At 42.4% G+C, this 57,671-nt stretch carries 57 protein-coding genes and 7 pseudogenes; 41 read left to right on the top strand and 23 right to left on the bottom strand.

Annotated elements, in window-relative coordinates; genetic code table 11:
* The first annotated feature begins 6 nt into the window (after nt 1-6).
* The 3 genes and pseudogenes from WA1_RS33240 to WA1_RS61890 all read left to right on the top strand — a co-directional run.
* Complete coding sequence (locus WA1_RS33240) at nt 7-312, top strand: DUF4365 domain-containing protein (RefSeq protein WP_017743738.1); 306 nt, start codon at nt 7-9, stop codon at nt 310-312.
* On the top strand, nt 309-854 hold the full coding sequence (locus WA1_RS33245; RefSeq protein WP_017743737.1) for a hypothetical protein: 546 nt from the start codon (nt 309-311) through the stop codon (nt 852-854). Before WA1_RS33240 ends, WA1_RS33245 begins: the two co-directional genes overlap by 4 nt.
* A 296-nt stretch (nt 855-1,150) precedes the next feature.
* A pseudogene (locus WA1_RS61890) lies at nt 1,151-1,315 on the top strand (IS1634 family transposase); the annotation flags it as partial.
* A gap of 524 nt (nt 1,316-1,839) precedes the next feature.
* Here WA1_RS61890 and WA1_RS33250 read toward each other — a convergent pair.
* Nucleotides 1,840-2,868, bottom strand: a complete 1,029-nt coding sequence (locus WA1_RS33250; RefSeq protein ID WP_017743736.1) for an ABC transporter substrate-binding protein — start codon at nt 2,866-2,868, stop codon at nt 1,840-1,842.
* 318 nt (nt 2,869-3,186) lie between these two features.
* On the opposite strand from WA1_RS33250, the gene WA1_RS33255 reads away from it, so the two are divergent.
* On the top strand, nt 3,187-4,203 hold the full coding sequence (locus WA1_RS33255) for an NADP-dependent oxidoreductase (RefSeq protein WP_017743735.1): 1,017 nt from the start codon (nt 3,187-3,189) through the stop codon (nt 4,201-4,203).
* 169 nt (nt 4,204-4,372) lie between these two features.
* The gene (locus WA1_RS33260; protein ID WP_017743734.1) at nt 4,373-4,897 is read left to right on the top strand and encodes a class I SAM-dependent methyltransferase; all 525 of its coding nucleotides are present in this window, start codon (nt 4,373-4,375) and stop codon (nt 4,895-4,897) included.
* Nucleotides 4,898-5,095: 198 nt separating this feature from the next.
* Here the strand turns inward: WA1_RS33260 and WA1_RS33265 are convergent, their stop codons facing one another.
* On the bottom strand, nt 5,096-5,347 hold the full coding sequence (locus tag WA1_RS33265) for a hypothetical protein (RefSeq protein ID WP_017743733.1): 252 nt from the start codon (nt 5,345-5,347) through the stop codon (nt 5,096-5,098).
* 60 nt (nt 5,348-5,407) lie between these two features.
* On the opposite strand from WA1_RS33265, the gene WA1_RS33270 reads away from it, so the two are divergent.
* Nucleotides 5,408-6,835 (top strand): IS200/IS605 family accessory protein TnpB-related protein, encoded by a 1,428-nt coding sequence (locus tag WA1_RS33270; protein WP_017743732.1) that lies wholly within the window; start codon nt 5,408-5,410, stop codon nt 6,833-6,835.
* A gap of 147 nt (nt 6,836-6,982) precedes the next feature.
* On the opposite strand, the gene WA1_RS33275 is transcribed toward WA1_RS33270, so the two are convergent.
* Nucleotides 6,983-7,861, bottom strand: a complete 879-nt coding sequence (locus WA1_RS33275) for a DMT family transporter (RefSeq protein WP_026134687.1) — start codon at nt 7,859-7,861, stop codon at nt 6,983-6,985.
* Nucleotides 7,862-8,050: 189 nt separating this feature from the next.
* Between WA1_RS33275 and WA1_RS33280 the strand changes: the two genes are divergently transcribed.
* The 7 genes and pseudogenes from WA1_RS33280 (at nt 8,051) to WA1_RS33300 (ending at nt 12,789) form a co-directional block, all read left to right on the top strand.
* Nucleotides 8,051-8,707 (top strand): class I SAM-dependent methyltransferase family protein, encoded by a 657-nt coding sequence (locus tag WA1_RS33280; RefSeq protein ID WP_017743730.1) that lies wholly within the window; start codon nt 8,051-8,053, stop codon nt 8,705-8,707.
* 6 nt (nt 8,708-8,713) lie between these two features.
* Nucleotides 8,714-9,490, top strand: coding sequence for a class II aldolase/adducin family protein (locus tag WA1_RS33285; protein WP_017743729.1), 777 nt, complete (start codon nt 8,714-8,716; stop codon nt 9,488-9,490).
* Between the two features lie 160 nt (nt 9,491-9,650).
* The gene (locus tag WA1_RS33290) at nt 9,651-10,835 is read left to right on the top strand and encodes an LLM class flavin-dependent oxidoreductase (protein WP_017743727.1); all 1,185 of its coding nucleotides are present in this window, start codon (nt 9,651-9,653) and stop codon (nt 10,833-10,835) included.
* Between the two features lie 45 nt (nt 10,836-10,880).
* A pseudogene (locus tag WA1_RS58310) lies at nt 10,881-11,186 on the top strand (protein tyrosine phosphatase family protein); the annotation flags it as partial.
* A 129-nt stretch (nt 11,187-11,315) separates the two neighbouring features.
* A complete protein-coding gene (locus tag WA1_RS58315; RefSeq protein ID WP_026134686.1) occupies nt 11,316-12,062 on the top strand; it encodes a dienelactone hydrolase family protein in 747 nt (248 codons plus the stop codon).
* A 3-nt stretch (nt 12,063-12,065) separates the two neighbouring features.
* Nucleotides 12,066-12,230 (top strand): hypothetical protein, encoded by a 165-nt coding sequence (locus WA1_RS55720; RefSeq protein WP_272819281.1) that lies wholly within the window; start codon nt 12,066-12,068, stop codon nt 12,228-12,230.
* Nucleotides 12,231-12,279: 49 nt separating this feature from the next.
* Entirely contained in the window at nt 12,280-12,789 is a 510-nt protein-coding gene (locus WA1_RS33300) for a sterol desaturase family protein (RefSeq protein WP_017743725.1), read from the top strand.
* Between the two features lie 171 nt (nt 12,790-12,960).
* On the opposite strand, the gene tnpA is transcribed toward WA1_RS33300, so the two are convergent.
* Complete coding sequence (gene tnpA, locus WA1_RS33305) at nt 12,961-13,368, bottom strand: IS200/IS605 family transposase (RefSeq protein ID WP_017743724.1); 408 nt, start codon at nt 13,366-13,368, stop codon at nt 12,961-12,963.
* Between the two features lie 84 nt (nt 13,369-13,452).
* On the opposite strand from tnpA, the gene WA1_RS33310 reads away from it, so the two are divergent.
* Nucleotides 13,453-14,790, top strand: coding sequence for an RNA-guided endonuclease InsQ/TnpB family protein (locus WA1_RS33310; protein ID WP_272819452.1), 1,338 nt, complete (start codon nt 13,453-13,455; stop codon nt 14,788-14,790).
* A gap of 100 nt (nt 14,791-14,890) precedes the next feature.
* Here the strand turns inward: WA1_RS33310 and WA1_RS33315 are convergent, their stop codons facing one another.
* A complete protein-coding gene (locus tag WA1_RS33315; protein ID WP_017743722.1) occupies nt 14,891-15,781 on the bottom strand; it encodes an alpha/beta hydrolase in 891 nt (296 codons plus the stop codon).
* A gap of 274 nt (nt 15,782-16,055) precedes the next feature.
* On the opposite strand from WA1_RS33315, the gene WA1_RS33320 reads away from it, so the two are divergent.
* The 4 genes from WA1_RS33320 (at nt 16,056) to WA1_RS33335 (ending at nt 18,461) form a co-directional block, all read left to right on the top strand.
* Complete coding sequence (locus WA1_RS33320; RefSeq protein ID WP_017743721.1) at nt 16,056-16,736, top strand: ABC transporter substrate-binding protein; 681 nt, start codon at nt 16,056-16,058, stop codon at nt 16,734-16,736.
* Nucleotides 16,737-17,010: 274 nt separating this feature from the next.
* Nucleotides 17,011-17,352 carry a hypothetical protein gene (locus WA1_RS33325; RefSeq protein WP_148662815.1) on the top strand — a complete coding sequence of 114 codons (342 nt, stop codon included), beginning with the start codon at nt 17,011-17,013 and terminating at the stop codon, nt 17,350-17,352.
* A gap of 17 nt (nt 17,353-17,369) precedes the next feature.
* Entirely contained in the window at nt 17,370-18,143 is a 774-nt protein-coding gene (locus tag WA1_RS33330) for an ABC transporter ATP-binding protein (protein ID WP_017743718.1), read from the top strand.
* Nucleotides 18,144-18,191: 48 nt separating this feature from the next.
* Nucleotides 18,192-18,461, top strand: a complete 270-nt coding sequence (locus tag WA1_RS33335) for an ABC transporter permease subunit (RefSeq protein ID WP_081402988.1) — start codon at nt 18,192-18,194, stop codon at nt 18,459-18,461.
* 308 nt (nt 18,462-18,769) lie between these two features.
* On the opposite strand, the gene WA1_RS33340 is transcribed toward WA1_RS33335, so the two are convergent.
* Nucleotides 18,770-20,428 (bottom strand): IS1634 family transposase, encoded by a 1,659-nt coding sequence (locus tag WA1_RS33340; RefSeq protein ID WP_026134684.1) that lies wholly within the window; start codon nt 20,426-20,428, stop codon nt 18,770-18,772.
* A gap of 275 nt (nt 20,429-20,703) precedes the next feature.
* Between WA1_RS33340 and WA1_RS57445 the strand changes: the two are divergent.
* Nucleotides 20,704-20,898, top strand: a pseudogene (locus WA1_RS57445) (hypothetical protein); the annotation flags it as partial.
* Between the two features lie 157 nt (nt 20,899-21,055).
* Here WA1_RS57445 and WA1_RS33345 read toward each other — a convergent pair.
* Nucleotides 21,056-23,401, bottom strand: coding sequence for an FAD/NAD(P)-binding protein (locus tag WA1_RS33345; protein WP_017743714.1), 2,346 nt, complete (start codon nt 23,399-23,401; stop codon nt 21,056-21,058).
* A gap of 560 nt (nt 23,402-23,961) precedes the next feature.
* On the opposite strand from WA1_RS33345, the gene WA1_RS60530 reads away from it, so the two are divergent.
* The 3 genes from WA1_RS60530 to groL all read left to right on the top strand — a co-directional run bounded on the left by WA1_RS60530 (nt 23,962) and on the right by groL (nt 26,711).
* On the top strand, nt 23,962-24,474 hold the full coding sequence (locus WA1_RS60530) for a CmcJ/NvfI family oxidoreductase (RefSeq protein ID WP_017743713.1): 513 nt from the start codon (nt 23,962-23,964) through the stop codon (nt 24,472-24,474).
* Between the two features lie 232 nt (nt 24,475-24,706).
* Nucleotides 24,707-25,018: a co-chaperone GroES gene (groES, locus tag WA1_RS33355; protein WP_017743712.1), complete on the top strand. Its 312-nt coding sequence runs from the start codon at nt 24,707-24,709 to the stop codon at nt 25,016-25,018.
* Nucleotides 25,019-25,070: 52 nt separating this feature from the next.
* Complete coding sequence (groL, locus tag WA1_RS33360) at nt 25,071-26,711, top strand: chaperonin GroEL (protein ID WP_017743711.1); 1,641 nt, start codon at nt 25,071-25,073, stop codon at nt 26,709-26,711.
* A 92-nt stretch (nt 26,712-26,803) separates the two neighbouring features.
* On the opposite strand, the gene WA1_RS33365 is transcribed toward groL, so the two are convergent.
* The 3 genes from WA1_RS33365 to WA1_RS58870 form a co-directional block, all read right to left on the bottom strand.
* Nucleotides 26,804-27,706: a DMT family transporter gene (locus WA1_RS33365; RefSeq protein WP_272819282.1), complete on the bottom strand. Its 903-nt coding sequence runs from the start codon at nt 27,704-27,706 to the stop codon at nt 26,804-26,806.
* Between the two features lie 153 nt (nt 27,707-27,859).
* The gene (locus tag WA1_RS33370) at nt 27,860-28,423 is read right to left on the bottom strand and encodes an SDR family oxidoreductase (RefSeq protein ID WP_201789220.1); all 564 of its coding nucleotides are present in this window, start codon (nt 28,421-28,423) and stop codon (nt 27,860-27,862) included.
* 23 nt (nt 28,424-28,446) lie between these two features.
* Complete coding sequence (locus WA1_RS58870; RefSeq protein WP_017743707.1) at nt 28,447-28,632, bottom strand: hypothetical protein; 186 nt, start codon at nt 28,630-28,632, stop codon at nt 28,447-28,449.
* A gap of 115 nt (nt 28,633-28,747) precedes the next feature.
* Here WA1_RS58870 and WA1_RS33380 point away from each other — a divergent pair, with 115 nt between their 5' ends.
* The 6 genes and pseudogenes from WA1_RS33380 (at nt 28,748) to WA1_RS33405 (ending at nt 36,057) form a co-directional block, all read left to right on the top strand.
* Complete coding sequence (locus tag WA1_RS33380; protein ID WP_272819283.1) at nt 28,748-30,046, top strand: transposase; 1,299 nt, start codon at nt 28,748-28,750, stop codon at nt 30,044-30,046.
* Nucleotides 30,047-30,216: 170 nt separating this feature from the next.
* The gene (locus WA1_RS33385) at nt 30,217-30,786 is read left to right on the top strand and encodes a GNAT family N-acetyltransferase (RefSeq protein ID WP_017743704.1); all 570 of its coding nucleotides are present in this window, start codon (nt 30,217-30,219) and stop codon (nt 30,784-30,786) included.
* A 282-nt stretch (nt 30,787-31,068) separates the two neighbouring features.
* On the top strand, nt 31,069-32,508 hold the full coding sequence (locus tag WA1_RS33390) for an NAD(P)-binding domain-containing protein (RefSeq protein ID WP_017743703.1): 1,440 nt from the start codon (nt 31,069-31,071) through the stop codon (nt 32,506-32,508).
* Between the two features lie 58 nt (nt 32,509-32,566).
* On the top strand, nt 32,567-32,764 hold the full coding sequence (locus WA1_RS33395; protein ID WP_017743702.1) for a hypothetical protein: 198 nt from the start codon (nt 32,567-32,569) through the stop codon (nt 32,762-32,764).
* A 278-nt stretch (nt 32,765-33,042) separates the two neighbouring features.
* Nucleotides 33,043-34,041, top strand: a complete 999-nt coding sequence (locus WA1_RS33400; protein ID WP_017743701.1) for an aldo/keto reductase — start codon at nt 33,043-33,045, stop codon at nt 34,039-34,041.
* A gap of 137 nt (nt 34,042-34,178) precedes the next feature.
* Nucleotides 34,179-36,057: pseudogene (locus tag WA1_RS33405) on the top strand (ABC transporter ATP-binding protein).
* 101 nt (nt 36,058-36,158) lie between these two features.
* Here WA1_RS33405 and WA1_RS57450 read toward each other — a convergent pair.
* From WA1_RS57450 to WA1_RS60540, 4 genes are all read right to left on the bottom strand, one after another.
* A complete protein-coding gene (locus tag WA1_RS57450) occupies nt 36,159-36,308 on the bottom strand; it encodes a hypothetical protein (protein WP_017743700.1) in 150 nt (49 codons plus the stop codon).
* A gap of 124 nt (nt 36,309-36,432) precedes the next feature.
* On the bottom strand, nt 36,433-36,648 hold the full coding sequence (locus tag WA1_RS55725; RefSeq protein WP_148662816.1) for a hypothetical protein: 216 nt from the start codon (nt 36,646-36,648) through the stop codon (nt 36,433-36,435).
* 54 nt (nt 36,649-36,702) lie between these two features.
* The gene (locus tag WA1_RS60535) at nt 36,703-37,341 is read right to left on the bottom strand and encodes an acyl-CoA dehydrogenase family protein (protein ID WP_272819284.1); all 639 of its coding nucleotides are present in this window, start codon (nt 37,339-37,341) and stop codon (nt 36,703-36,705) included.
* A 49-nt stretch (nt 37,342-37,390) separates the two neighbouring features.
* Nucleotides 37,391-37,936, bottom strand: a complete 546-nt coding sequence (locus WA1_RS60540) for an acyl-CoA dehydrogenase family protein (protein WP_272819285.1) — start codon at nt 37,934-37,936, stop codon at nt 37,391-37,393.
* A 499-nt stretch (nt 37,937-38,435) separates the two neighbouring features.
* Here WA1_RS60540 and WA1_RS33415 point away from each other — a divergent pair, with 499 nt between their 5' ends.
* The 3 genes from WA1_RS33415 (at nt 38,436) to WA1_RS33425 (ending at nt 39,852) form a co-directional block, all read left to right on the top strand.
* Nucleotides 38,436-38,618: a hypothetical protein gene (locus tag WA1_RS33415; RefSeq protein ID WP_017743699.1), complete on the top strand. Its 183-nt coding sequence runs from the start codon at nt 38,436-38,438 to the stop codon at nt 38,616-38,618.
* A 14-nt stretch (nt 38,619-38,632) separates the two neighbouring features.
* Nucleotides 38,633-39,073, top strand: coding sequence for an RrF2 family transcriptional regulator (locus WA1_RS33420; protein ID WP_272819286.1), 441 nt, complete (start codon nt 38,633-38,635; stop codon nt 39,071-39,073).
* Between the two features lie 119 nt (nt 39,074-39,192).
* Complete coding sequence (locus tag WA1_RS33425) at nt 39,193-39,852, top strand: DUF1003 domain-containing protein (protein ID WP_017743697.1); 660 nt, start codon at nt 39,193-39,195, stop codon at nt 39,850-39,852.
* An 84-nt stretch (nt 39,853-39,936) separates the two neighbouring features.
* On the opposite strand, the gene WA1_RS33430 is transcribed toward WA1_RS33425, so the two are convergent.
* The 6 genes from WA1_RS33430 to WA1_RS33455 all read right to left on the bottom strand — a co-directional run bounded on the left by WA1_RS33430 (nt 39,937) and on the right by WA1_RS33455 (nt 46,725).
* A complete protein-coding gene (locus WA1_RS33430) occupies nt 39,937-40,950 on the bottom strand; it encodes an ABC transporter substrate-binding protein (protein ID WP_272819287.1) in 1,014 nt (337 codons plus the stop codon).
* Nucleotides 40,951-41,059: 109 nt separating this feature from the next.
* Nucleotides 41,060-41,725 carry a cysteine dioxygenase family protein gene (locus tag WA1_RS33435; RefSeq protein WP_017743695.1) on the bottom strand — a complete coding sequence of 222 codons (666 nt, stop codon included), beginning with the start codon at nt 41,723-41,725 and terminating at the stop codon, nt 41,060-41,062.
* Nucleotides 41,726-41,760: 35 nt separating this feature from the next.
* Nucleotides 41,761-42,870: an LLM class flavin-dependent oxidoreductase gene (locus WA1_RS33440; RefSeq protein ID WP_017743694.1), complete on the bottom strand. Its 1,110-nt coding sequence runs from the start codon at nt 42,868-42,870 to the stop codon at nt 41,761-41,763.
* A 30-nt stretch (nt 42,871-42,900) separates the two neighbouring features.
* On the bottom strand, nt 42,901-43,953 hold the full coding sequence (locus tag WA1_RS33445; RefSeq protein WP_272819288.1) for an aliphatic sulfonate ABC transporter substrate-binding protein: 1,053 nt from the start codon (nt 43,951-43,953) through the stop codon (nt 42,901-42,903).
* 882 nt (nt 43,954-44,835) lie between these two features.
* A complete protein-coding gene (locus tag WA1_RS33450; RefSeq protein ID WP_017743692.1) occupies nt 44,836-45,171 on the bottom strand; it encodes a type 2 periplasmic-binding domain-containing protein in 336 nt (111 codons plus the stop codon).
* Between the two features lie 708 nt (nt 45,172-45,879).
* Nucleotides 45,880-46,725 (bottom strand): carbonic anhydrase, encoded by an 846-nt coding sequence (locus WA1_RS33455; protein WP_017743691.1) that lies wholly within the window; start codon nt 46,723-46,725, stop codon nt 45,880-45,882.
* 423 nt (nt 46,726-47,148) lie between these two features.
* Between WA1_RS33455 and WA1_RS33460 the strand changes: the two genes are divergently transcribed.
* The 8 genes from WA1_RS33460 to WA1_RS33495 all read left to right on the top strand — a co-directional run bounded on the left by WA1_RS33460 (nt 47,149) and on the right by WA1_RS33495 (nt 54,794).
* Nucleotides 47,149-48,747, top strand: a complete 1,599-nt coding sequence (locus tag WA1_RS33460; RefSeq protein ID WP_017743690.1) for an FAD-dependent oxidoreductase — start codon at nt 47,149-47,151, stop codon at nt 48,745-48,747.
* 85 nt (nt 48,748-48,832) lie between these two features.
* Nucleotides 48,833-49,162: a 4Fe-4S dicluster domain-containing protein gene (locus tag WA1_RS33465; RefSeq protein WP_026134681.1), complete on the top strand. Its 330-nt coding sequence runs from the start codon at nt 48,833-48,835 to the stop codon at nt 49,160-49,162.
* Nucleotides 49,163-49,260: 98 nt separating this feature from the next.
* Nucleotides 49,261-50,481 carry a glutathione S-transferase family protein gene (locus WA1_RS33470; protein ID WP_017743688.1) on the top strand — a complete coding sequence of 407 codons (1,221 nt, stop codon included), beginning with the start codon at nt 49,261-49,263 and terminating at the stop codon, nt 50,479-50,481.
* A gap of 268 nt (nt 50,482-50,749) precedes the next feature.
* On the top strand, nt 50,750-52,126 hold the full coding sequence (locus WA1_RS33475) for an LLM class flavin-dependent oxidoreductase (protein WP_017743687.1): 1,377 nt from the start codon (nt 50,750-50,752) through the stop codon (nt 52,124-52,126).
* 63 nt (nt 52,127-52,189) lie between these two features.
* Nucleotides 52,190-53,104, top strand: a complete 915-nt coding sequence (locus WA1_RS33480) for a TauD/TfdA dioxygenase family protein (RefSeq protein ID WP_017743686.1) — start codon at nt 52,190-52,192, stop codon at nt 53,102-53,104.
* A gap of 153 nt (nt 53,105-53,257) precedes the next feature.
* Complete coding sequence (locus WA1_RS33485) at nt 53,258-53,851, top strand: glutathione S-transferase family protein (RefSeq protein ID WP_017743684.1); 594 nt, start codon at nt 53,258-53,260, stop codon at nt 53,849-53,851.
* 346 nt (nt 53,852-54,197) lie between these two features.
* A complete protein-coding gene (locus WA1_RS33490) occupies nt 54,198-54,407 on the top strand; it encodes an ABC transporter permease subunit (RefSeq protein WP_272819455.1) in 210 nt (69 codons plus the stop codon).
* An 18-nt stretch (nt 54,408-54,425) separates the two neighbouring features.
* Nucleotides 54,426-54,794, top strand: a complete 369-nt coding sequence (locus WA1_RS33495) for a hypothetical protein (RefSeq protein ID WP_017743682.1) — start codon at nt 54,426-54,428, stop codon at nt 54,792-54,794.
* On the opposite strand, the pseudogene WA1_RS33500 reads toward WA1_RS33495, so the two are convergent.
* Together WA1_RS33500 and WA1_RS33505 are read right to left on the bottom strand one after the other, a co-directional pair.
* Nucleotides 54,783-55,367, bottom strand: a pseudogene (locus tag WA1_RS33500) (ISL3 family transposase); the annotation flags it as partial. The gene WA1_RS33495 and the pseudogene WA1_RS33500 overlap by 12 nt on opposite strands.
* Nucleotides 55,368-55,481: 114 nt before the next feature.
* Nucleotides 55,482-56,113: pseudogene (locus tag WA1_RS33505) on the bottom strand (transposase family protein); the annotation flags it as partial.
* A 61-nt stretch (nt 56,114-56,174) separates the two neighbouring features.
* On the opposite strand from WA1_RS33505, the pseudogene WA1_RS61895 reads away from it, so the two are divergent.
* Together WA1_RS61895 and WA1_RS33510 are read left to right on the top strand one after the other, a co-directional pair.
* A pseudogene (locus tag WA1_RS61895) lies at nt 56,175-56,426 on the top strand (GFA family protein); the annotation flags it as partial.
* Nucleotides 56,427-56,551: 125 nt separating this feature from the next.
* Complete coding sequence (locus WA1_RS33510; RefSeq protein WP_017743680.1) at nt 56,552-57,064, top strand: GNAT family N-acetyltransferase; 513 nt, start codon at nt 56,552-56,554, stop codon at nt 57,062-57,064.
* Between the two features lie 43 nt (nt 57,065-57,107).
* Here the strand turns inward: WA1_RS33510 and WA1_RS33515 are convergent, their stop codons facing one another.
* Nucleotides 57,108-57,653 carry a histidine phosphatase family protein gene (locus WA1_RS33515; protein ID WP_017743679.1) on the bottom strand — a complete coding sequence of 182 codons (546 nt, stop codon included), beginning with the start codon at nt 57,651-57,653 and terminating at the stop codon, nt 57,108-57,110.
* Nucleotides 57,654-57,671: the final 18 nt, after the last annotated feature.

Below are 57,671 nucleotides of genomic sequence, written 5' to 3' on the forward strand. Positions count from 1 at the left end.
AGAAACGTGGATATTAACCAGCACAAAGAACAATTTAGTAATACCTACTTGCAAGCATTAACGAGTGTTGCAGGATATTCTCTCTATAAACCATTTGTAGATGATGACAGCGTGGACTGGGGAATTGCCGCAAAAGGGGGGGAGGGAATAGTTCGATGTTTAAGACACTGCGGGTATTGGCTATCCTTACGGGGAATGCTACCAACAACAAATACTACAAATATTACAGTTACTATATTTAGAACGAACCAATTTACAGCGATCGCTCTCCAATCAATTATGCTAAATATTAGCAAAGGAGACAAACCATGAAAGTTATCGTCCGAGATGCAGAGATTTTCAAAAATATCGAACTAAAACAATTAACCAATTACCTGCAATCAACTGGATGGTATTTAGATCGTCCATTTCTAGATGATGCCACAATTTGGTTAAAACAAGAACAGCCACGAGGTGAATTTGAAATTTTACTACCCAATAGTCAAAACTTGGGTGATTATGTTACACGCATTAGTGAAGCAATAGATATTCTTGCAACTGTTGAAAATTGCTCACAATTGGAAATAATTGGTGAAATCATTACCAATTATCCTAATATCACTATTCAAGGATTAGTAACGCAAATTACGTCTCCCAATGGTGGCACAATAAGCGGTGATATTACATTATTTAGCGTAATTGTTGATAAATTGCGTCCAGTCTACATCAAACTTGCCAACCATGAATATATCCTCGCAATTAAAGCATATACAGAACGCTTACCAGTTTTGTGTACGGGTGATTTAGTCAAAGAAAATAATACATTTATTCTGAAAAATCCCCAACAATTTCGTCTTGACCAACCACACCATTAGCCTCATAGTAAAATTTAGAAACGAATAGTCTTTGGAGAAAACACTAATTTATCTATAGAACACTAGCTAGAAAATAGGGCATTGGGCATGGGAAATTATTTTCATACTTAGTTGTGGGATTTTCCCGTGAATGACTTGACATTTAAAATACTGTTTGCGGAACGTGGACACCTCTTCGGCGACGTTCCAGCATTGATATTGGTGGCAATTGTCCTTGGTTTCCTAGCGCCACGCGAAGTGATGCCAAGTGCATGACGCACGCATGGCATAACAGATCAAATGCAGCGGACAGACAAAAGCCCACTGCCACCCCGACCATGCGTTGGGTTTTTCAATGTTTTATGTCGATTCATTTGGTAACGATCGCAGGAGTTAAACAAATTGCCAATCTTACAGATGAACGACGTTGGATTCTCCAGTTCAGGAGTGCCCCTTGCCAAAAATATTATTTACTTACATGAGAGACCTGCGGAATGTAGGTTGTTTTACCAACAATGGGTCAAAAGTTGGTATTTGAGTTCTAACTGTTTTAATTAGTTCCCATCTCCTGTCAACCGTATATTCAAGCTTTTTAGTGTATCACCATTTTTTCAAAATGGCTAAAAGCTAGACATAGCAGTAGTTTTTAGACTATTTTGTATGATTTTACAAGGCTATAGGCTCAATACCTTACTCATAAATTTCTGCCTTCTCTATAAACTTCGGTAAACCGATACAGCTATGAGATTTTATAAAGAACACTCTATCATCAGTTCATTCCAAAAGAAAGTTCAGTCTTACGTATCTTTTTTGACTGGAAACCGCAGTTTACGTTCAGTTGATTAACTTGTGGCAATTAAATCAGTGGCACAAGCATATAACTTATAAAAATTCGGCGTTGCTGAATTAAGGTATAAATTGTCATTCTGAAGGCAACTCTTCACTCTATTGATATCTACGGAATATGAAGTGAACACCAGGCAAAACACGTAAGTATAAAAGAAGTTCATGTTCTAATAGATGCAGCAAATTTTGTATCAATCACCTGACTCCAATCTGGCTCCTGTTTGATAAGTCCTAAACGAACCAGTAGTTTTGCCTGGTTTGCAAGGTCGGTGCGATACTCTTGATTAGGAGGCTGCAACAGTATGTTACGACGCGAGAGCGTTAAAGCAGCAGCTTCCGGCGCAAGTTTATTTTCTCTAACTAAAATCTCTACTGCTTTCTGACGGTTTTGTTTGACCCAGTTTACTGCTTGTTGATAAGCTTTGAGAAACCGTCGCACAGTATCTGGGTTCTGTTCTATGTATTCTGTGCGTCCAAACAGCGCCACATAGTTCAAAACATATTGAGTCCCGTCTACGATCGCAATTGCCTCTTTCGCGACTTGTACGCTGGCATAAAAAGGGTCCCAGGTTGCCCAAACATCGATTGCACCTGATAGCAATGCTGCACGACCTACATCTTTTTCTAACTGAACCCACTTTACATCAGTATCTTTTAATCCAATACTTTCTAGTACTCGCACTACCAATAAATGACTTCGTCCAGTAGGTGTCCCTATTTTCTTGTCCTTCAAATCCTTGATATTTTTGATGGGCGAGTCAGGTCGAACTAGTAAGGCATGGGTTTTAGGGCTGCGCTCAATAAGGGCAATAATACGAATCGGCAAACCTGCTGCGAGCGCAGGGATTGGTGTGCCACCTAAACCCAGATCCAATGCTCCGGCTGCTAATGCTTCGGTAACTGGTTTAAGCGACAGCAATCTGCGGTATTCAAAACTAGTTGGTTGTCCCTCAAAAGCCTTCTCCAATAGTTTTTGCTCTCGCATCGCAAACACTGTCACGTAAGGCGGCTGAAAGCCGAGACGCAATTTTGACGCATTTTTGCCTGTGTTGGTTGAGCCTGGATTTGCTTGAGCTAGGTCTAGTGCATTGGATGTTGCTTCATGTGTGGAAGCGAAGGACTTATAAGCGAATGAAGCAACTGTTGAAAGGCTCAAAGTTAGTATGTGACGACGTTTAATAGAAGTCATGGGCGATAATTCTCATTGAATTTACTTTGTCAATGTACTTAGACGTGCTAAGAAAAGTAGGGATGAGGGCAGGCGATCGTAACGTCAAAATTATAGAAGAGTGAGAAACGTATCTTTCAAATCATTCATACCAACTCAACTGACTACGATTTTCGTTCTTACTAGGACTCTAAAGAGTTGTAAGTCAGACCAAATATAAAATACACGGTAAGTTGATTAAAATATAGTATTATTGATATTGGCACAGTTACAAGCAAAAAGCAAGATAGTCTCTTATCGTTGTATTTCAATGCAAAAGATGGGCAAAGAAAGAATATTATGTCTGATTTAATTAACAAACAAATCTTACTTAAAAGTCGCCCAGTTGGTGAACCAACCGAAAGTGATTTTGCACTTGTTGAAACATCAATTCCCGAACCAGGAGATGGCGAAATTTTAACACGCACAATTTATCTATCTCTCGATCCCTATATGCGTGGTCGGATCGGTGCCAGTAAATCTTATACAACGAATGTAGAACTTAACTCTGCGATCGTCAGTGGTACAGTCAGTCAAGTGGTGAAATCAAATCATCCCCACTTTCAAGCCAGAGATATTGTGCTTGATTATAATGGTTGGCAAACTTTTGGTGTGTCCAAAGCGGAGTTACTTCGTAAACTCGATCCCACCCAAGCTCCTATATCATATGCGCTCGGTGTACTGGGAATGCCTGGAATGACCGCGTATTTTGCACTTTTAGATATTGGACAACCAAAAGTAGGTGAAACCGTTGTGATTTCTGCTGCTTCGGGTGCTGTAGGTTCGGTGGCAGGTCAAATTGCCAAAATCAAAGGTAGTCGAGTTATTGGTATTGTGGGTAGTGATGAGAAGCGCGATTTTGTAGTGAAAGAATTAGGTTTTGATGCTGCTATTAACCGTAAAAAGCAAGAACTTAATGCTGCACTTCAGGAAGCTGCACCTAATGGCATTGATGTCTATTTTGATAATACCGCAGGTGCAATTTTAGAAACTGTGTTACATCAAATCAACTTGGGAGCAAGGATTCCGCTTGTGGGTTTGATTTCAGAATATAATGCGGTGTCTCCTCCCCCTGGTCCTAATTTAAGACCACTGCTAATCAACCGCGCTGTAATTAAAGGTTTCCTAGTCCGGGACTACCAACACCGTCAGAATGAGTTCTTGAGTGATGTTTCCAATTGGTTAAAGTCAGGGAAACTCAAGTATAAAGAAGATGTGGTTGTGGGATTGGAAAATGCTCCGCGTGCTTTTATTGGTTTGCTGCAAGGTGAGAACTTTGGCAAGCTGATTGTGAAGGTAGGTGACGATTACACTTAAGTAAAAGAAATAATATAACTGGCTAGAAATATGAAGGAATGATGGAAAGAAAGGAAGTTCTGAAAATCATTGTAAATGAAATTCGTACAATACAAACGGTGAAGCAGCAATAATAACCATTGTGGAAAATAAATTGCTGTAGCTTACCTTCCCAAGAGATGTAGAACACATGGCAGGAAGAAAAGATGATGGCAGTGTCGGTGATGCAAACTACGGCACAATTGGGAAAGATTATTCCATATACCGTCAGCCAGAGCCACGGATAGCTGCGTTCATCCATGCTGCACTCGGCACAGCACGAACAGTGATGAATGTCGGCGCTGGCGCAGGCTCCTATGAACCTTTGGATCGCAAGGTGACCGCTGTTGAGCCTTCCGCGTCAATGCGAACACAGCGACCCGCTCATCTAAGTGTTGCGATCGATGCTGTCGCTGAAAAGCTGCCATTCCCGGACAGCCACTTTGACGCCTGCATGGCGACATTCACTGTGCATCAAGGGAGCGATCTGGACGCCGGACTGCACCAGATGCGGCGGGTGACGAAGGGTCCGATTGTTGTCCTGTCGTGCGACCCCGATCTAGTGCAACAGTTTTGGCTGAACGCCTACGCCCCAGATGTGCTGGCGGCAGAGGCTCGCCGATACCCTGCCTTGCAACGGATTGGTTCGCTATATGAAGCTGTTGAACAAAAATGATTTACCGCAGTCCCCACCCAAAAATACTTGAAAATATTTACATTTTGGGTGGGGTAAGGGGTTTGGGTCTGACACGTACAAAAACGGGCAACCTTTATTGGGTTACAATCTGTGCCATAGACTAAAAATCTAGATATTAAGGTTGCCCGTTTTTGAGGGGACAATGAAATGAAATCCAATACAAAAGCGCAGCAACGATTAAAATATATCGTCCGAATTGCGAGAGGTTTTTGTTTTACTGACCTCCGCCCATTTCTCTAAGCGTTCTCTAATCCAGCCCCCTAGCGGTTGCTCTGGGGGTTTTATTTTGGCGATTTCTTCTGCTATCCAATTATCAAGAGTTACGCTTACCTTCGTTTTACCCTCTGCATACTTAGCTGTGTACGCTCTAACTTTCTCCGGATTTCTTTGTCTCCATCTTCTGTCTGTTTCTAATTTGGCTTTTGACATACTTGACACTTTGAATTCTCAACGTTATTATAAACATATGTCAAGGTCGAAGACAACCCAATGAGTAAACGACGAAACCAAAGTAAATCTAAGAAAAAATCAGCTGTACTGATTCGGACTGATGTTTGGGATTTAAAAGCAACCCCCGAACAAAAAAGTTTAATGATTTTAACTATTGACGAATATCGTAAATTCTTAAATCCTTTGGTTATTATCGTTAATGCTCAATGGATAAATCTTGTTGACTTGACATCTAAGGAAAGGATTAACGCGGTAGAAAAGATGATTCATAAAACCGCAGACAATCCCGATCCTAGGCACAAATATTTTCAGAGTGTAATCAAAAAATATCCATCATTCCAAAAGTTTCCTTCGTACTTGAGACGCGCTGCTGTAGCCGACGCTATCGGAATCGTGTCTAGTTTTCAGACTCGATACAGTCAATGGCAGTCTGGAGACAGAAAACATCGACTAGCATTGCCACCCTCACTGACAGCAATGTGCAACACTTATCCAGCGTTGTACAAAGGTCAACAGGTCAAGTATCGGAATAATTATCAATTAATTGATCTAAAAGTTTGGAATGGAACTGATTGGGTATGGATTAATTGCATTCCAGTTAAGAAACATGGTTTAAACCGTCATCTAGTTGATGGTAACAAAATAAAATCACCTTCATTGGTGGTCAATAAACATACATGTCAACTATCTATGCCTGTCGAGGTAAAGACTGTTTACCTTGACGAATCTGACTTTGTTTGCAGTGTTGATATGGGTATTAACAACGCTGCAACAGCATCTATCGTTGGTCGTGACGGTACTGTAAAAGCTAGAAAGTTTATCAATTCAGCTAGAGACATAGACCGCCGCAACAAACGACGGATGATGATTGCTCGCAAGTCCAGACAGACTAAGAACATGACAAAGTCAGATTTACCACTCGGTTTTTGTAAAGGACATTACCGCAAATCTTCCCACATCAATTTACAAATCTCTAAAACAGTGGCAAGAGGTATTGTGGAGTTTGCTAAATTTCACAATGTCAAAGTCATCGTATTTGAGAATCTGGAGGGATGGAAGGCGAAAGCGGGGAAGAAGGGAACCTTACAAAAACAAAAGTTCCATCTCTGGTGTCACCGAAAAATTGTTGAGATAGTGACAAATCGGTGGACAGAATTGGGTGGAAAAATTGTTTTCATCAACCCAAAATATACGAGTGCATACGCTTACGATGGCAGTGGAAAAGTTAAGAGAGATCAAACAAATTATTCCCTGTGTCGGTTCAAAACGGGGAAAAAGTACCACTCCGATCTGAACGCCTCATATAATATAGCTGCTCGTTATTGGTATGCAGTAATTATGGGTGATGACAATTATTCTAGAGTGTTCGACAGCCAAAGTTCTGACGACACATCGAGGACGCCGATTATTCTGGGTACGTTGCGTAGTCTATGCGCGGAGCGCACGCTTCGCGAACGGGCTGCGTAGCGAATGAATCCTCATCTATACCGCAAGGTTAGATGGGGTGCGTTCAACGATAGTAGCTATAAAGTTCTAACACGTAGATTCCTTGGAAGTTAAAAATGAATGTTTAATCGTTTGTGTATTGTTGGTATTTAGTCATGCTAATAGTTTTTATGGTAATCTCAAAAGCCGTCCGTCAATGGCAACTAATCCTGTAAAAATGAGTGCCATACCCGCAAAAGTATTCCAATCCAACCTTTCGCCGAGGACAAATACACCGAGTAAGAGCGCAGTAATTGGAATCAAAAAGCTTACCAACGAGACGTTAGTCGCACCTGCAACAGCAAGTATGCGGAAATAAATTAAGTTAGCGATCGCGCTACCAAATAGACCTAGTACCAATAACCCACCCCAAGTAATAGCACTTGGTCTTAATGTCCAAGGTTTATCTAACATAAGAGCTAGCGGCAATATCATCACTGTCGAGCTAGTAAGCATTCCTGCTGAAGTCACGACGGGTGACAATTCCTTGAAACGTCCTCCGTAAATACCAGCATAGCTATAGCAAAAACTAGCACCAAGAATAGCAAACTGCCCCAGACTTTGTAAGTTCAATCCATGTAGGACTTCTAGTCCAATTAATAAAAATACACCACATAATCCGAATAGAACACCGAACAAGCGATTGAGTGACAACCGTTCGTCATGAGTTAGTAGATGTGCAAGCACCACTGTAAACAATGGGGTTGTGGCATTGAGAATCCCAGTCAGGCTGCTGTCGATCTGCGTCTGTCCCCAGACAATAAGACTAAACGGGATCAGATTATTGAGAGCACCCATAACAAAAAACGCTCTCCAAATTCGAGGTGAAACAGGCATTTGCTGTCCGCTAAGGTAAACAAAGCAAATTAGAGCGATCGCCGCAAAGCTAACGCGACCTAATACTACCGTAAACGGTTGGAGTTCCACGAGAACAATCTTAATAAAAAAGTAAGAACCACCCCATAATAAAGACAGAATGAAGAGAAGCATCCATTCTCTAACCCTCATAGTTGAGTTCTTAATAGATTGGATTTTCATTTAGTATTGCCAGCAGACTTGATTTTGGAAGAGTCTTTATGATACTGTTTATCCAGCATAAACTACTATTAGTCGATAAACTTATCGTAGTTTACTTGATTGACAGCGTGCTTGTCACTCTACGTAGCTACAGTTTGCAAGAAATGAGAAACACCCCTTATGCCAAAAGACTGGTTAGAATGGCACGATCTCTATAATACCGAACCAAAGCTGCAACAGCGCTTGGAAATCGTGCGGGAATACATATCCTATAGCTTGGATGCATCTCCACCAGGAAGAATCCGTGTAGTTAGTGTGTGCGCTGGTGATGGACGGGATTTGCTAGGAACCCTAGCCAATCATCCTCGCGCCCAAGATGTCTATGCAAGACTCGTTGAGCTAAACCCGAATTTAGTTGAACGTGGGAAAACAACTATAGAATCATTGGGTCTGGCAAAGCAAATTGAATTTATCAATGGTGATGCGACGATCTCTGCTAACTATGTAGGGGCAGTACCAGCAGACGTTGCGATCGTATGTGGTGTCTTCGGCAATCTTGCTGATGAAGTTGAACTCAAACGCTTGCTAGACAACTTGAGTTTTCTGAGTAAACAAGGTGCTTTTGTCATCTGGACTCGCGGACACTCTAACGGTATTCCCTATTCCGATGACGTGCGGAAATTTTTGCAGGCATTTCAATTTGAAGAAGTCAAGTTCAAACTTACTGCCACAGGAGATATGGGCATAGGTATTAATCGTTACCTTGGGGAAAATTTACCTGCACCCAAAGAGCAAAAATTATTCGTATTTTCTGGCATTCCCAATAAAGCGAGGTAACAAATTATGGTACAGACTTTCGTCCGTAATGGTAGTCTTGTTAAGCCACCAACCTTTACCTCTGTGGAAGCAGAGCGTCGTCATCGCCAAGAACGTTTAGCAGCAGCTTTGCGAGTTTTTGCTAAGTTCGGTTTTGCCCAAGGACTAGCAGGACATATCACAGCCCGCGATCCCGAACTCACCGATCATTTTTGGGTCAACCCCTTTGGAGTTCATTTCAGTCGCATTCGTGTTTCAGACTTGATTTTGGTGAATCCTCAAGGTGACGTTGTTCGAGGTGATGGTTTATTAAATCAAGCAGCTTTTGCTATTCACTCACAAATCCACGAAGCCCGTCCAGATGTCATCGCTGCGGCTCATGCTCATTCCTTCTATGGGAAAACTTGGTCATCACTCGGTCGATTGCTTGACCCCATTACCCAAGATTCTGCTGCTTTCTATCAAGATCACGCTTTATTTGATGATTTCAAAGGCATTGTGTTAGAAACGAGCGAAGGAAAACGCATTGCTCAAGCATTGGGCGATCGCAAAGCTGCAATCCTCCGCAATCATGGGTTATTAACTGTAGGACACAGTGTAGACGAAGCTGCTTGGTGGTTCATCCGTTTAGAAGATACAGCCCAATCCCAATTGCTAGCAGAATCTGTAGGAAAACCCATTCTGATTGACCATGACATCGCCTTGGGGATTCAAAAACGTAATGGTTCTCACGAAGCTGGTTGGCGTGGATTCCAGTATTTGTGGGATGAAATTACTCGCGAGCAACCAGATTTGTTGAATTGATGGAGATTGAGGAATATCACTTTAGATTTTGGATTTTAGATTTTGGATTTTGGATTGAGAAAGCTGTACTTAAACTTCATCTCAACTAAACTATCTGTTCCATTCTTTTTTCAATCAGATACAATTTTATACCTGATTATCTATACAGACAATCTGAACGATGATCCTCAACCATCACCCTGGTTCAATTGTCGGTTGGGATCGCTTTGCGACTCCAACAGACTTTGACTTCAGCCCCCTTTCTCAAGCATTGAAGCAACCTATATTGCTGGGGTTATTTTTACCAATCCAAGCAGGCGGTTGGAGTGCTTCTACATTACCACGCACTACTGACTGGAGTTTTGAATACAACAAAGCTCTTGTGCTAGACGCTGAGGCACTGGGTTTCGATCTAGTGTTTGCACTTTCACAGTGGTTACCTAAAGGTGGCTATGGGGGCGTATTCAACGGTCAAGCACTGGACTCTTTTGTTACCACAGCTGCACTAACGAGCGTGACACAAAAGATTATGCTGATCTCCACTATCCATGTATTGTACGGACCAATTCATCCATTGCACTTAGCTAAGTATGGTGCAACTGTAGACCATATATCAGGAGGTCGATGGGGTATCAATGTCGTGACTGGACACCGTGCTGTTGAACACGAGATGTTTGGTTGGACACGCATTGAACACGATCGCCGTTATGAACTTGCAGCCGAATTCATCGAAGTGTTACAACGCCTGTGGAACGACGACGAGAATTTCTCCTTTGAGGGTAAATCTTCGTGGAAACTTTGTAGCGCCTTCGTTACACCTAAACCAAAATACGGTCGTCCAGTGTTAGTCAATGCTACAGGTTCAGACGCTGGTATTTCCTTTGCCGCACGCTATTCTGATATTGTATTCATCACTAGTCCGGGTGGTTCGGACTTCATGAGCGCTATCGAATTGCTGCCCGCACATACTGAAAGAGTGAAGCAGGCAGCACGCGATATTGGACGTGAAGTCAGAACACTTCTTAACCCCATGGTAATTAGTCGGGAAACGGAGCGCGAAACCTGGGCATATCACGATGCTATAGTCGCCCATGCTGATTCAGATGCGCCTTTAGGTTTTAGTCGATTTGATAGCGACGCGCACGCCTGGAAAGGTCGTCGGGGTATAGATGCACCGAAACGGAGGGCGATTGGTGGTAATATCGAAGTTATCGGTACGCCAGAGCAAGTGGTCGAGCAGTTTATACAGTTAAAAAAAGCTGGTGTTGACGGGTTGCAATTGAGCTTTTTTGATTTTAAAAAAGACCTAGAATTTTTTGGCGATCGCATCCTACCTCTGATGAAACAGGTAGGTCTTCGGTTATAAGAAGTGTCGGAAACAACGGTCAAGTTATCCTGAAGGTAGTTTGTTATGACAGACATCAAAAAAGTAAGCGAACAGTTTAGTGCAGCAGGACAAATTACCCCTGAAGAATTAGAACAGGCAGCAAAAGAAGGGTTTAAATCTATAGTCAACCTGCGTTCCCCTCAAGAAACTGGCTTTCAAGCTGACGAACAGGAACAGGCACTAGCTGCAGGACTTGATTATACCAACATTCCATTAAATCCTTCCGAACCAAATCAGGAATTGGTAGATAAAGCAATTCGAGAAATCGAGGATTTACCCAAACCAATTTTAATCCACTGTGCTGCCGGAGCTAGGGCAAGTGCTGTTGCTTTAATTGCTACTTCAATTCAAGACGGTTTGACACCAGAGAAAATTACTGCTAAAGCTAAAGAAATTAATCTGAAATTAGATCAACCTCACCTAAAACAATTCTTAGAGCAACAAACTAAGAATAAGGCAATAGATACAGAAGTTCGCACCAATCAGATCAAAATCCCTAATGGCGATTTACAAATAGATGCTTACCTGGCAGAACCTCTTCGTCAAGGAACTTTTCCAGCAGTAATTGTGATTCAGGAAATTTTTGGGGTGAATATTCACATTCGGGAAGTGACACAGAGATTAGCTAAACAGGGGTATGTAGCGATCGCACCTGCAATCTTTCAGCGGATTGCTCCTGGTTTTGAGAGTGGATACACCCCTGAAGACATCCAGATTGGCAGAAAATATAAAGAACAAACCAAAGCCAATGAAATATTAAGTGATATTCAAGCAACAATTGCCTATCTCAAAACTCTGCCAAATGTGAATGGTGATGCGATCGGTTCTATTGGTTTCTGCTTTGGAGGACATATTGTATATTTAGCAGCAACACTACCTGAAATTAAAGCTACAGCTTCCTTCTACGGTGGCGGGATCGTAAACTCAACCCCCGGTGGTGGTGCGCCTACTATTACCCGTACCCCAGATATCAAGGGTACTATTTACGCTTTCTTTGGCACTGAGGATGCAGGAATTCCCCTAGAACAAACACAGCAAATTGAAGCAGAGTTAGAGAAATATCAGATTCCTCACCAAGTCTTCCGCTATCCTGGAGAACACGGTTTTTTCTGTAATCATCGTGGTAGCTACAATGCTTTATCTGCTGCTGATGCTTGGCTCAAAGTTAAGGAATTGTTTGAAAAACAACTTCAGGCGAAAGTATAATTTATGAAATATGTTAATCTAGGTAAAACCGGACTAAAAGTATCCCGTCTATCCCTTGGTATTATGACATATGGCTCGCGCCAATGGCGAGAATGGTTGCTCGAAGAAGAAGAACGCAAGTTACTTGAGGAACCATATAAACCCCACCCAATCTTAGGGCATTGCTAGTATTCGTCAACAATATGCTTAATAGCTTTCTCTCCAAAGAGGAGTAAAAATGTTTAAGGCTTTGGCTTTGGCTTGGCTGTTACTGTTTTTTGGGGACTTTTTTTCTACCTTCTGCTACCACGTACCCGAACATGTTTTTGGTAGCCTCCACCTAAAAACACACCACTCTGCAAAGAAAGAATTCCGTCACTACGCTATCCTGATGTTCAATTACCAGATTCTTTTAGATGGTTTTCTGGGTGCTTTACCGTATATATTGGTGGCATTAGTTTTATGGTCTTTTTCTCCCGTCGGCGTAGTTTTTGGAATACTTTTTGGTCAGTTTCATGTTTGGTGGAGACATACTAGCGTCATCGGTTGGCAAACTCCGAAGCCAGTGAATTTTTTGTGTCAGATTCTGTTCATCACAACTCCCGAACAACATTGGCTTCACCATCAAAAAACTAACGTAGGCTTTGGCGATATTTTTACATTCTTTGACCAACCTGCTAAAGTTTGGTTATCTTGGCTACGCCTTCTTAGATTGCACCTGCGTTCCTCACTGATGCAGCCTGAGTAGTAGTCATTCTTTTTTGAAAATTGCATTGACAAATCTTAATTCTCCCCACTACCTGCGGCGGTAATAGGGGATTTTTAACAAAAACACCGTAATTCCCCACCTTAAGAAGATGGGGAATTACGTGGGGAAAATATCAACTGTTCCCACAGGGGAACGTTGATATTTTCCCAATTAGCTTTTTGGCTTATCTTGAGACTGGATGTATTGCTTGACTATTTCTAATGGAGCGCCGCCACCGGAAACGGCACAATAGGAGTCGCTCCAAAATTTGTCTTTCCAGTAATATTTATCGATAATTTCTTTGAACTCACTCCTGACAATACGACTCGAAGCAGATTTCATAGAACCGATGAGAGAGGAGAGATTATTGTCAGGGTGAAGATCCAATAGCAGGTGAACGTGGTCTGATTCACCATTAAATTCTTTGAGCATACACTTATTTTTTTCGCAAACTCTGGTCAGTGTGTTGCGGATAGATGCTAGCATTGCCTCATTAATAATCTTGTGACGGTACTTAGTAACAAAAACTATGTGTAACTGAATGTTAAAAATAGCGTGTGAGCCTTTACGCATAAACATTAAGCTGTGATATACTAAATGTAGTTTAATTTAAATATGGGAGTTTAGCACTTGCCTGTAGAATATGGAGCGCAAAAAGTAAGGTTGTCTCTACCTTCAATGGAAAAGCAGCTTCTTTTATTCTTATTGGAACAAGCTAATAAATTAGCGAATTGTGCAATTTACGCTTTGCGCCAATCAGTTATTTGGTTTGGTCGGTCAAACTTTAACTTAGAGATGGTTAAGAACGAATTACAGATCGAACTAAAAGAAAACGTGCATTACGCTGTTTTACATTCACAAGCAGGTCAAAGTGTAATGCACAAAATAGCAGAAAACTTTTATGCTTATCAAGAAAGCCTACAGGCTTTTTACGCAGGCGAGAATCCTTTGCGCCCTAAATTACCAAGTTACAGAAAAAAAGGAGGGATGCATGAAATAACTTATCCCGAACAAGCCTTAAAAAAGAAATATGACGAAAATGCATGTCCATTATTAGGATTTCCCTTGGGATGGGATATCAAGAAACTATATGGCGAAGATATGCACCAAATCGATTATATTTGGATGCCATATCCAACCAATATCAAAAATTCTCAGGATATAGTTGAAGTCACTATCTCACCACAAAATGGAGACATATACGCAATTTTTGTGTATAAAGTTTCTACTAGCATTAAACCAGAACTCAATAAGGAATTAGCGTTAGGTATTGACCACGGTGTAAATAATTGGCTGACTTGTTTGCCAAATACTGGCGAAAAAGGATTTATTATTGATGGCAAACAACTGAAAAGTTTGAATCAATTTTATCACAAGCAAGTTGCTAACTATAAGGAAGGGAAATCAGAGGGATTTTGGAACAGTCACTTAGATAGATTAACTGGTAAGCGCAATCGACAAATGCATGACGCTACCAATAAAGCGGCTAGATACATAATTAACTATTGCCTATCAAAAAGGATTGGTAACATTGTATTTGGTTGGAATAAAGGGCAGTCTCAAAACATGGAGATGGGTCGCCAAAACAATCAAAGTTTTGCTGGCATCCCTACAGGTAAACTTAAAGAACGACTCAAACAATTATGCAATTTTCACGGAATTATTTTTCATGAGACTGAGGAGAGTTACACTTCTCGCTCCTCATTTTTCGACAACGATGACCTTCACGTATTTGGTGAAAGACCCGAAAGTTGGAAGGCTAGTGGTAAAAGAATAACTAGGGGAATGTATATCACTGGTAAAAAGCATTCTATCTCAGCTGACGCAAACGGCGCTTGTAATATTCTCAAAAAAATTGCTTCAAAAATTGAAATTAGCCTAGATAACATTACCATAAATTGCTGCCAGTTTTTAGACAGGGTTTATTTGTGGAAACGCTCTAAATCTCAAAAAAACGTAAAAGTACAGCAGCTTGCTGCCAAGGCAATAGGAGCGCATTGAACACGCTCACTAATACAGAATCCCTGTCTTCAGCCGTTCGCGTAGCGTGCCGTTAGGCATAGGCAAGACAGGGTTGTTCAATTTGTGGAGTTTGGTTTCGTTATCCGAGCATGTATTCATCTGACACTGCTCGCCGTCTGAACGGGAGTAAAGTTCTTCCTTTAACATGCCGTGCTAGCCAATCTTCCAAGTCAGCTAACATTTCCTGATAATCGAGATCCCGATGAATGGCATGACGGCTTTGAGGATATTCGTAACGCTCTTTATCTGGAAAGCTAATCTTTTCAAAGAAAACACGACTGCCTTCGGGAAGAGCGACTCGATCGGCTCCACCATGAAGAATCAATATTGGTACAGCTAAATCATTTGCATGGGATTGAATCCAAGCGATCGCGCTTAAAAACTCTGTCGCCAGACGTGCGCTTCCCCAAGAATGCATGAGTCGATCTTGAGTGAAAGTCGCTAGCACGTTCTGATCGCGTGAAACTGTAGCGCCAGCAAAACCAGTATTGAGTGCAAAGCGTGGCATCACCTGTGAGAGTGTGCGCCCCAAGGTCAACTTGACCGGCGAAACACCAACCCGTCCCAAAGGTGGAGCCATTGCGATCGCACCCTGTACTGCGGTTGGAAAGCGTAGTACATAGTCTAAAACGATGGCTCCTCCCAGACTGTGACCTAAGAGAAAGCGTGGGCATCCTGGATGTTGTACCTCAATCAATTTCAAGAAGGCTTTAAGATCTTCTCGAAACTCAGACCACGTATTGATATGTCCTCGTTGACCTTGTGAGCGTCCATGTCCACGCAAATCCAACCCATAGACAGCGTATCCAGATCCGACGAGATGCTCAACTACGTTGCTAAACAAACCACTATGACTTCCTAATCCATGTATAATCAGTACTATTGCACAAGAATTACCGAGTGGATGCCAGCTTTGGTAATAGAGTTTCAGTCCTCTAAATCCTTTGAGGCTCCCTGAGCGATGTTCCATTGTTAAAATCTCTGCTTACAATTATTGCTTTTGGCATTATTGAATCACAGATGCTTTAACATTGCTGGTAAAGTTGATTACTAAAGCTTAAAAGTTGAATTTTTGTTTAAGTAAAGCAGTCCATCTGTCTGCACCTTCAACATATACCTGCGTCAAAAAGCTAGAAGAAGCATTTATCTGCATTGACAATTTTAAAAACTTGACTAAATACATAGAAAAACCGTAATATTAATTTTACTTATAAATATTCATCCTTTTAGTAAGGAGATAGACAGTGAGTAACGCAACACTTAAACTCAAGAAGGTCAGGAATGAGATCGGTGGGACAGTGTTCTCGCTGCCGTACTACGTGGCTCGCGATCGGGGCTACTTCGCCGACGAGGGAATTGAGATTGAGTTCGTCAAGCGTAACTCTAACAACCGCACGCCTGAGATCTCGCTGATTGACGATCATCGGCAGGTAAGCTCTTTCGGCAGTCATTCGCTATTTGAGCAAGGCGAGAGCATCCTCTACCGTGCTTGCGAGTGGGGACAAGTACGGCGCACGTATGACAGATCTTGTGGCGGTCAAGTCGTTGCCAAACGTGCTGCTATTGCAAGCCAAGCAATCGTCGTGCGACCCGACTCACCGTATAACATCCCGCAAGACTTGGCAAACGTGCCAGTTGGCGTGAACTTTCACCACGGTTCCCACTACATCGCTATCCAAATCCTTGAAGGTTTCCTCTCCAAGGAAGAGATCGAAGTGGTGCATATTGATGGCGGCGGTGAAGGCAAGCGCTTCAACCGCTTCGTGGCACTGCGTGACGGTCTCGTCAATGCGGTTGCGGTTATGGAGCCGTGGATTACGGTGGCAGAAAAGCTCGGCTACAAGATCATCGCCGAGGCGCACTACGTGGGTCTGGAAATCGGCAGTCCCGAACTGGATGAGGAAACATTTGCGGCGATCATATAGAGCGATCCGTCGAGCAGTAAAGGATCTACAGGACGACCCGCTCCGGTACGTGAAGTACCTGATCGATGACGTATCCGAAGATATTGTGCATCTCGAACCTTCGGACTTCCATCGCAATCGGTTGCGCTACGCAGACCCAGCACCGTACTCTGAGGTCGATTTTCGCCGCACCTATAACTGGATGGTGAAGTGGGGACTCATCGCTCCCGATGCCACCTTCAAGCAGATTGTCGATAACCGAATTGTCAAGTTTTGATGAGCGATGCATAAATCGATGCGAACGTGGGATCGCCCAATCGGGGTGATCATCACTTTCCAGAAGCCTGATGCAGTTAAGAGATTGGTCGTAGTGGCAAATCGCACTTTCACATATATGCATCAAACCTCACCCGAACAAATCCTTAAGGTGGTTGGAAAACGTTTTGATAATGCCAATTTAGATGCTATTATCACAGGTCTTTGCACCGAACTCAAGCGATCGGTTCCCAAGAATGCCTCCATTAGTCAAACAGCATATCTTGCAGACCAGCGAGTATTCTTAGATACAGGAATTATTAAAAAATTAGTTCCATATTCTCAAGGAGTCTTTGACACATATTCAGGTCGTCGTGCTTAAGGAGAATAATATTAATTATGTCAACTCCTATAATTGCTACCCAACATCTCTCCATTTCTTATTGGAGTCAGAATAAGCGAATTGAAGCATTACAAGATATTAGCTTGACCATAAATGCTGGTGAATTTGTCACACTTATTGGATCAAGTGGCTGCGGAAAGAGCACGTTACTTAATGCGATCGCAGGGTTAGTTAGTCCTAGTGCGCATATAGAAGGCACTTTCAATACTAGTGGTATCAAAGAAATTGGTTACCTGTTCCAAAAGCAAACCTTGTTGCCTTGGCACATCGTGGTAGATAACGTCACTGCTCCTCTAGAAATTCGTGGTGTACCCCGAACTGAAGGACGGAAAAAAGCTTTGGTACTGTTGGCAAAATATGGCTTGTACGGTTTTGAACACAACTTTCCTAAAGAACTGTCAGGTGGGATGCAGCAGCGCGTGTTGCTAATTCGGACGCTCATTTATGAACCCGATGTTGTGTTACTTGACGAACCTCTCAGTAGTCTTGATGCTCAAACACGCGCTCTGTTACAGGATGAATTACTCCGATTATGGCGCGATACGGGATGCACCTTTGTTCTAGTAACTCACGACCTTGATGAAGCGATCGCACTTTCTCAACGAGTCTTTTTACTAAGTGCTCGTCCCGGCAGAATTGTGAAGAAATTTAAGATTGATTTGCCAACAGAACGTTCCGCGCTCACGATTCGTACCGATCCAAAATTTCAGAAAATCCAGCGTGAGATGTGGTCAGAGTTAACTACACAGGTATTACAACAGCAAAATTGAGGATTCGCACTATTTAAAACTTAATAAGAATGACAAGCGCCCTTTCTCATTATTTGGTTTGGTATTGGATTACTCTCCAAAGTCTTGCTAGCAGCTTTGGCAGCTTTTTTCCCCATCTTTTTTACAACTTATCAAGGACTCCAGAACATCGATCGCGAATTAGTTTCTGCTTTTCAGGTGATGGGTGCCAATCGATGGCAGATGTTGCATATGGTTATACTGTCTTCAGTTCTCAGTTGGGTAATTGCGGGGATTCGCACAAGTTTAGGTATGGCTTTAGTAGCCCCCATTCCGCACCCGGACTGTCACAATCGGTAATTACTGGATTAAATAGCCAAATAAAGAATTTAATTATACTTTTATTTCAAAAAAACTAGGTGAGCAAGCATCAAAACTGCAATTTAACACGTCTAAGTCATTCTCAATTGTTAGCAATAAGAAAGCCATAGTTTTTTGAGCGTCTTTTATAAATAAATTTCTATGATTATTGAAATTAATTAATGATATTACTGATAGATAAGCCTGAGAAAAAAAATATTAGATATGATGATTTAGAGCTATTGTATAGAAGAAAAAATAGCTCGGAAGTGGAGAAGTCATAAATTAAGAAAAGCAAAGAGAAGTAATTATGTGACTAATCGATAATAACGGTGGCAATAAGAGGGTAATAACTTCAAAATTAAGTCTCTTTCTTGATTCCAGTTAGAAATTTGTCTGTCCTGATGAAAGGTAACAAGGTGAATTGATTGAAAACATTGGAAGAGCCACTTTAAAGTAGGATTATCTATGGATTTGCCTAACTGATTCTTAACAGTTAATCCTGACTCATATAAAGCTAGTCGTATTTGTCGCTGTGCTAACTTATAAACTAATAAGCATAAACCCATAATCATTGCCAATGCTTCAATTCTTTCGGGTCTTTTAAGATAAACACTATTGGCAAAAAATAATGGGTCTTTGAGAAATGCAAATCCTCGCTCACACGACTGTTGTGCTTTATAATGGTAAATCATGGTACTATTGCCAAGCTGACTTGATTCTAAAACATTTGTCGCAATGATAAATCTTCCAGCACTTAGAGAATCTTGATGAATTTGATTTTCATCCTTCGTAATTGTTGCGGATATTTGATAAACATCTGATGGAATTTCTGCTCCTTGTGCTTTTGGTGTTATTACAGTCACTTGATGTTTCTCAATTTGATGATATTTGAACTTTTGGGAAAGTTTTGATAATGCTTTAACCGCATCCGCTTCACAAGCAAATTTTTCGGCAGCTAACTTCTTCAATTCGCTCCGAGCTTTTTCTTCAGCTTTCAGAATTTTTTGTGAGAGCTTACGTAAATCTACTTCTCTTCTTTCTTGGCTTTGTACAATTAACCATCTCTGTTTTATTCCGCCATAATCACTTTCAGTAGCTACAAACGAATATCCTTTTAATTCGCTTTCAATGAATTTTGATTCTGGTAGTGTTGAGACTAATGATTGTGCTGATTTTAGGCTCAACGGCACTCTACATAACCATTTCAGTTCTGACATGAGTTGAAGATTTGCGGATGAATATAAAGCACAATCTGCCACTATTAAACTATCTAATTGGATTTGCTTTTTATACTCAACAGCTATTTCTCCAAAGTATGAAGAATCTACTCTATTTCCAGATGCTGTTTTAAAAAACAATGGTATATCTGCATCCCCCGTACATATTAATTCTATTAAAAACTGTTTTAAATCTGGTCTATGGTCACGAGAATATCCATAGGTGATATTTATCGCCTGTTTGGATTTTAACTGTGATTCTTCTTGGTCAGATTCGTCTTCAATTTTGAAATTTTCAAATATGACCTCTGGTAAAGGTATTTTATATTCTCCATGTACGTGGATTGATGATGAATCTAAGTGTGATGTTGTTGTCTGTATTTTAAACTTCTTGACAACATTTAAGCTAATTGCTAAAAATATTGTTTCTAATCCTTTGAGAAACATTTTATCCATGACTCTGCCGAGCTTATCATCATTTAAATATTCGGCTTTGACTCCCTCACCTATTAAATGTTCACAAGGGATTGATTCAAAAAATTTGGGAAACATATATAAAGGTTGCGAAACAAATCCTAATCCATTTAAAATCATGGCTTTCACAACATGACCTGCACTTACCTTTTCATCTTCTTCTTTTCCCAATACATCATTGAGAATTTCTACTAATCCAATGGCGTCTACTATTCCTGCTACTATCCCCAAATGGTCTATATTCTGTATAGACATCTCTTCAATATTAAACATAACAACAGAATTCTCCTTCACCATTCTGTCTCCATTCTTCTATATTTCTTCTGAGAAAACTCAAATTTTTCTATTTCTTTTATTTTCGTAACTCAATCTTCAACAGGATTGAATTTCCATTGAGAATGGGAATATATCTCTACTTCTCTTTGTTCTTAATGCTATTAATTCTTAACTATTTGATTGCACTCTACTTTTTCTTTAGTTATTTTGTACTATTTTCTTTGTGTTTTTTTGTATGTGACACTTAGGGTGCGGAAGGGGGGTTAGTAGGGGCGCTTGTAGCTGAGTATATCGGTTCAACTCAGGGGTTAGGCTATCTCTTGATGGCAGCACAAGGAACTTTGAATGTTGATAAAGCTTGGGCAATACTGGTGGTATTGGCATCCTTAAGCGTTTTCCTCGATTGGGGCATTCGTGCTTTAGAATCCTACGTTTTACGCTGGCGATCCAACCCTGGAGAACTATAGTTTAAATACCCCTAAACTAGGGTTAATCAGTTCTGCTTAGGAACTGAACATCAAACTTATTGAATTTTGAGAGTAAGTAGGTTTGAGTAAGTTTTAGAGAGCAGATTCAAATATAACTGGCAAAGGAAAATCTCGGCAATGCCTTTGCCTTGTACTCCTAAATGTACATAGCAAAGTAGTCCTCATAGATTTCAGTATTCGTCGATAGCGTCAGTTCTACTTTTTCACGATCTGCATCCGCCGAACTCTTGCCATTGCTCAGACTTGCTTCTGGCATGAAATCGCCACAGTATTCATTGGCGGGTACGGCTTCGTTCATCTTTTTGGGATAGCTCAAACCTAGATGGCTCATGATTGTGATAAATTGATCGCGGCTACGATACTCGTTCCGAGTCGCTCCTCGAACGCTAAATCGGGGATTGAGGCGTTTTTCTTCGCCAATTGTGGAAACGTTGCGCCCTTTGTAGTCATGGGCGGGATAAACTAGGGTTTCTTCTGGGAGAGTAAATAACTGTTGCGTCACCGTATCGTACAGAATGCCCGCATCGCCCGATTGGAAGTCTGTGCGTCCACAGCCCCGAATTAATAAGGCATCCCCCGTTAACAGATGAGTGTTGTTGACTAAATAAGCCAGATGGCTATCGGTGTGCCCTGGTGTGGCGATCGCCTCAATCTTTACCGTCCCCACAATTAAGGTTTCGCGATCGACAAGGGAGCGATCCGCAGACCGAGCAGTACTATTGAGGGGCACCATTACCTGACAACCCGTTTGCTGTCTCAGTTTACCTGCCCCGGTGATATGATCGGCATGGATGTGAGTTTCCAAACAGTAGCGCAGGGTCAACCCCAAGTCATCCAGCACTTGTAAATCACGGTCAACCTGCTCCAATACTGTATCAACCAGCACCGCTTCTTTCGTTTGACTGTCCGCAATCAGATAGGTGTAGGTGCTCGATTCCGGGTCAAAGAATTGGCGAAACAACAGCGTTGACTGGGGGATGGTTGGTCGAGGAGCGTTGCTGTCTTGTTTAATGGTGCGAGAAAAGGGTGAAACGGGACGCACCCGCACTGGGAGTGACTGCAACAAAGTTACCGCTAGTGCCTGTGCCTGCTCGCGCAGTTCTGGGACGGCGATCGTTTCAAACAAATTGCCTTTGCGCGGCGTACCCAAGGTATAGAGTAGGGTTGAACGGTTGTCCCGAGCATCGAATACGGCACCATCAGCGGCAGTATCCAACCCCAAGCCAATGTCGTTGGGGCGGATCAACCCTTGGTCACGTAAATTGGCAATCAGGGGTTGGGGCGATCGCTGATAATCTGCGTGTACCCCGGTGCAATTCACCACACGGCTAACCTGCAAGACCCAATTCGTTGTCGTTTGGCGTCGGCGAACTGTCACTGCTACCCCGTCAGATGCCGTTTGATAGTCCTGAATGCGTCCGGAGGTAATAGTTAATTGCCCTGAGTCCAGCATTGCCTGGATAACCTTGCCAATTTCGGGGGCAATTCGATGCCGATGTACATCCCAATAGGGGGTGGCATGGCGCAAAAAACGCTGCTGCTCCACGCGGGGCAGTTGTTGCCAGAGTTGCTGGGTGATGGGACGCAGGGAATCAATCACTGATCGCCAGTCGTACCCCTGTGCCTCTGCCGTCTGCACCTCACTGCGAATGCACCGCAGCAAGCCCCGAATTGTTTTGGGTGCGGTGTCTGGGGTTAAAAAGGCGGGGTAGGGTTTTGTCGATTGATGCGGCAGCGGAAATAACCCCCTGCGAGACACGGCATTAATTTTGCCCCGATGGTTGCGCTCGTGAAGTGCCACCACCATATCCACCATAGTCAGTCCAGTGCCAATTAGCAATACAGGCGCGTTACTCTCAAGCTCTGCTAACGCATCGGCTGACCAGGCATGGCGCAGGTAGGAGTTGTTGGTGCGATCGTTCTGCTGTGATGCTGGAGGTTGAGACACTGGGGGAGGAGTGGGCGCATTTCCTACTGCCAGCACAATTTTATCTGCCACGAAAGTACGGCTGCTCCGCAAGGAGACGATTGCTTGTTTGGCTTGTGGCTCCACTGCTACCACTTCATCGATGACGCGCTCCAGCCGAACGTTACTCGAAGCCGTGGCTTCAGCTTCCTCCAGAATAGATTGGATATAAAGCCCGTAGAGCTGACGGGGAATGAAGCTGCTGGCGTTCAAGTCATTGGGTAGGAATGCTGCCAACTCGCTGCGGTTATACTGCAGCCAGCGCAGCAGATGACCGGGATCGTCGGGAAAGGCACTCATCTTGCCTGCGGATACATTGAGCAAATGGCTGGTGGTGTCGGTGCTGTAGGCAACTCCCTTGCCAATTTCGTGACTGCGCTCAATCAGCTCGATCAGCAGGGGTCTGTTGGCAGTTTTTAACAGGTGAGCCGCTACTAAAGAACCACTAAAGCCTGCGCCGACGATCGCGATCGTGGTGGTTGAAGGATGTGCTATCAGGACATTAGAATCAATCACGGTGCTTAATAGAGTGTATGACGACTATTTTTGAGTAGCAGACTTTTGCTACTAACAAAATCCTATATGACATCTCCTCAGGCACTAATGCTTTAATTAAACACTCGTGGTAAAAATAATTTTGTTTATTATACTACATATTTATCGGGTTTTGTTGACAATCACCAACACTTGTTAGCCTGCATATTCCTGTTTGTCTATAATTTTATCGTATTTTATGTCTATCATACAACTCTTCAGAAAAGAAAAATCTTTCTGTAAATAAATTTATAGAGAGCTTGACGCAATTCTGGGAGTACCTTTGACATCTTACTTAGGTTCTTCCGTAATTTTGGTATGCCTGTTAAGACAGGGTAAGAGAGCAAATTAAGTATAAAAATAGACAAATAAAAAAAGCAGTTATTTAGTTTCAGTATCTTTCTTTACCAACTTAGTTGTTACCAATAAAATTCTTTTTTTACTTATTAAGTAGGTAAATTAAACTTCAGTTTTAAAACACTTGATAAACAGCAAAAATACTTTCAAAATATTGATTGATAACAATTAAATCCTCCTATTTTATGAGTGTTTACTCAATACTAATTCTTGCTGGAATTTTCTTGCTAGCTAGCATTATTAGCGTCATTGCTGGTAGCACTTCTCTCATTACCGTACCAGTCATGCTTGAGTTTGGAGTTGAGCCGCGTATCGCCATTGCAACTAATATGCTGGCATTAACCTTGATGAGTATTGGTGGAACACTACCTTTTATTGGTAAAAACGCGATCGATGCTAGACGGTTACCATTGCTGATAGTCTTGACTCTTATCGGGTCAATTTTGGGTGCATTACTTGTTCTTATTATCCCATCAAAATCAAAAACCTACTCAATCACCTATAACCCGTCACACAAATGGTTCTACTTCCCCCAAATGCAACCAGACGAAGCGCTATTTATTAAGTGTTTTGACTCCGCAGAGGATGGAAGAGCGAGGTTTGCTGCTCATACAGGATTTGACGACCCCACAAGCCCTCCAGATGCTGCACCACGTCAGAGTATTGAATTACGGACGGTAGTTTTTTATCCTGATTAGCTTTTCTAGAAAGCATTGGACAAGATTTTACTGAAAATGTGGCAGTTGCTATTGGCAACTGCTAGTTCTTTTTCTAAACCGCTTGATTTTTACAAAACTATATGACATCATACTTGATATGAAAAAGTTCAGTATCCCGATAGACTTACTGGATTTTAAGCCTCAACTACCAGCAACCTTTAAATTTGCTTGCTGTTAATCTACCTTATTTTGTGAGTTTGGAGGATTGTATATGCCATCCATAACGTTGAGCGTATCCACTGTTAAGCCTCTAGGCGATCGAGTCTTCATCAAGGTTAGTGAGTCCGAAGAGAAAACGACAGGCGGTATTCTTCTGCCTGATAGTGCCAAAGAAAAGCCTCAAGTGGGTGAAATTGTTGCAGTGGGTCCTGGCAAGCTTAATGATAATGGCACTCATCAGGCAATTGATATTGCAGTTGGGGATCGAGTCCTCTACTCCAAATATGCTGGTACCGACATTAAGCTTGGTACGGAAGAATATGTCCTGTTATCCGAGAAGGACATTCTTGCAATTGTTTCATAGTCACTGGTCACTGGTCACTGGTCACTGATACAACAAAGGACAAACAACAAATATGGCAAAGCGCATCATTTACAACGAAAATGCTCGTCGTGCATTGGAAAAAGGAATTGACATTCTGGCTGAAGCAGTAGCTGTTACTCTCGGTCCTAAAGGTCGTAATGTTGTTTTGGAGAAAAAGTTTGGTGCTCCTCAAATTGTTAATGATGGAGTCACCATAGCTAAAGAAATTGAACTAGAAGATCATGTTGAAAACACTGGCGTGGCCTTAATCCGTCAAGCTGCCTCCAAAACAAATGATGCAGCCGGAGATGGCACTACAACGGCAACTGTTTTGGCTCATGCCATTGTCAAAGAAGGATTGCGAAATGTTGCTGCTGGTGCAAACGCTATTCAACTCAAGCGTGGCATTGACAAAGCCACAGCTTTTTTAGTGGATAAAATCAAAGAACACGCTCGTCCCGTTGAAGACTCTAAGGCGATCGCTCAAGTTGCTGCCATCTCTGCTGGAAATGATGAAGTTGTGGGTGCTTTAATTGCGGAAGCCTTAGATAAGGTTGGTCGTGAAGGAGTAATTTCTCTAGAAGAAGGCAAGTCAGTTACCACCGAATTGGAAGTCACAGAAGGATTGAACTTCGACAAGGGATATATTTCTCCCTATTTTGCAACGGATGCCGAGCGGTTAGAAGCAGTGCTAGACGAACCTTTCCTTCTGATAACCGATAAGAAAATTGCTTTAGTCCAAGATTTAGTACCCATTCTTGAGCAAGTAGCGCGTCAAGGCAAACCCTTGGTAATTATTGCCGAAGACATTGAAAAAGAAGCTTTGGCAACTTTAGTAGTTAATCGCCTACGTGGCGTATTAAATGTAGCTGCTGTGAAAGCACCTGGGTTTGGAGATCGTCGTAAGGCGATTTTGGAAGACATTGCCATTCTTACAGGAGGACAGTTAATTACAGAAGATGCTGGTTTGAAGTTGGATGCCACCAAGCTTGACCAACTCGGTAAAGCTCGTCGAGTCACTATCACCAAAGATAGTACCACCATTGTTGCTGAAGGTAACGAGCAAGCTGTGAAAGCTCGGGTGGAGCAAATCCGTCGGCAAATCGAAGAAACCGAGTCTTCATATGACAAAGAGAAACTGCAAGAACGTTTGGCAAAGCTAGCAGGCGGGGTTGCGGTCGTTAAGGTGGGCGCTGCCACCGAAACCGAACTCAAAGATCGCAAACTCCGCCTTGAAGATGCCATTAACGCTACTAAAGCTGCTGTTGAAGAAGGTATTGTTCCCGGTGGCGGTACTACACTAGCACATCTGGCTCCTGGGTTAGAAGACTGGGCTAGGTCTAACTTGGTAAATGAAGAATTAACAGGGGCGTTAATTGTATCTAGGGCATTGGCTGCTCCTTTAAAGCGGATTGCGGAAAATGCAGGTCAAAACGGTGCGGTAATTGCAGAGCGAGTGAAAGAGAAAGATTTCAATGTAGGTTACGACGCAACAACTGGCGAGTTTGTGGATTTATTTGCAGCAGGGATTGTTGATCCTGCCAAAGTAACCCGTTCGGCTGTGCAGAATGCAGCGTCAATTGCAGGTATGGTATTGACCACTGAAGCAATTGTAGTTGACAAGCCAGAACCGAAGGAGGCTGTTCCTACTGCACCTGGTGCAGGCGGTTTGGGTAACGATTTTGACTACTAAATTGTTACACCAACAGTAATTACCAAAGTTTCTCATCTCCTCTGGATTTTAAGAAGCGGTCGCAATACCTAAAGCGATCGCTTTTTCTGCTTTTATGTTGTCTTGTGTCTCTTTTGAATCCACCTTTCTCCACTCAGTAAAGCAATTCCCAATGTAACGATACCAATCCCCACACTCTGAACTATGTTTAAAGTTTCGCTAATTGTTACCCATGCAACCAGAGCCGTTAATGCTGGACTACTAGAGCCGATAATAGAAGCAGTATTTGCGCCGCTCTTGCGAATCCCTAAATTGTATAGAGAGTGTCCGATAAAGCTCGTCAAACCCGAAAAAAGACTGCCAATCCACATAGGTGTCCAGTCAAGTTGGGTCATGGTAGGTGGAAACAATAATAAACTAATACCAGAGAGCAGCAAAGTTAAGGCAAAGCTAATCCACGTAAAGGGAACGGGATGGAATTTTTCTAGACATTTTTGGGCGATGACATTATAGAAGGCATAGACTATCCCAGATACAACACTAGCACAAATGCCAATCGTAATGGTATGACTACTGTAGCTAGTAGAAGAATGGGGAATAGTGAGAACACCGCCCCCCAGAATAATACTCATCACTAGCCAACGGAAGAGTGTGGGGCGATCGCCAAAAAACTTCCACGACAGTAGTGCTGTGAAGACAGGATAGGTAAAGAAAAGTGCGATCGCAATTCCAGTAGGAATCAAGCCAATCGCAATGTAGAGTAAAGCAATATATACAAACATGAGAACTCCACAGCCAGAGGCTTGGAGCATAACGTCCAAGTGTTCTCGCTTGAACAAACTTAGGAATTCTTGAAGAGCAGATGGATAGAGTTTGAATGCTACAGAAGCCATAAGTGGAACCACCAGTAGCATTCGCATAAACATCAGCAAAAATGAATTCTGAAAATCTGGTTTAACGTATCCACCAAGTAAAAATAAACTCAGTACGAGATGTTCTGAAAATAAAACTCGCACAGCAACGTTATGTAATGACAAGAACAAGGAGGATAAAAGAACGATCGAGATGCCCAACAAGGTCAAAGGTTCCTTTAGTAGCAACTCTTGTGCTTTAGCACAACCATGTCCTGCTCCACAAGAGTATCTTCCGATATTAAAAATTACTGCACTTTAGACTCCTGGAGTGTGTCCACCATCAACAAGAATCTCAGCGCCTGTAATTGAAGCAGCAAGGTCAGACACTAAAAAGAGTGTTAATGCAGCGATTTCCTCTGGTTGGGCGATTCTTTTGAGAGGAATTCCTTGTAAAGTTTCTGCTTTTGCCTGCTCAACTGTAATCCCACGAGCTTGAGCGTTTTGTTTGGCTAAGCGTTCAGCCCGTTCGGTAGCGGTAGCTCCGGGCGAAATGGCATTAATCCGAATATTATACTCAGCTAACTCTTTAGAAATTCCTCGTGTGAAGTTAAGCAAAGCAGCATTAGTTGTACCGCCAGGAAGGAAACTAGGACGTGGTGTCCGACCTGCACCGCCAATAATATTGACAATCCGACCATCCCGCCGATTTTTTTGGTGAGGAACAACAGCTTTAACTAGGCGAATATAGCCCAATAATTTTAAGTTCCAAGCATCTAGAAATACATCATCGCTCAGTTCAAGGAAAGACCCCGCACGAGCCGATCCTGCATTATTGACTAAAATATCAATTTGTCCGAACTGTGTCGTAACACCAGATATCTAAAAATTGGACTCGAACGTAGTCAATCGTTGTCTATCTGTCTAATAATCCGCTCCAAGCACTCACTGACGCTCAAATCAGCATCAATGGCAATAGCCTGCAACTTTTTCCATGCGGTAGGAGTTAAACCTACCATATGTTTTTCTTTCTTCTCATCGTAAAAAACTGGCTGATTTTTTACTCTTTTTTTTCCTTTACCTAATTGCATATTTTAGAAATTATAGCTATACTAATAATATAGTACATAAATTACGGGAGGTGATTAATTAGTGCTGAAAAAGAAAAAAGGGTTTAAGATCGTAATTAAAAGTGCCAAGTGTAAATTGGAACGGAATGGATTCAATTTAACCGAAACCAAAACAGCTTTTAATGAAGTTGTACATTTTTACTTTGCACTAATTAACACCCATCCGGAAGGTATTAACCTGCCAAGAGAGGAAGATGGGGGGTGGAGGTATTATGAAAAATTGACCATTGGGGATGATGCACAATACCCATTTCCTTTCAATAGTTTTCCCGCACAGCTTCGTCGTTGTGCAATAAGAAAAGCTATTGGTGCATGGGAATCTTGGAACACTAGCTACCAAAAATGGCTAAATCGCCCTAAAAAACAAAAGCACCATAGACCACCAGTACAACCAAGAGTATTTAACTTCTCTCCCAGTTTTGATGTTGGGGTATGTAAGAATGATGATGGGCACTCCATCATGCTCAAAATCTTGGTTAATGGTCAATGGAAATGGATTAAATTTCAATACCTTGCACCAGTAATTAGTGCAGATTGGGTAAAAGGTTCTCCATCAGTAATAGTCAAAGGGAATGCAGTAACAATTGTTTTCCCGTTAGAAAAATACGTCAGAGCTACTGGAGGAATTAAAACAGTTATGGCTCAAGACTCCTTTAGGATCTTGGGTGTAGACATGGATTTAGATCGTCATATTGCTATATGTTCCGTCCTGGAAGTTGACGCTAAGGGTAAAGTGTTTGAGGTTGCACGCCACTTCATAAAACAAACAAGCCACACAAAGCGTAGGAAGAAACAACTAGGAAGAATAGCTCAAAAAATGCAGCAGACGGGTACTGTTGAGAAGGGTTTTGCGTCAACAGTTTGGAAAAACTTGCACAACCGTGAGGTTGAGGCAAGTAGAGAATACGCGAGACGGATTGTTGAATTTGCCAAAACCTGGGGATGTTCAATTATAGCATTTGAACATCTGGGCAATTTAAAACCGATTCGTGGTAAGTACTCTCGTCGTTCAAACCAAAAACGAGCCTACTGGTTAAAATCAAAAATTTATCAGCGAGTTAGCTCTATTGCGTATCAAGATTATAGTATCTTGACGACACGAGTGAATCCCAAAGATACTTCAAGGCTAGACCCTTGGGGGAATAAAGTATGGCGTTCCGATAATTTCCCTGTTACTATTTTTGATTTTTTGAACTACCAATCAGGAGCCATATTCGTAGGCACCGTAAATGGTTACACCAGCCATTCTGGGCTGAACGCGGCTCGTAACATTGGGCTAAAAGCAATATTACGATATAACACTAACCTCGTGTTCTTGTCTCGAAAGGAAGGAAAGACCGTACACACGGGGGAAAGCCTATCCCAAAAGGGTTGAGCCAGTAATGGTACAGGTTTGCAATGAAACTAGAAAGGGGAAAGCAACTTCCCACTTTCATTGTAATAGGCTTGGGTAAACTGCCTAATGGTTCCTACCAAACTACGCTCTTTGTGGTTGGATTTACGATCCACTTGCTACTAGAAGCGACTATGGAGTGAGCCTAGAAAGTGAACAAATTGTGTGGCGAAACAATAATTTCCTTTGAGCTAGAACCACCCAGCGAAGCGGAGTTTCAAAAGCGGATCGCGAGCTATCAACAACAGATGCCTTGGCTAGTTTGTGAAATCAATAGTGAGGTTGCAGGCTACGCTTATGCTAACCCTCATCGTACCCGTGCGGCTTACCAATGGTCTGTGGAATCATCAGTGTATGTCGGTGTAAATTATCGTCGAAAAGGAATTGCCAAAGTCTTGTACACTACACTTTTTCAGTTACTGCAACTGCAAGGATTTTATAACGTTATTGCTGGAATTGCCTTACCTAATCAACCCAGTATAGCTGTACATGAGGCTGTTGGTTTTTCACCTGTAGGAGTCTTTCACCGAGTTGGGTATAAATTTGGTAAGTGGCATGATGTAGGATATTGGGAATTATCTCTCCAACCAGAGCAATCTTTCTTGACTCATAGCGAGCATTCTACAAAAGCTATAAGTCCCCCTCTTCCTGTATCAGAAATAGAGAAATTACCTCAGTGGGATGAAGCCTTAACAAGTGGGCTTGTGCTGCTGCGAATTTGATTCCGTTCATTATGCCTTCGGAATTGAATACAAATCTTTTGCAATAATATCCAAAAATGATTGACGTAAAGTTGTTCTAGCAAGCATTTCAAACTATCATCTCATCACTCCAAACTAGTTTGCAATATTTAATGTATGACTAACGAATAATTCGTGTATCATACATTTAGGTTTAATAACACACATTTTTTGTAAGTGTTGTGTAAGAAAGAAAACATAAACATTCTTCTCCCTTCTTAAATAACTAAGGATATAAGCACAGCATTTCACCTAGAGAGCAACATGACAGCAACGACTGACATCGATTTCAGTGCTCGCGAGGCACTACGCCTACTCGGTCCCGATCCAGAAAACTGGGTAAGCGATCGCCCAGGTATAGACCACAACGTCACTATCGTAGGTGGTAGTGGCAGTGGCAGCACATTTGCATTTGCTTTACGACGTGCTGGCATTGGTCGCGTGACCGTAATTGACTCTGCTCCGGACGAAACCCATGCTGGAGTATGGCTCACGCGAGCGCGGATGAAAAAACTACGCACGCCAAAGAACTTACCCGGTCATGAACTAGGCATCCCCGAACTATCTTTCCAAGCTTGGTATGAAGCGCGGCACGGTGCTGAGGCATATGCCACACTCGATCGCATTCCAAGAGTGAAGTGGGCTGAGTACCTCAACTGGTATCGGCAATTCTTGGGCATCTCCGTTCGATATCAGACGAAATTGGTGCGGATCGAGCCAGCTGAAGGTTTCTTTCGCCTACACCTTGAGGTCAACGGCGTCCCACAGGTGGAAATCACTCGTAAGATTATCTTCGCCAATGGTGTAGCAGGCACTGGAGGCCCATACATCCCAGATGTACTAGCTGACTTGCCTCGCACGCTCTATGCTCACACTGCTGATACTATCGACTTCGACGCACTACGCGGTAAAACTGTGGCTGTTATAGGTGCTGCAGCCTCAGCTTTTGACGCGGCAGGAGTGGCACTGGAATCAGGAGCGAAAGCAGTACACTTGTTTGCACGGCGCTCGACCATCGCATCTCTACCAGTGATTCGGGTGAGGGGTTACCCTGGTGCTTACTATAACTATCCACAACTACCAGATGCAGCTCGCTGGTATCAAGCTTGGCGCTTTCGTCAAGCAGGCTCCACACCACCACCTGATGCAATTGAGCGAGCGATCGCATTTTCTAACTTTCACCTGCATCTGTCTGCACCTTGGAGAAAGGCACAAGAAAAGGACGGTCGCATTGTCGCTCAGGTGAACGATGATGTTTTCGAGTTTGATTTTGCGATCGCAGGCACTGGTTACTTTGTTGACCCGACAAAACGTCCCGAACTAGCCGACTTTGCCCATCATATCGCCCTCTGGCGCGATCGTTATGAGCCACCACTAGACCAGCGCAACGACGATTTGGAGACACATCCCTACCTCGGTATTGCCCACGAATACCTAGAAAAAGTACCTGGTAGTGCTCCCTACCTCAAGGATATCCATATCTTTAACCCAGCTGGCTTTGTGAGCTTCGGTCTGCCTATCGGTGACGTGCTTAGTATCCGGCGTGACGTGCCAGCAATAGTAGCACGCATCAGCCACGACTTATTCTTCACCGACTGGGAAAAGCATGAAGCACGCATTACCAGTGACATCGCGCCGGACTTTGAAGAGTCACTGTATGCCAAAGCAGTGTGGAAACAACCAGCAACGGTGGCAATTAGTTAGCAAAAGGGACAATGCCCAGTGCCCAATTCCCAATTCCCAAACTTTAGGAGACACGACTATGCCAGTGGAAAAACGCTCTCAAGACAACAGCAACAGTTCATTGCCTTATCTTTTCTCGTTGGTTGCTGACAATATTAGTAAACCAGCACCTCTTGTACTTTTTCTGCACGGAGCGCGAGATCGTGGCAACGATCTAAACGTGCTGCTGAAATGGGGTCTACCTCGTTTCGTGGATGTGTCAAGTTATTGCCGATGAAGTGTACAGCGATCCGAAGTTGCAACAATGGCTAGTTTCACAGAGTCGTCGCACCTCAGCCCTATTTGTGTGATACGTTATGTTTTACGCACCATCCGCTCATTGGAACCAAGCGTTCGCTAAATGCAAGGATGCAGCCAATCAAGCCTAACTAATAACTAAATTTGTGATCGTATTTCACTTGAATGAAATACAGATTTATCTGCGTTCGTCAGCGTTCATCTGCGGTTCCATAACTTTTTTATATACTGCAAGAAATTTCAATCAACAACATTGCTATGACCTTACCAACTACAAATCTCGGTAAAACTGGATTGACTGTTTCGCGCCTTACTCTTGGCACTATGACCTTTGGATTGCAGACTGACGAGGAAACTTCCAGAGTCATCCTCGACACAGCTGCCGATGCTGGTATTAACTTTCTGGATACAGCCGATGTTTATCCCCTTGGCGGTGGGATTGACACTGCAGGACGCACTGAAGAAATCCTTGGGCGTTGGCTCAAAGGCAAACGCGAACATTTTATACTAGCTACCAAGGCTGTCGGCAAAGTTGGTCCCGCACCTTGGGATCGGGGTGCTTCGCGCAAACATCTTTTGGATGCGATCGATGCTTCCCTCAAACGACTGCAAACCGATTATGTAGATCTGTATCAGTTGCACTCTGATGATGCCTCAACCCCTTTGGATGAAACTCTAGAAGCCCTAGACATTATAGTTCGTTCTGGCAAAGCACGCTATATAGGAGTTTCCAACTTCTTAGCTTACCGCCTCAGCCGAGCTTTAGGTCGCGCCGATGTTCGCAATCTAACTCGCTTTGTCTCAATTCAGCCCCGCTACAATTTGTTGTTCCGTGAAATTGAGCGAGAACTTTTGCCTTTAGCCCAAGAAGAAGGGCTTGGTGTTATTCCTTACAATCCACTAGCAGGAGGTCTGCTCACTGGTAAACACAATCTTGCTCAAGGTCCTAGCGAAGGAACTCGTTTCACCTTGGGTGCGGCGGCTGAACATTATCAGGAACGCTATTGGCACGATCGCGAGTTCAAGACTGTCGAGGAATTACGTACAGTAGCAGATTTAGCTGGATTGTCACTCACTACTCTAGCAATAGCTTGGGTCTTGGCTAATCCGATTATTACTGCTCCTATTATTGGTGCTAGTCGCCCAGAACAACTTGCTGACAGTCTTAAGGCAATAGAAGTCAAACTTGATGACAATTTAAAACAAAAGCTAGACGACATCACTGCCGAATATCGTAAAGGAGATTCTGTGCGCTAAGCTGGCTAATCCAGCTGTTTGAAGCATGAATGTCATTCTAATGGGTCGGTTGCTCACTGTACAATAAGCCCATCATATTAAAGAGCGCTGAAAGCGTTGAAAGTTAGTTCTTGTCAGTCTGTCAGGGAGAAACTCAAGTGATACGACGCTATCGCCGTTCTTTAATCAAAAGACCTCGTTCATCTCAACCGTTCCAACGTGCTGCCGATGCACCACCTCTGCCATCAACGCCCTTCAGGTTCATTTGCTATTTTGTTAACCAGTTCCGTTGGTGGTATGTGGCAATGGTAATTTTGGAGGTGATACACGCGACCTGCGGTATTATGCTGCCTTATGCCATTGGCGAGATTATCCGAAGCGTGACGGGATCTACGGGCGACACCAGACCCATTTTTGATGCAGTCAGACAACCTCTAATGCTCTTTACCGCTTTGAGTCTAGGTGAAGTTGTATTCGGGCGATCGGCTGGTCTTTTGCAGACTCTCCTCCACCCGATCCACCGACAGCAAATCGTCCGCTCCCTATACGCATATTTACAGCAACATTCGCATCGCTATCTAAGCAGTAGTTTTGCTGGGGCATTGGCACATCGTATTAGCGAAACCTCTCTGGGTGTGACGCAAACGATGCAAATGATGATTACTGAATTTATGCCAGTCATTATTGTATATATTGTCTCTGTAATATTACTCTATCGAGCCTATCCTCCTCTTGCTGCACTGGTCGGGGTATGGGCAGTTCTCTTCATCAGTATTTCGTTCTGGTTAGCAACTCGTTGCCGAATTTACTCTCGAAGAGCTGCTGCCGCAAGAAGTGAGACAACTGGCATTATCGTAGATTCTGTAACAAATCTCACTAGTAGCCGCCTGTTTGCTCGTTTAGGTTTTGAACGACGCTATTTGAATGAGCGATTAAAGTACGAACTCAAAGAGGTAAGAAAGTCAAACTGGTACTAGGAGCGAATCCGCTGGTTTCAGTTTATCTCAGCAGCCATTTTAAAAATCGGCACGCTGTATTACTCGCTCCACCTCTGGAGTCAAGGCAAAATTGGTGCTGCTGACTTCGTGGTAGCTACTAGTTTGTCGCTGTTGATTATTAGTGAAGCTCGTAATTTAAGTAAACGATTTCTAGAATTCTTTGAACATATCGGTAATATTGCTAATGGTGTCTACACTATATATTCAACCTCACGAGTTGATCGATCGCGATAACGCCATTGCCCATTCAATTACTCAGGGACGCATTGAATTTCGGCGCGTCAATTTTAACTATTCAACTGAGAAAAAAGTATTCCACAACCTTTCTGTTATCATTGAACCCGGTCAACGTGTGGGGCTAGTCGGCTACTCCGGCTCTGGTAAATCTACTTTTGTCAATCTGATTTTGCGCTTGTTCGATCCCCAATCTGGACAAATTCTCATTGATGGAGTCGATATTCGAGATATGACTCAGGATGCACTCCACGCCCAGATTAGTTTGATTCCCCAAGACCCATCTCTGTTTCATCGCACGTTATTAGAAAATATCCGATATGGGCGACTTGAAGCCAGCGATGAAGAAGTTATTGAAGCAGCACGCAAAGCTTATGCTCACGATTTTATCGTACCGATGAGCGAGGGTTATTATTCTCTGGTGGGCGAACGAGGTGTTAAACTTTCTGGAGGACAGAGACAGCGCATTGCGATCGCTCGAGTCATTCTCAAAGATGCACCAATCTTGATTTTAGATGAAGCCACCTCTAGTCTTGACTCGATTACTGAAAAAGCGATCCAAGATACCTTAGATTTAGCTATGCATAATAAAACAGTCATCGTAGTTGCTCATCGCTTGTCTACTATTGCCCATCTAGACCGCATTTTAGTGTTTGATGCAGGTCGTATTGTCGAAGATGGTACTCATGCTGAACTCTTGGCACGCAGCGGTGCTTACTATAGGTTATGGAAAATGCAGGCAGGTGGATTCCTTCCTGTTGAAGCCAGCGATCGTAGCTTCCAAAAGAATGGGATGGTTAAATAAAAGGACTTTTTTCCAGGAGGAGACACAGAGACACAGAAAAGAGGGAACGTGGAGAATCTTTTTCCTGTTTTCCTGTGTCTCCTTGTCAAGTGAAGGCGGAGTTAAAAAGGTTTTGACGCTACTGCTGTCACTACACAAGTACAACCACCTGTTGCTGCTGCTGCTGCTGGTTGACCAGAAATAACTTGTACAATAACTCCAACAATTACTCCGCTAGCAACAGTCCATAAAGCCTTACCAAGTAAATTCATAACAATCTCCTAACTTACATTTTTGGAAAAAATTACAAGAAATTCAAACCTTAATGCGGGAGATGCACACTGTCTCTCATGATATAGCAATTATAACCCCCTTTTATGACTAGATTTGAAAATTTTAACAACTTCCAAATAGTGACGAGCGTGAATCCACGAGCTTATAGCTCGTGGTGTGGCTCAACATATCGAACTTGCCACGCTCCAAGGTTTGGGCAATAGTTTGATAAAATTCTAGTTCCAAAAAACCCAGTTCGGTCTGAGGATGTCGCCAGATTCCATGACTGAGAACCACATGAGATGAGTGCATGAAGCCGACCAGGTGCATTTGTTTCATAGTTTGTCTCACGCGCACTTTGAGATGTCAAGTAACTGTGCAGTTAATCTGCTCTTAGAAAAAGCCTTTTGTTGGCAGTGGTGTACCGTTAATTTCGTAGTTCCCAATCGCACGGGCTTTAAAATGAGATGGATTGTGTGATGCTAAAGTACGTGCATTTCGCCAATGACGATCAAAGTTGTAGCTTTGCTTTGTTGTTGAAGCCCCACCCACTTCAAATAACAGTGTGGCTGAGCGTAGCGCTAAGTCATCAACAATCAATTTTGCTTTGGCTGCACTTAAAGAAGCTTCTAACGCTGCGGCTGTTTCAGATTCCTCACCTTGGGCTTGAGCAAGATTGAAGCGATCGAGAGCATCGGCTGCTTGTAGCACGATCGCTTCGGCGGCAAAGGCGTTGGCAGCAATCTGACCGACGGTCTGCTGCAAGAGCGGGTCATCTGCTGCTCGCTCGGCTGTAGAATGATAGAAAGTCCGAGGTCGAGTATGAATGAGCGTCTTTGCATCTCGTAAAACACTACGAATAATGCCAGCGTTAATTGCTGTCAAAAACAATTGTGGGACAATATTGTAGGGTGAGTTATCTTTGTCTGTATCAGTATCAAAAAAGACTTCATCCGCCTCTACACGAACATTTGTGAATGTAGTAGTCCCCGTACCCGTTAACCTTTGTCCGAATCCGTCCCAATCATCCACAAGCTCAATTCCCTCGCGTTTGGTAGGCAGAAGTGCGATCGCTATGATATCATCTGGTGCTAATACTCGTACAAAAATTAAGTCTGCACAACAGCTTACCAGTACTGTAATACTTCGTCCCGTTTAGACGATAGCCATCATTATCAGGTGTCAACTTTGTATTCGCCACCCCGCCACCGCCAGCTCGTTTGACTTCTAGTTCGGTTGAAGCAAGTCCAATAATTGCCCCGTCAACGATCGCCTTCAGCCATCGCCGATTCCTTTCGCTACGCTGAGAACGCAAAATCCGTTCCGTTACAGAGAAATGATTCCGTACAATATGAGCAACGTTTGGATCTGCCTCTCCTAGTCGAATGACAACCTCGAAGAGTTCGCGTGCCGAGCTACCACCACCACCTTCTGATACGGGAATTCGCAATGCACCCAAACGAGAATGACGGATCAGTTCGACTATATCAAAAGGAAGGACGCGATCGCGATCGGCAGCCCCCAAAACAATAAAATCGAAAAGCTGCTGGAGTTCCGGCGAGTTTGCTGTCACAGGAGATGAGAACTCGATTGTGGGTTCTAGAACTTTTTGGGCAATTTGGTTCATTATTGTTTTTCTCTTTATGTAGATGGTGCTGACAATCAATATCAAAACGTGAGTGCAATAGCGTAAGCGCTAACGGCTAAAGCCGTACCAAAAAAAAAAAGCCGTACCCGGCTTATCGTCCTCTTGAAGTAGGTGGCGATCAAATCCTTCAACTTGGAAGCAAAAAGCAATTTATTGGGTTTTTGGATATTGGGTCATTAAAATATCTTCAGTAGTCGTATTTCGAGATACTACTTTGAGTGATGCCGTCTTCACTAAATGGCGAGTTATTGACTAATGAATTTTAGCTGGAGGGACAGGCGATAAAAGGCGATCGCTCGCACTCCTCTTGATTTTTCTCTAGATTATACAATATTATCATTGCATACTACTATAAGTTTATAAGTTTACCGTTGTATTGAGTTGCACGATCTAAAAAAGAGTTTTCTTGATAAACGTAAATTATTAGAAACTCCTGAGCCAATAACAATCAGTAGTGCAAACTGAAGGAGAAATGTAAATGACACTAACTACGACACGCATTGTTGTTACTCCCACAGGCGGAGCGTTGGGAGCGATTATTACAGGTGTAGATGCTAGTCGTCCCGTAGAGCCAGAAGTGATTCTACAACTCAAACAGGCATGGCGCGATTACCATCTTTTGATCTTTAAACACCAAACGCTAACAGAAGAACAGCAATAGTATAACTTTATATTATGTCAATGCAACTAACGAACAAATTTAAATACTCAATACTAGCCTTATTAGCACTGACAAAAAATCATGGCAACAGTGAACCGTTGCAAATGCACGAAATAGAAGCGCTTCAAGGTTTAGCTAACCGCAATCTGGAATCATTGTTAACAACTTTAAAACGTGGTGGTTTAGTTAAGAGCATACGTGGCTCCCAAGGAGGTTATTTTCTGGCGCGAGAACCTGAAGATATTACAATTTTGGACGTTTTTAGTTGTATTGAAGAATTAGATACTTTTCTATCACCAAAGTCTACTTCACTGAAAACTACAGAGAAAAATTTGATACAGGATTTACGGGTTGAGACATATCAAGCAGCTTTTTCTATTTTGCAGAAGTATACGCTCTCAGACCTTTATCATCGGCAAGAAATGCTGAGAAAAGTGGTTATGTACCATATTTAACGAGCAACATCACTTTTATCTATCGGTTTGAAAACAAAGAGTATTTGCTCTTATCATTGGCTCGGCGTACATTAAGAGACATCAGGAACAACACAAACAAAAAAACGCTGAGGTGCAAGATGAAGCTGACACAGAAAACATTATCCAACACTGTTAATACAAAACTTGTTCGCAATTCCTCCATTGTTGAAAAACAGCAATCGAACGCTCACAATGTAGCAACTGAAGAATTGACTCCGGGACAACGCCTTGCAGATAAACTTGCAGCACAAGTCGGTTCTTGGGGTTTTCTTATCGGTCAAAGTGCGATTTTAGCAGGATGGGTGGGTATAAACTCTATACCAGGATTGCCTCACTGGGATGAGTCACCCTTCATGATGTTAAACTTAGTGTTTTCCTTTGCATCAGCCTACACAGCTCCTGTTGTGTTAATGAGTCAGAACCGCCAATCGGATACCGATCGCAAAAATGCTGAAATTGACCACCAAGTGAATCTCAGAGCCGGACAAAATATCGAACTGTTGCATGAGAAATTGGATGAGTTCCATGCTCGAAAGTTAAACGAACTGACACAAATTATTAAAGAGCAACAACAAGCTATGAATGAGATTAAAGTCGCTTTAGTGACTGAATCTCAAGAGGTTAAAGTCCATTTAGTCACCTCAAATAACGCTCAAACCAATCACAAATTCCTCTCAGCTTCCCATCATAGACTTTTGAGCGCTGAGCAAAAAGTTGAGGACGATCGCAAAGTTGCTGAAGAGTTGGTTCGTTGGTAAGCTACAGACCGTAATATGAAATTTAGTCCAGGAAAAGCTTTCCCAATCCAAAATCCAAAATCTAAAATCCAAAATCGTTTAAGTTTAGCTGCATTTAGAGATCGCTTCATTAAAAGTGTTATCCCATAAAGGTTGTACGTTAACCTTTGATGGAATTACACCAGCTTTGTAAAAAGTATCTGCAACCTTTTGCTGAGATGAGATCGCACCTTTTGATATGGGTAACAACTCAAAACGACGCTGTTGTAATCCTTCTTGGGCATCTTGGTAGACAATATCTTCATCAACACTAATAGCAGACGCATAGCTTTTTGACCATGTTCTGATATTGGAGTCGCGCCAAACTTGAGATTTTTTAATTCGACAGAGAAAATCGGAAATTGCTGCCTTTTTATTTGGATCGGTGATGGCACTAGGTGCTGCTATAATGACAAAATTGCCGCTCAAAATATCCTTTGCTGACTTGAGAACCCTAGCACCATCTTTCTTGGCTTGTGGAATTGAGTAACCGTAAGTCGCCCAAGCATCAAGCTCTCCTTTTCTGAAGGCAGAAAGCCCATCGGGGATAGACAAAGGAATGGCATTGACATCCTTGATTGTCAAACCGACTTGTTCCAACATCCGAATTAGGAAATAGTGAGCTGTTGTAGCCTTGACGTAACCCACCTTTTTACCTTTGAGATCGGCGATTGTTTTTGCCTTAGAGTTTTTTGGTACTAGTACAACTTGCCCTACAGTTGGTCCTTTGGTGGTCGCAATTATTTTTACTGACGCTTGGGAGTTAACTGCAAAAATGGGTGGTATTTCACTGGCGGATGCAATATCAATTGCATTTGCGTTGATTGCTTGTAACATCAAATTTCCGCCTGTAAATTCTGAGTACTTAACTTGATAGGCAAACTTATCTAGCCCAGCTAGTTTAAGCTGGAGATCCCAACCACCTTTATACTTAGCGACACGTAGCGTTACGTTTGATAAATTGGCAGGCGCGGCATTTTGGGAATTGCTACGAGTACTAAATGCGATCGCCAACGTTACATAGCAACTGAGAGTCAACATTAACACGACACTTGAAAAGACTCTTTGCTGGTAAAACACGTTTATTCTTCCTCAAAATAGAATAAGAAGTTGTTTGCGGTGAAGGCGTTCTTCCTCGGCTCGTTCAAATTTCGGCATGATTCCTACAGTTATAAAGTTTACAAATATGTTATGAAATTTTACTCCCCCGCTCCCCTTGACAGGGTGCATTGGAGTATCCAGAGCGAAATGCTCGCACGCTTTGAGCTTCTAGGTTATACTGGTGTCGCCAAACACTACCAGTATCATTTCCCATAACATGAATCGAGACTGATGGGGTAAAGACTGTTGTGGCTTTCACAGAGTGGATATCTTGGTCGGGAGGTAAGATGTGATAGACACGACCTTTTTTAACCTGATAAACATCAATCATCTCTAGTTGGGCATGTCCTTCTAATTCGCCGCTATCCACGCGACGGTAAACAGTTTCCTCTTGTCCACCTTTGTATAAACCCACCAATCCCCAAGATAGATGATCGTGGATAGGAGTTGTTGAACCTGGGGGAATCACCAAACTGAAGATGGTGAGCGATCGGTCTTTTGCCCTATACAATAACCATTGACCAATACTACTTCCCATAACGCTATCAGAATTTGGTTGTGCAAACCGCTCAGGTAACCAACCTTCTTGTTTTAGAAGTTGGGAAAAATAAGGTTCTAGGGTAGTGAGAGTTTCAGCACGATCGCGAGTCGTGGAAACAATTTTTTGAACTATGCTGACAAAAGAGCGCAGTTCAGAGCTATCAACAAACCATTGGTCTACTTCTAGAGGTTCAAGAGTGGTAGTGTGAGTCATAGGAGGATGTTTGGATTATTTTGGAAAATATCAAACTAAGAAACAGTTACTGTTTGTCGATCGAGACGCTGGACTAACCCTCGTACCAAGGGGATGACATCACGACCATATGCGATGGCATCTTCTACCGGGTCAAAACCGCGAATTAATAAAGTTGTTACCCCTGCTTGATAGTAATCAAATAGTGATTCTGCCACCTGTTCTGGTGTCCCGACGAGAGCAGTCGTATTGCCATAAGCACCTGTAGCTGCTGCAATGGGAGTCCATAAACGCTTATCGTGAATTTCACTTTCTTGGGCAAATTCTAGTAACCGCCGCGAACCAACAGATTGAGGTCTTGCTGAAGCACCAACGGGCAATTTCAACCCTGCATCTGCACGGGTTTGTTTAATTCGTGACAGAATATAACGTGCCTTTTCCCATGCTTTTTCCTCTGTTTCACCCAAGATAGGACGTAAAGAAACACTAAATCGCAAAGGCTTTCCTATTGGTGCTGAGGCTTTCACTTCCGCTATTCGTTGTTTGATTGCAGCTAGAGGTTCTCCCCAAAAAGCGTAGACATTACTGTGCTTTGCTCCAATACCAACAGCTGCACCAGAAGCACCACCAAAATATATTGGTATGTGGGGTTTCTGTAGCGGTTTTACCTCAGAAAAAGCGTTCTTCAGGTCGTAAAACTCACCTTTATAATCGAAGGGTGAATCACTCATCCAAATCCGTCGCACAATTTCCAAATATTCATCTGTACGGTAATAGCGCGTATCGTGGTCTAGCCAATCTCCATCCTTTTGCTGTTCATCATCGCTACCACCTGTAATAATATGGACAGCAATTCGACCATTGGTAAAGTGGTCAAGGGTTGCCAGTTTGCGTGCTGCTAGTGTGGGAGCTACGAAACCAGGTCGATGAGCTAGCAAAAACTCCAGTTTATCCGTAACTGAAGCAGCATAACTGACCACACTAAAACCGTCAGGTCCAGATGAACTATAGCCTACTAAAACTCTATCAAAACCTCCGTCTTCGTGAATTTTTGCAAACTTACGAACATAGTCTGGATTGACAGTCCCACCAGTGAGGGTGACAGTGGGATTTTGTAACTCTGAAGCAGGACGTGTCCCAATCATTCCAATGAATTCAACTGGCATAAATTTTACTCCTAGAAATTTGATTAGTCGTTAACCACCAAGCGGACATACAGCAGCAGTAATATCGACTCGTTGGGGAATAATCTTTTGCTCTAATAACCAGTCAGCAGTTTTTTGAAGATTAGCAATATCTTCCGCAGTGGGAAAAGTGTATGACTCTAGACCTCGATTCTTGGTTGCTTGCTTAGCTACAGCATTAGAGACTTTAAGTTCCTTGACCATAAAATCAGCTGCAGCTGCAGTATTTTGATTTAGCCACTCACCATCTTTACTTAAAGCAGTCAGAGCAGCTTTTACAGCAGTTGGATTTTCAGTAACAGATCCACTCCGCACAACCATAATGCCGTAGGTAGGGGCTGGATGGGTTGTAGTAATTCTTCTTGCACCATGCTCTAGTTCAGCAATGGAAACATAGGGTTCCCAGACTGCCCAAGCATCAACAGAGCTTTGGTAAAGAGCGGGTGCAGCGTCATTGGGTGACAAGTAGACGCGCTGGACTTTTTCTTTAGGGATGTTCTCTTTTTCCAAAACTTTTAATAACAAATACTCACCTGCACCTCCTTGATTGACTGCTACTTTTTTACCAATCAAATCAGCAGGTTTACGGATAGGTGAATTTCCACGGACTAGGATGGCATTGCTTAAAGCATCTAGTTTAGGGCGCTGTATAGAGCCAATGCAAAGCGGCTGTTGAGCAGCAATTCCAGAGATGGAAGGGATATCACCACATCCACCAATATCAGCACGGTTACCATTGAGAGCTTGAAGAAGTGTAGCACAACGGTCAAATGGGCCACTCCATTCGACTTTGATATTTTGAGCCACTAGCTCGCGTTCTAATTCTCCACGCTGACGTGCGATCGGGATAATCCCTCCTTTTTGATAACCCAACCGAATCACGTTATTTTTTTCTTGAGTTTGACTGCTAACTGGTTTGGTAGAAGAATTTGCAGATTGATCGGCACCATTCACAGCAGTTTGGGTACAACCAGATGCTATGAAGCTGATACAAAAAATTGTAATTAACAAGCTGCTGTGCTGAAAGCGGCACTGTTGCAAAGGAATCATGTAAAAATCCGGCATAAAGTATGCACTCAGTGATACTCCTACACAACTGCCGCGCAGTAAGTGTAGGCTTCTGGCAGATTTTATCTTTCCAGAACTTCCTTCCCAGTACTCCAACTGTTTCCCGGTACGGCTGTTTAAGGTCAGGTACGTATCCTGCCCGACCCTTGAATGACAAGCAAACAAGATTACCTACATTCCTTGAAGATTTTACATACCGGAGGCTGTAGTCAGCATATAGCGTATTAAGACCGCACTTCCCGGTAAAACCCCCTATCTTCAGTTGTCAAGGTGCAGTATGTGGTTAGCAATTTAAGCTTTACCATCACCCTTTTATCCGAAGGAAGAAGTTTGAAGGAAGGACCGAAGTTGGAATTTCTATGCCGAAGACGGCACGCTTCGCGAACAAACTTCTTTCTATAGGGGTTTAAAACCCCATCCCCTTAGGGTTGCCCGTTCTTATCTTGAGTCTGAATCCCCATCTCAAAACAAAACTTCTTCCTTCTTTCTTCTTTCTTCTTCCTTCGTTCAAGTTAACATTGCGGGGAAGACGTTGACTACCCGTTATGAAAGAATCAAGATTAAACTTAAGAATATCAACAAGGGAGATTAAATAAGCTGAGATTATATGCAGCAAGTAAGGATAAAACAATCACTTCCATGGTTGAGGACTGGATTGACCGTCTCCCCAATACAGAAATTGGCAATCAGGTTGCTGTCTCCACTCCCGCGTCCATCTACGATGAACATAGGTCGGGAGACGCAACCTGATTGCCCCAAAATTCATCTCATCACTCGTCCTTGCGGACTGAGTGAGAGGCTTCTTTTGGTTTTAGCTAAGTTTTGAGTTGGTTAATTAAATTCAAAATTTAAAATTCACGCATCCAATCGAACTAAGTCCTATAGCCACTCTCCTACACTACCAATATCAACTTTACCTGCATTCATCGCTTCTATCAGTTGTGGTCCCGCAGGGAATGGCCCCACCCAATTCACCGTTACACCTAATGCTTTGAAACGTGGTTCTACAACTTTTCTGGCTTTGACTATATCCCCAGAAGTTTGATATGCCAAGTTAATGATTTTTGATTGAAACGTTCCAGGTTTTGTTTGTGCTTGGGTGGTTTGAATTTGACTACCAAAGAAAGATGTTGATAGTGTAAAAATTCCTAACACTGAATATTGTATAACTTGTTTTAATACAGCACGGCGTTGTGGAAAGAATAGTCTTTTCATAACTTTTTAGCTTGACTTGATCCAATTAAGTAGCGTCAACTTTGTTATTTGGCAAAAATTCTAATTCTGGGACAAAAACTTTTTAATCAGCGCTAATTTTGCGGAGATTTAAAAAGTTTAAATTAGGAATACTATCAGGATTTTAACCTTTGCGATCGCATTTCCAGAAAATGGATCGAGCTAAGATTAAATTCCTAAAAAGTTCTTACTTCCTTGGGAAATTTTGAGATTATCAGCTATCAATTTTCTGCCTTTTTCACCTCTATTACCATAAATTAGAGTTTCTTATTTTAAAATTTTGTAAAATCGACTGATTTACCGTATTTTTGTCTTATAAAAGATTTTTCCACAATTCAATGCAAAATGCAAGTAGTTAGCAGAATACTTCTTACTCCTGTTCCGCCCGAAGATTACCTATTTAAATGAACCGCAAAGACGCAAAGGACACAAAGAAAGAAGAGAAGAAAATCGGTAATCTTGTAGCGAGAAGGGAGTAGTTCTGTATAGATGCCAAGAATGAACTTAATTACTAAAGGAGTTGCTTTGTTTGAAGGATTGTACACTGCTTTTTCTCAAAAGCAGTCGCAATAAAAAAATTTCATCCCCACTTAGGAAAATCCTTATTTCCTATTCCCTACTCCCCACTCCCTACTCCCTATTTTCAAGTTTCGCAGAGTGGAGTTAGATCGTTAAGGTACTTTATCGATGTTAGGCTGCTCGACCAATTTCTGTAGCTTCAGGAATTTCAATTAACTCCCCAGTTTTGACATCGTAGAGATAGCCATAGATAGGGATATCGCGGGGTACTAATGGGTGAAATCGAATCCTTCTGACATCTATAGCAACGCTTGTTACCTGGTCGTTAATAGTTAACCAGTTAATGAATTCTCCCTCCGTCGATCCCGGTCTCTGTCCAACATCACGAAAGCCATTCTCATCCAGAACTGCAGTTGTAAGACTATTAGATAACAACTTACGTATAACTTGGTCTGTAAAAAATTCCATACCACAATTAGTATGGTGAATAACAAACCACTCCTTAGTGCCAAGTAGCTTGTAAGAGATTACTAAAGAGCGAATAGCATCATCACTAGCACGTCCGCCTGCATTACGAATTACGTGGGCATCTCCTTCAGATAGTCCAGCATATTTGGCAGGGTCGAGTCGAGCGTCCATACAGGTGAGAATAGCAAATCTACGACCAGGAGGCAAGGGAAGGTTACTTTTATCACCAAAGTTTTTAACGTAAGTTTGGTTAGCTGATAGGACTTCTTGTAAAATTTGACTTCCTCCATTGCGCTCCCCAGTATTTTGTGCATAGGCAATGTCTCCTCTCTTCGTGGAAGAACGTACAGGAGACATCATCGCCGTAGCAACACTAGTGGCTACAGCCGTCACTACACCAGCACGACCAAGAAATGAGCGTCTACCAAAGTTACTTATGCATAAGGACATACGACTTCTTTTGGCAGTCACTGTTTTAGGATTTGTCATTTTCCTTTGTGCTTGTGTGTCTTTGGAAGAATCCTGATAAGAATCGGGGTCTGATTGCATTTTTCTATGGCTCCTGATTTACAAAGTGACATTCAGCAGTGCTAATCATTAATTGCAAACTATTTTCCATGCCTTGAGAAAACGGCTCACTCAAGCGACAAAAAAGCTAGTTACATATATATAAGCTGGACAGGCATCTATCCAAACTTCATTTTTATAATACTAACTACTGTTAGCTTATAGTTTAACCGTATTTTAATGCCTCAGTGAAAGTCTCTCATACTTACGTATGAAAAGCAAGAAAATATGTATAATTTTTGAGTGGATCGAAGTGAGTTTACAAAGTTTTGCTTTTCTTTTTTAGCTGTGCAGCTTGAATCTATCAATTAAATACGGTAAATTAATCGGATTATAGTAATATATGTAAATGTAGAGGTTGTTTATTCCTAGCGGTCATTTAACAAATTAGGAGAACCAGCAACCGTGAGTGCTTATAATTCAAAGCTAGCATCTACCATCGGTTCGCATTCAGATTTGGAGGCAGACGTCCTCGTTATTGGAGGTGGACCAGCAGGCACTTGGGCAGCATGGAGTGCTGCAACTCAAGGAGCGAAAGTTATTCTTGCAGATAAGGGTTACTGTGGGACTAGTGGAGCTACGGCAGCAGCTGGTACAACAGTTTGGTATATTTCAAATCCTGACAACCGCGAGGCAGAATTGTCTAAACGAGAAACTCTCGGCGGATTTCTGAGCGATCGCGATTGGATGAACCGTGTCTTAGATCGAGCGAGACTTAATCTCAATCGGTTGGTAGAGTGGGGTTATCCTTTTTCTAGAGATGATAACGGAGATCTCTATCTTTCTTCCCTGCATCAAGGTGCGGAGTATATGCGGTTGATGCGAAAACAAGTGAAAAAGGTAGGCGTAAAAATCCTCGACCACAGCCCCGCATTGGAATTGTTAGTGGATGCAGACGGTGCTGTAGCAGGGGCAAAAGGGATGAATCGGCAAACAGGGGAGCACTGGACAATCCGAGCAGCAGCTGTCATTCTTGCGACTGGGGGATGCGCTTTCCTCAGCAAAGCCTTAGGATGCAATGTCCTCACAGGGGATGGGTATCTTATGGCAGCTGAAGTTGGCGCTCAACTATCAGGCATGGAGTTTTCTAATGCTTACGCCCTAACTCCTGCTTTTGCTTCCGTTACTAAAGGTGCATATTATCGCTATGCTACTTTTACCTATGAAGATGGAACTGTCATTGAGGGAAAAGATCGCCGAGATATTGCCCGTATATTACTAACCCAACCCGTTTATGCTTGTATCGATAAAGCAAATGAAGAAGAAAAAAGTTGGATGCGAACGATTCAACATAATTTCTTCTTACCTTTTGAGCGAGTTGGGATCGATCCCTTTACCCAAAGATTTCCTATAACATTACGTTTCGAGGGAACCGTGCGGGGTACAGGTGGATTGCGAATTGTTGATGAAACGTGTGCCACATCTGTTCCCGGTCTTTATGCTGTTGGAGATGCTGCAACACGAGAACTCATTTGTGGTGGTGCTTCAGGCGGTGGTAGCCCTAATGCAGCCTGGGCAAGTGCTTCTGGTGATTGGGCAGGTGAAGCCGCTGCTCTCTATGCCCGTCAAATAGGGAGCCAAGCGAACAAGCGATCGCTACAGAGAATTGATGGAGCCACACTTCGTCCTAGCAACAATATTTTTGAGCCAACAGATATAATTCGTGCAGTGCAAGCAGAAGTTGTTCCATACGATCGCAATCTATTTCGTACAGAACAAGGTTTATCAGAATCCCTCAAGCGACTGCACGAGTTGTGGAATGAAATTCGCAATGCATCAGTGAAATCAGACCAGCAAACAATCCAAGCGAGAGAAACTGCTGCAATGGTTGCAACAGCGAGATGGATGTATGCCACTGCGCTAAAACGAAAAGAATCTCGCGGTATGCACAAACATGAAGACTATTCCCAAACCGATGCAAAACAAAAACACCGTTTGCTTAGTGGTGGACTAGATAGCGTTTGGGTCAAACCAGAAAAAAAGGGAATAGGGAGTAGGGAGTAGGGAGTAGAGAATGTTATTTTTACAAAATCCAAAATCTAAAATCCAATTAATCCAAAATCCAAAATCTAAAATCCAAAATCCCATAATGATTGAATTAGTCAGTGAATCTCGTTGCATTCAATGTAATATTTGTGTAACTGTTTGTCCAACAAACGTCTTTGACAAAGTATCTAATGCTCCTCCTACAATTGCTCGGAAAAGCGATTGTCAAACCTGTTATATTTGTGAATTGTATTGCCCAGTTGATGCTTTATTTGTTGCTCCTCAAGCTGATGAATCTGTTGCAGTTGACGAGGAATGTTTAGTAGATTCGGGATTACTTGGAACTTACCGCAAAAAGTTAGGATGGGGACGAGGAAGGACTCCATCTGCTCAAAGAGAACAGTCTGCTAAATTCTTCAAATATTCTCCATAGGGAGTAGGGAGTGGGGAGTAGGGAGTGGGGGAAAGGTTTTTCATGCATCCTAGTGTATGCAGTTCACGTTCACAATTTTTTTATAGGAGAAGGGAACAATGCCAGTTCAAGAAACAATATCCACTTGGGATCGATTGTTAGAAATTTCTCGAAAAAATACTCCGGCTCGACGGGTACGCAGACCGGGACAATCGCCTTCTACATCTCCCATTCCCAGTGGTCTTCACAAACTAAATTCTGATACACCACCAGTACTGCTTTACCGCGATACCAATTCTTGGTGTCCTTTTTGCGAACGAGTTTGGTTTGCCTTAGAAGAAAAGGAAATCCCCTTTGAAACAGAATTTATCGATTTGAGTAACAAGCCCAAGTGGTATACCGATCTCGTTCCCACAACACTTGTTCCGGCTGCAAAAATTGAAGGCAAATTAGTTTATGAATCTAAAGATATTCTCTTAGCTTTGGAAGAGCGATTTAGTAGTCCGCCTCTGCTTCCTGAAGATCCAGAAGAAAATGCTGTGGCGAGACAGTTAATAGAGAATGCTGAAACAAGTGGTTTTTTGGGTGCTGCTTACAAATTTTTAAGACACCAAACTTCGGATGCGGCTGAGTTAGCCAATTTTCAAACAGACTTGGAAGCTAAATTAGACGAACTTGAAGAAAGCTTGGGAAGATATCCAGGTCTTTATTTTGTTTCAACGTTTAGTTTGGTAGATATTATGTACAGCCCACATTTGGATCGATTGGCTGCTAATTTACCAGTATACCGAGGATATCATATCAAGGGAAATGAACGCTTCCCTCGACTCAATGCTTGGTTTGAGGCAATTAAACAACGTCCTGCTTATCACCGAGTCAAATCGGACAGTACAACCAACAATTTACTTTTGCGTCGCCGATTCGGTTTGCAACCAGTTGGAAATCCATTGCCTCTAGATATAACAGACAGCGAAACACTTCATTATCGAGCAGAAGCTGCTGAACGACTGAGTGATAACCGGGAAGTTGCGATCGCAGATATTGTGAAAAACTCTGGAGTACAAGCATTAGCAGCAGATGGAGATATTACAGGAGTGAAAGAAGCAGTTGAGTGGCATCTTAAACTGTTAGCAGAGTATCTCCTTCATGGAAAAGACTTACCTTTACTAGGTGGAAGGACAGGAGGGAAAGAAAATACCACCGATCCGACTGTAGCAGCCGTCGGAGCTATTACACTTGCCTATGTGAGAAATCGCATTTGTGCTCCTCGTGATATGAGTGCGGGTGCTGCTACGGCATTTCGAGCAGCAGCTGATAAAGTCTTAGCATCACTTTATTGACAAAATTACCCCCCTTAATCCCCCCTTGGAAAGGGGGCAAACTAGATTTCCGGTTCCCTCCCCTTTACAAGAAAAGGGGGGAAATTAAATTTCCGGTTCCCTCCCCTTTACAAGGGGAGGGTTAGGGTGGGGTAAAACATAAGCTCAAATCCAAGGTTCGGATTAGAGTGGGGTAAATATTTAATAAACTTGACTAAATCAACAGATTTATCGGAGAATAACACCATCATTAGTTAGCAAATCTAACAGTTTGAGTTTCATCTAAAAAATGAGCACAAAAAAACAACTAAAATTAGGTGCATTTTTACCAGGTTCCGGGCATCATGTAGCAGCATGGCGACACCCTGACGCACAAGCTGACGGAGGTTTAAACTTTCAGCACTACAAGCGACTCGCTCAGACAGCTGAACGAGGCAAATTTGATATGGTTTTCCTCGCTGATGGTGTAGCTGTAAGGGAACGGGGACAAGGTAAAGAGGCGCTCAGCCGAACTGCAGTTGTTCACTTTGAACCTCTGACCTTACTCTCAGCATTATCAGCCGTAACAGAACATATTGGCTTAACCGCAACAGTCTCAACCACTTACAACGAGCCTTACCACCTAGCTCGTAAATTTGCATCCTTAGACTATTTAAGTGGCGGTCGTGCTGGATGGAATCTTGTGACTTCTGCAACAGAGGTTGAAGCAAAAAACTTCAGCCGCGATCGACATATGGAGCATACGCTACGTTACGAGCGTGCAAAAGAGTTTGTAGATATAGTGACTAAACTCTGGGATAGTTGGGAAGATGACGCTTTCTTACGTGACAAAGAATCAGGTATTTACTTCGACCCTAATAAATTACACATTCCCGATCATCAGGGCGAGCATTTTTCAGTACGAGGACCTCTCAATGTGGCTCGTCCAATCCAAGGGTATCCAGTCATCATTCAAGCAGGGTCATCCGAGGATGGTAAGAATCTAGCTGCACAAACAGCAGAAGTGATTTTTACTGCACAACAAACACTGGAAGAAGCTCAAGCATTTTACACAGATGTCAAGAGTCGATTAATAAAGTATGGACGTTCTTTTGACAGTCTCAAGATTATGCCCGGAATTTTTCCAGTAATTGGCAAAACTGAGCAAGAAGCCAAGGACAAATTCGAGCAAATTCAGCAATTAATCGATCCATCGGTTGGATTGGGATTGCTTGGAGTGATGATAGGTGGATTTGATTTATCTAACTATCCAATAGATGAACCACTTCCAGAACTACCAGAGACTAATGGTGGTAAAAGCCGTCAAAAACTACTGACCGATCTTGCCCATAGAGAAAATTTAACCATCCGGCAATTGTATTTGTGGATTGCTGGCGCACGCGGACATCGGCAGACTGTAGGAACACCAGAACAAATCGCAGATCTGCTTGAAGACTGGTTTGTCAATGGTGGGGCTGATGGATTCAATATCATGCCACCTTATCTACCAGGTGGTTTAGATGATTTTGTAGATTTAGTCATTCCTGAATTGCAGCATCGAGGGTTGTTCCGGACTGAGTACGAAGGTCGAACCCTACGTGAGAATCTCGGTCTGCCCCGTCCAGTAAACCAATTCACTACCCTTGCAGTATCTCCAGAACTAGTAACAGTAGGTGCTTCTACATAATCGCAAAATTGATTAACCCTCTCTAACCCCTAACCCCTAACCCCTACCCCCTAAATTCAACATATGAGTTTTCAAAACTTTGACGTTCAACCAGTCGCAGGACGTATCGGTGCTGAAATCGTAGGTGTTGATTTGAGTGCTGACCTCAGTAAGGAAATTATCAGCGAGATTCGTCAGGCTCTTGTTCAATATAAAGTTATCTTCTTCCGTCGCCAACAGCTAGACGCCAACAGGCAAGTTGCTTTCGCTCGCCGATTTGGTGAAGTGACAACAGCACATCCCACCGTACCATCATTTCCAGGACACCCAGAAGTTTTAGACCTAAATTATGGGCGAACTGTTACCCGTGCCAATAACTGGCACACTGATGTCACCTTCGTAGATCGCCCTCCACTTGGTTCTATTTTGCGAGCGATTGTCATACCTGCAGCCGGAGGAGATACAATTTGGGCAAACTCTGTGACTGCATACCAGGACTTACCCGCCCATCTGCGTAATCTTGCAGACCAACTCTGGGCTATACATAGCAATGCTTTTGACTATGCCGTTACCCCAATTGACCTTTCTGAAGAGGTTAAGGCGTACCGAGATGTCTTCACATCTACTGTATACGAAACACTTCATCCAGTTGTACGCGTTCATCCTGAGTCTGGTGAACGCGGTCTGTTCATTGGCGGTTTTGTTCGCCAAATCCGTGGCTTATCATCAACTGAATCGGCAGATCTTCTCCGACTTTTACAGGCGTATGTGACTCGTCCGGAAAATACTGTTCGTTGGCGTTGGCAAGTTGGCGATGTAGCATTCTGGGACAATCGCGCTACTCAACATTACGCCATTTCTGATTATGGTGACCAGCCCCGCCACGTTCAGCGAGTGACAATCATTGGCGATCGCCCAGTCGGTATCGATGGTAAGCAAAGTGAGGCAATCAAGGGAGACTCTTCTGCTTACAACCAACGCGTATCAGTTGCTGCCTAAGATTGAGAAGGACAGACCAAGTGCCTCTCAGTTTCTCTGTATAATTTGACCTAGAGGGGATTGGTCATGAATGACCAATCCCCTTGAAGGAAAAGACCCCTCCAAACTGGATACATAATCTCAACGTTACCTTCAGGATAATCGTGCTTTTTCATGAGACTTTTCTACACACCGAACTCTCCATACGCACGCATAGCGCGAGTAGCTGCACTGGAACTGAATCTAAGTAATCGGATTAATATGCAAAAAGTTACGGTGCGCGATCCCAATAGTGTCCTTCTGAATTACAATCCTACAGGTAAAGTTCCAACCCTAGTAACTGACGACAAATTTATCTTAAGTGAAACCCGCATTATTTGCGTTTATCTAAATCACTTCAATAATGAAATCAAACTAGTTGCTGATATTTCCAATAGTTTTTTACAGCACCTTGAAGGCATAACCAACGGATTTCTAGATGGCATTGCTGTTTGGGTACGTGAGCGAAGACGTCCACTTAGCGAGCAATCGCCTGGGATTATTGAGCTAGAACATTTCCGTGCGTTGAGGTGTCTGGACTATTTCAATAAAATATTGGATAAACTCGACCAAAGCCCTAAGCTAGCTCATTTAACGCTCAGCTCTGCACTTGGGCTGGAGAACCGTCTTCCCGAACTGCAATGGCGGCAGAAATATCCAAAACTTGCCCATTGGTATGATGAATTCTCTGGACGGCCTTCCATGCAATCGACAATACCAGAGAACTAAAAGCGGTTTAGCAGTTAACAAAATAATTAGGTATACCTAGTAGTCCGCCACACTCGCTTTGGTGGGTTGAGCAATCTTTAAATTCTTCTTCTTTTCCTCTTAACTTTGCGCTCTTTGCGTCTTTGCGGTTTTTTTTCACTCGTCAATTGTGAGTTGATAGACTACTAGATATAGTAAAATTGTATAGTTGTATTGAAAATTATGTCCAGGTACTTGACGATATCGGCGATCCGCGCAATTGAAATGAAACCTCGTCAAATTCCCGATTTCTTCAAGAAGTTAAGAATTTTACCAACCTAACCCACTTAAACCGCCCTCGGATTAAGAGAGAATTAAGACATTAGATATTCCTAATATTTTCATAGGGGCTTTGGTCACAGAACAAGTTTTTCGTGTTCCCGGTATTGGTGCTTTATTGATAGAATCGATCTATCGTAATGATACACCAGTCGTAATGTCGATTACTTTTATCTATGCAATTTTAATTGTTGTTTTTAATCTGGTTGCAGATATTCTTTATGCTTTATTAGATCCTCGAGTTCAGTACACAAAGTAGTACGAATATAAACAATTTATGTTGAGGCGATCGCCAAACCAGACTTCAGAAGAACCGGAAGTTACAGCCTACCCCGCAGTAGAGCAGATAACTCCTTTTGGACAAAAAACCCTCATACAAGAGATCTGGCAGAAATTTCGTCGCAATCGTCAAGCACTATTTGGCAGTGTTGTGCTGTCGATAATAGTGTGTACCATCCTCTTTGGTCCACTTGTGTACGCTACACCTATCAACAAAATTGACTTTGCTCAATCCTCCCTTCCTCCAAGTTGGGAACATCCATTTGGAACTAACGATCTGGGTCAAGATATTCTAGCAAGGATGTTGTACGGCGGACGGATATCAATCGCAGTAGGAATTTTGGCTCTTCCGTACTTAACGTGCTAAATTAACATCATAGTGCCAAGAAAGTAAAGCTCTAATTTCAAAATTACGGAAGTCCTTAAAGCCACATCCACTTCTTTTTATTAGTTTCAATTTATTATTAATTCCTTCTACAACACCATTAGTAGTTTTGTTATCAAAATATCCTGCTACTTCTCCAAACCATCGTTTAATTGTATTAACACTTTTTTGATATAATGGTCCATCTTTTTCTAACCAATCAAGTAGCCCTAATATTCCTGTTCCTGGGTCTTCACTCGTATCAAATAAATTACGGAATTCTTCTTTCAATGAATGCATTGTTGCTATTAAAGGAGATGCTTCTCTAATTATATCTAATTTTATTTTTTGTTGATCAGTGAGGTTATCTTCTGCTTTTAAAATTGTATATTTATTACCTTTTAAACTATCAAATACTTTTTCTCTTGATTCAATATTTAATGACAAAGCTGCTTTTTTTTCTGCTATTCTGGCTTGGTTTAACTCTTCGTGTATTAATTTGCGAAGATGGAATCTATCCACTGTAATAACGGCGTTTGAGCATATCTTCTCAACTAAATTTTTATAATTTCCGGTCACGGGGGTCTTACACGTAGAAAAAGGGGGAACCTTATTTGGGATATCCTGCACTACCCCTCTATAAATAAAGGGGCTTGAAGGTTCCCCCTTTTTCTGGGGACAATGCGTCGTCAGATCCATACTTACTTCTTCTATTTGTTCTAAAACTTCTTCTCCCCACATTTTTATCACATTTTCTATGACAATTTGTTTTCTCTCTTTTACTAATCCTATTAATTTTCCTGAATCTGCAACTCAGAGCACACAATAAATTTACCTTGACCTTTAACTAAACTTATTTCATCTATTCCTAACCTCTTCAAATTACTAACATTTATTGGTAAAATATCTTTAACTATATCTTCAAGCATCGAATAAACTTCTTCTTCACTTAATCCATTATTTTTGGCTACATTACTTACATCGCTATTAATAAGTTGTTTAATAACACTTTCCGCATAACGATGCGTATATTTTCTTCTTACTCCTACAAAGTCGAGTTCTTCGTTAAACGTTTTACGACATTTTTTACATTTAAATCTTCGTCTATTTATGTTTAGTATTACTTCTTTATCTCCCATCGGCAAATCTTTTATTAAGTAATTTTGGTTTTGGTGTAAATGACGCGACTCTTTACCGCACTGTGGGCAGACTGCATTTTTAGTCTTTTTAGTTACTGATAAAATTAAGGTTTTCCCCTCTTGTAGACTGGATTCCACTACTACTTCAGGTAAATTTAACAATTCACTCAAAACCCTTTTCATAACTGATTTTACTGAAATACAAGATAGTTACTTTAATATTTTAGCACGTTAAGTACGGAAGATCCATGATTGCAGGAAAACCACAGGTAGCGCTTTTAATATTGGGATTAAGGTTGATGCACTGAGTCTCCGTGTTGTCTCAGGTCACGTCAAGAGCTACACAAAAACTGCGGGTAGTGGCAACACAATCACTCGTGAATTTTGCCCGGAGTGCGGTTCGCCTTTATTTACTAGAGCCTTTGCTAAGCCAGAGTTTGTTTGGATTAAAGCTGGAAGTCTAGACGATCCAACACTAGTTAAACCAACATATCAAATTTGGAGCGATCGCGCAGTGCCGTGGGCTTATATTGATGCCGAACTGCCTAGCTTTCCAGGTAACCGTACTGTCGTAGAAACAAAAGACGCCCAACCCACAGTTCCAGCAGACAAACAAAAACAATGAAAGTAGAGACACAACACCTCATTCTCAAAGAATTTCAACTAGAAGACTTTCAGCAGCTCGCACCGATACTTGCCAACCCACAAGTCATGAAATTTTCTCTAGCAGGTACTCTTTCAGCTTGGCAAACACAGGAAAAAATAGCAAACTTCATTGCTTCCTATGCAAAATATGGTTTTGGTAAATGGGCTGTTATCTTTAAAGAAAGCAATGAGTTGATTGGCTATTGTGGGATAGCAGTTGAAGAAATTGATAATCAAGCAGAAAAAGAAATTGGCTATCGACTCGATCCAAGGTTTTGGGGTAGAGGTCTGGCAACGGAAGCGGTGACAGCAGCTTTGCGATATGGATTCGCTCAACTTAAACTCCCATATATTCTTGGTATTGTTGAACGTGAGAATATGAAATCAGTAAGAGTTCTCAAGAAGTTAGGAATGATATATAAGAGAGATACCATATATCGTGGGATCGAAATGAATGTGTATCGAGTAACTCAAAATGTCTATCTATAAAAAAGCTTCGTCAAAGTCTCGTTGTAGTACTAGAAGCAAGTTACTATTCATGCCATATACGCTTAACTTCTACATGACCTTTGCCAATCACAACATTATATATGTCTGGATTTGTCAAACTCTGCCACTCAGCAAAACCTATCTGCTCGTTAAAATATTTTAATAGCAAGGTCATTAAATTACCATGGGTGACAATAAGCGTGACCTTAGCATCATGTAGCAAAATTTCATCAACTACTGCAACTGCTCGTTGCATTGCGGTACGGCTTGACTCACCACCCATCAAACACAAATCGAAATCGTCAAAAGTCTGGCGCAGTTGTTCAAGCCAATCGGGAAGCATTATCGTACTTAATACTCGTTCCCTTAGTCGATCGTCAAAGTCAATGGTAATACCTAAGTTTTCAGCAAGAGGTGTGATAGATTGATACGCTCTGACAAAAGGACTAGAGACAATGCGTTCGATCTGAATTCTCGAAAAAAAGTCGGCGAGTAACTTGGCTTGTACTTTACCCTCCTTTGTGAGTGGAGCATCAGGCTGTTGTCCTGATGCTTGACAGTGCCTAACTACATATAAAACTTTGTTCATAGACTAATACGGTTGGGT

Origin of the sequence: Scytonema hofmannii PCC 7110 (genome assembly GCF_000346485.2) — a bacterium.
Lineage (GTDB): Bacteria > Cyanobacteriota > Cyanobacteriia > Cyanobacteriales > Nostocaceae > Scytonema > Scytonema hofmannii.

Bases quoted from the DNA above. Each gene is read 5' to 3' on its own strand.
- WA1_RS33495 (WP_017743682.1), top strand. From the start codon at position 54,426: ATGTTGAGGCGATCGCCAAACCAGACTTCAGAAGAACCGGAAGTTACA.
- WA1_RS33445 (WP_272819288.1), bottom strand. From the start codon at position 43,953: ATGCCGGATTTTTACATGATTCCTTTGCAACAGTGCCGCTTTCAGCAC.
- WA1_RS33330 (WP_017743718.1), top strand. From the start codon at position 17,370: ATGTCAACTCCTATAATTGCTACCCAACATCTCTCCATTTCTTATTGG.
- WA1_RS33465 (WP_026134681.1), top strand. From the start codon at position 48,833: ATGATTGAATTAGTCAGTGAATCTCGTTGCATTCAATGTAATATTTGT.
- WA1_RS33440 (WP_017743694.1), bottom strand. From the start codon at position 42,870: ATGCCAGTTGAATTCATTGGAATGATTGGGACACGTCCTGCTTCAGAG.
- WA1_RS33395 (WP_017743702.1), top strand. From the start codon at position 32,567: ATGCCAGTGGAAAAACGCTCTCAAGACAACAGCAACAGTTCATTGCCT.
- WA1_RS33255 (WP_017743735.1), top strand. From the start codon at position 3,187: ATGTCTGATTTAATTAACAAACAAATCTTACTTAAAAGTCGCCCAGTT.
- WA1_RS33280 (WP_017743730.1), top strand. From the start codon at position 8,051: ATGCCAAAAGACTGGTTAGAATGGCACGATCTCTATAATACCGAACCA.
- WA1_RS33480 (WP_017743686.1), top strand. From the start codon at position 52,190: ATGAGTTTTCAAAACTTTGACGTTCAACCAGTCGCAGGACGTATCGGT.
- WA1_RS33515 (WP_017743679.1), bottom strand. From the start codon at position 57,653: ATGAACAAAGTTTTATATGTAGTTAGGCACTGTCAAGCATCAGGACAA.
- WA1_RS33275 (WP_026134687.1), bottom strand. From the start codon at position 7,861: ATGAGGGTTAGAGAATGGATGCTTCTCTTCATTCTGTCTTTATTATGG.
- tnpA (WP_017743724.1), bottom strand. From the start codon at position 13,368: ATGTTTATGCGTAAAGGCTCACACGCTATTTTTAACATTCAGTTACAC.
- WA1_RS33475 (WP_017743687.1), top strand. From the start codon at position 50,750: ATGAGCACAAAAAAACAACTAAAATTAGGTGCATTTTTACCAGGTTCC.
- WA1_RS33325 (WP_148662815.1), top strand. From the start codon at position 17,011: ATGCGAACGTGGGATCGCCCAATCGGGGTGATCATCACTTTCCAGAAG.
- WA1_RS33340 (WP_026134684.1), bottom strand. From the start codon at position 20,428: ATGTTTAATATTGAAGAGATGTCTATACAGAATATAGACCATTTGGGG.
- WA1_RS33245 (WP_017743737.1), top strand. From the start codon at position 309: ATGAAAGTTATCGTCCGAGATGCAGAGATTTTCAAAAATATCGAACTA.
- WA1_RS33425 (WP_017743697.1), top strand. From the start codon at position 39,193: ATGAAGCTGACACAGAAAACATTATCCAACACTGTTAATACAAAACTT.
- WA1_RS33420 (WP_272819286.1), top strand. From the start codon at position 38,633: ATGTCAATGCAACTAACGAACAAATTTAAATACTCAATACTAGCCTTA.
- WA1_RS33455 (WP_017743691.1), bottom strand. From the start codon at position 46,725: ATGCAATCAGACCCCGATTCTTATCAGGATTCTTCCAAAGACACACAA.
- WA1_RS33400 (WP_017743701.1), top strand. From the start codon at position 33,043: ATGACCTTACCAACTACAAATCTCGGTAAAACTGGATTGACTGTTTCG.
- WA1_RS33265 (WP_017743733.1), bottom strand. From the start codon at position 5,347: ATGTCAAAAGCCAAATTAGAAACAGACAGAAGATGGAGACAAAGAAAT.
- WA1_RS33290 (WP_017743727.1), top strand. From the start codon at position 9,651: ATGATCCTCAACCATCACCCTGGTTCAATTGTCGGTTGGGATCGCTTT.
- WA1_RS33250 (WP_017743736.1), bottom strand. From the start codon at position 2,868: ATGACTTCTATTAAACGTCGTCACATACTAACTTTGAGCCTTTCAACA.
- WA1_RS55720 (WP_272819281.1), top strand. From the start codon at position 12,066: ATGAAATATGTTAATCTAGGTAAAACCGGACTAAAAGTATCCCGTCTA.
- WA1_RS33270 (WP_017743732.1), top strand. From the start codon at position 5,408: ATGAGTAAACGACGAAACCAAAGTAAATCTAAGAAAAAATCAGCTGTA.
- groES (WP_017743712.1), top strand. From the start codon at position 24,707: ATGCCATCCATAACGTTGAGCGTATCCACTGTTAAGCCTCTAGGCGAT.
- WA1_RS33315 (WP_017743722.1), bottom strand. From the start codon at position 15,781: ATGGAACATCGCTCAGGGAGCCTCAAAGGATTTAGAGGACTGAAACTC.
- WA1_RS33415 (WP_017743699.1), top strand. From the start codon at position 38,436: ATGACACTAACTACGACACGCATTGTTGTTACTCCCACAGGCGGAGCG.
- WA1_RS60540 (WP_272819285.1), bottom strand. From the start codon at position 37,936: ATGAACCAAATTGCCCAAAAAGTTCTAGAACCCACAATCGAGTTCTCA.
- WA1_RS33510 (WP_017743680.1), top strand. From the start codon at position 56,552: ATGAAAGTAGAGACACAACACCTCATTCTCAAAGAATTTCAACTAGAA.
- WA1_RS33435 (WP_017743695.1), bottom strand. From the start codon at position 41,725: ATGACTCACACTACCACTCTTGAACCTCTAGAAGTAGACCAATGGTTT.
- WA1_RS60530 (WP_017743713.1), top strand. From the start codon at position 23,962: ATGAGTGTTTACTCAATACTAATTCTTGCTGGAATTTTCTTGCTAGCT.
- WA1_RS33450 (WP_017743692.1), bottom strand. From the start codon at position 45,171: ATGAAAAGACTATTCTTTCCACAACGCCGTGCTGTATTAAAACAAGTT.
- WA1_RS33260 (WP_017743734.1), top strand. From the start codon at position 4,373: ATGGCAGGAAGAAAAGATGATGGCAGTGTCGGTGATGCAAACTACGGC.
- groL (WP_017743711.1), top strand. From the start codon at position 25,071: ATGGCAAAGCGCATCATTTACAACGAAAATGCTCGTCGTGCATTGGAA.
- WA1_RS33285 (WP_017743729.1), top strand. From the start codon at position 8,714: ATGGTACAGACTTTCGTCCGTAATGGTAGTCTTGTTAAGCCACCAACC.
- WA1_RS33390 (WP_017743703.1), top strand. From the start codon at position 31,069: ATGACAGCAACGACTGACATCGATTTCAGTGCTCGCGAGGCACTACGC.
- WA1_RS33300 (WP_017743725.1), top strand. From the start codon at position 12,280: ATGTTTAAGGCTTTGGCTTTGGCTTGGCTGTTACTGTTTTTTGGGGAC.
- WA1_RS33485 (WP_017743684.1), top strand. From the start codon at position 53,258: ATGAGACTTTTCTACACACCGAACTCTCCATACGCACGCATAGCGCGA.
- WA1_RS57450 (WP_017743700.1), bottom strand. From the start codon at position 36,308: ATGAATTTACTTGGTAAGGCTTTATGGACTGTTGCTAGCGGAGTAATT.
- WA1_RS58870 (WP_017743707.1), bottom strand. From the start codon at position 28,632: ATGCAATTAGGTAAAGGAAAAAAAAGAGTAAAAAATCAGCCAGTTTTT.
- WA1_RS55725 (WP_148662816.1), bottom strand. From the start codon at position 36,648: ATGAAACAAATGCACCTGGTCGGCTTCATGCACTCATCTCATGTGGTT.
- WA1_RS33470 (WP_017743688.1), top strand. From the start codon at position 49,261: ATGCCAGTTCAAGAAACAATATCCACTTGGGATCGATTGTTAGAAATT.